Source organism: Agromyces sp. NPDC056389 (assembly GCF_042262385.1).
GTDB lineage: Bacteria > Actinomycetota > Actinomycetes > Actinomycetales > Microbacteriaceae > Agromyces.
On record NZ_JBHJPN010000003.1, the window covers coordinates 511,989 to 567,467 of the forward strand.

The window sequence follows — 55,479 nt, forward strand, 5'->3', positions numbered from 1 at the left end:
GCTCGTGCTCGTCGCCGTGGGCGGCGTGATCTGGGCGATCCGCACCCCCGCGAGGGAAGCGGCGGCCCCGGTCGAGGACTGAACGACGAGCGGGCCGCCCCCTCAGGGGCGACCCGCTCTCGCGCGTGCAGACTCCGCCGCGATCAGGGCAGCAGGGCGCCGATCTCGGGGAAGTTCTCGCGGTACCGGTCGAGCAGCGAGCGCGCGACGCCGACCGAGTCGACGAGCGGATGCGCCGCGAACGCGCGCCAGGCCTGCTCGCGGGACTCCTCGTGCACGGCGCTGATGATCAGTCGCTCGGCGGACTTCACCTGGGTCATCAGGCCGAGCATCTCGCCCGTGACCGGCGCGATCGGCCATGGGTGCACGCCGTCGCCGTCGACGACGCAGCCCACTTCGACCACCGCGTCCTCGGGCAGCTGCGGCACCAGGGCGTTGTTGCGGACGTTGAGGATCATGGTCGACGACCGGCCGGTGGCGAGGGCGGCCATGAGGTCGAGCGCGACCTCGTGGTAACCGCCGCCGTCGACGTCGGACTCGAGGCGTTCCTCGTCGGCGGGGCGGCTCTCGGCCATGTAGCTCGACTCGCGCTCGTGCCGGGCGTTCAGCCACGTCGCGAGCGGGTCGTCGCCGGGCGCCTCGTAGAACGCCGACTGCTGCCGGTCGAGGAACTCGCCGCGCGTCGACGGCGCCGAGCGGATGCGTTCGGTCGCCTCACGCGTGAAGTAGTAGTAGTAGAGGTATTCGTTCGGCAGTGCTCCGAGCGCGCGCACCCAGTCGAAGCCCATGAGCCGGGCCTCCTCGATGCGCTCGAGCGCCTGGTCGGACTCGAGCAGTCGAGGCAGGAGGTCGTCGCCGCCGGTCGTCATCGAGCGGAGCCACCCGAGGTGGTTCAGGCCCACGTAGTCGAAGGCGACGGAATCGGGGGCCCCGCTGACCGCCGTGGCGGCGCGGCGGATGAGCCCGATCGGGGTGTCGCAGATGCCGACGACGCGATCGCCGAGCACGCGCTGCATGGCCTCGGTGACGATGCCGGCCGGATTCGTGAAGTTGATGACCCAGGCGTCGGGCGCGACATCGCGGATCGTCTCGGCGAGTCGTGTCATGAACGGCACCGTGCGGAGTGCGTACGCGAGCCCGCCGGGTCCGACCGTCTCCTGGCCGAGCACGCCGAGGTCGAGCGCCGTCTTCTCGTCGAGGATGCGGCCGCGCGTGCCGCCGATGCGCACCGCGCTGAAGACGAAGTCGGCGCCGCGGAGGGCCTCTTCGAGGTCGGTCGTCAGCGTGATGGTCGGGACGTGGCGCTTCTCGCGGGCGAGGCCGGCGAGGATCGCGCCGATCGTCTGCAACCGGGATTCGGAGACATCGTAGAGGCTCAGCTCGTCGATGCGCACGGGTGCGTGGTCGGCCGAGACGGCTTCGAAGACCTGGGGGACGCGGAAGCCGCCGCCCCCGATGATGGTGAGCTTCACGCGACCATCACCTCGACACCGGCCTCGCGGAGGAGCTCGAGGGTCGCGGCATCCGCGTCGTCATTCGTGACGATCGCCGAGATCTGCTCGGGGCCGCAGACGCTGAGCACGCCGACGCCTGGGAACTTCGACGCGTCGGCGAGCACGACGGTGCGCTGCGAGGACTCGATCATCGCCAGCTTGATCGGAACCTCCATGCCCGTCGTGTCGGAGATGGTGCCGTTCGCCCGGATGCCGCTCGTGCCGAGGAAGCACGTGGTCGCCCGGATCTGCGCGAGCGCCTGCTCGGTCAGCGTGCCGATCATCGAGTTGTAGTTCTTGCGCACGGCACCGCCGAGCACGATGAGCTCGACGACGTCGTCGTCTCGCAACTCGTCGATGACCGCGAGGCTCGCGGTGATGACCGTGATGCGCCGGCCGCGCAGCTGGCGGGCGAGCAGTGCGGTCGTCGTGCCGATGTCGATGATGACGACGTCGCCCTCGGCCACGAGTTCGGCGGCCTTCTCGGCGATGCGCGACTTCTCGGGATGGTGCTGTCGTTCGACGTCGGTGAACGGGATCTGGTCGGGCTCGATGCTGCCGCCGCCGCGCACGCGTCGGAGCAGGCCCTCGGCACTGAGGGTGTTGAGATCACGGCGGATGGTCGAGAGCGAGACGCCGAACTGCTCGGCGAGCTCTTCGACGGTGACTTCGCCGTCAGTGCGCAGGGAATTCAGGATGTGCGCCTGTCGCGTTGCTGTGAGCATGTGAAAGAGCGTAGCAGTCAACTTCGAGCACGAATTGACGCAAGAGCGTTCATTCGAGAGTATGTTCAGTCAAAGGTCATCGACGATCGTTCACGCGATCGCACTCAAGGAGGATCCGTGACGGAACGCGCTGCCGACGACGTCGTCGATGTGCTGCTGACCGGGCCGGTCTTCTTCGATCTGGTCTTCACCGAGCTGAACGCGGCGCCGCGGCCGGGCACCGAGGTGCACGCGGAGGCACTGGCGAGCAGCCCCGGCGGCGTCGCCAACCTCGCCGTCGCGACCGCCCGACTCGGGCTCGGCACCGCGCTCGCCGCGACGCTCGGCGACGACGTCTACGGACGCTGGTGCTGGGAGTTCCTCGCCGACCACGAGGGCATCGACCTGACCTCGTCGCGGCTCGTTCCCGACTGGCCGACGCCCGTCACCGTCTCGATCGCGTCGGGCGGCGATCGCAGCATGATCACGCGCGAAGCGGCGTCGCCGGTTGCGGCCGGAACGCTGGTCGGCGACCGGGTCGCCGCTCGCGCGACCTTCGCCGACCTGGGCGCGATGTCGCGCGGTGCCCGCGCTGACGACGCGTGGTGGCGACCGGCGGCGCGCGCGGGCACGAAGATCTTCGCCGACATCGGCTGGGACTCCTCCGAGCGCTGGGACACTGCCGACCTGCAGCCGCTCGCCGACTGCTTCGCCTTCACGCCGAACGAGTCGGAGGCGATGGCCTACACGCGCACGGAGTCCGCCGTCGCGGCCGCGCGCGCCCTCGCCGACCGGGTGCCGCTCGTCGTGGTGACCCGGGGCGGCGACGGGGCCGTTGCGATCGACTCCGCGAGCGGCGAGGAGGTGACGGTGCCCGCGGTGCCGGCGAACGCGCGCGACGCGACGGGCGCGGGCGACGTGTTCGGCGCGGCGCTCGTGCTCGGCACGCTGCGCGAGTGGCCGCTCGAACAGCGCCTCTCGTTCGCCGCGCTGTGCGCGGCCCTCGCCGTCGAGCGCCCCGGCGGAGCGCTCGCGGCGCCCGGGTGGGGCGACCTCGCCGACTGGTGGGAGCGCACGCGCGGCGGCGGCGATCGCGAACTCGTCGCGCGGTTCTCGTTCCTCGCCGATGTGCTGCCCGAGACCCCCGGCCGCCGCAGATCGGAATCCACGTTCCCCTTCGCCGACTACCGAGCCACAGCAGCCCGGCGATCGTTCCCCGACAAGAGAGGTACATCATGAAGCGAAACATCCGACTGAATGCAGCAGCACTGGGAGGTGCCGCGCTCATCCTCGCCCTCGCGGGCTGTGCGCCGGGAACCGGCAGCACGGGCGGCAACGAGACCACGGGCGAGATCAGCACCGACATCTCCGGCGTCGGCGATGTCACCCTCACCGTCTGGGACCAGGAGGTGCGCGGTGGCCAGAACGAGCAGATGGAGCAGCTCAACGCCGCGTTCATGAAGAAGTACCCGAACGTCACCATCGATCGCAACTCGCAGTCGTTCGACGACCTCGCGACGACGCTTCGCCTCGCCCTGACCGATGCCGACGCACCCGACGTCGTGCAGGCCAACAACGGCCGCAACACCATGGGCCAGTTCGTCGCGGCCGACCAGCTGCGCCCGCTCGACGACTACGCCGAGGCCTACGGCTGGGGCGACCGCTTCTCGTCGTCGGTGCTGCAGTACTCGACCTACAGCGACGACGCCAAGGTCTTCGGCGACGGCAGCCTCTACGGCCTCCCGCAGGTCGGCGAGGTCGTCGGCATCTTCTACTCCAAGAGCAAGCTCGAGGGCCTCGGCCTCGAGGTGCCGACCGACTGGACCGAGTTCGATGCGGCGCTGAAGGCGGCGAAGGCGGCCGGGGAGACCCCGATGCAGCTCGGCAACATCGAGAAGTGGCCCGCACTGCACGTGTTCGGCCCGCTGCAGGGCGACTACGTCGACGCCGAGGTCATCACCGACCTCGGGCTCGGCAACGCCGGCCAGAGCTGGACCACGCCCGAGAACGTCGAGGCCGCAACTGCGCTGCAGGGCTGGGTCGATGCCGGCTACTTCAACGACGGCGTGAACGGCACCGACTACGACGCGGCGTGGCAGGCCCTCGCCGGCGGCGACGGCGTGTTCCTCATCGGCGGCTCGTGGCTCGCGGCCGACCTCGGCGACGCGATGGGCGACGACGTCGGGTTCTTCATCCCGAACACGGGCGACGGCACGCCGGCGACCACAGGCGGCACCGGCCTGCCGTTCACGATCACCTCGGCGGCCGACAACACCGACGTCGCGGCGGCCTACCTCGACTTCATCACGAGCGACGAGGCGATGGACGTGCTGGCCGAGACGGGCAACCTGCCCGTGAACCGCACCGCGGAGCTCGCTCCCGAGTCGGGCGTCCTGGCCGACGTGTTCACCGTGTTCGGCAACGTGACGGGCGACGGCAGCCTCCTGCCGTACCTCGACTACGCGACGCCGACCTTCGGCGACACCATGGGTCAGGCGCTGCAGGACCTGCTGGCGGGCCAGTCGACTCCGGAGCAGTTCACGGAGACCCTGGAAGCCGACTACTCGGAGTTCGTCGCAAGCAATGGCTGACGGCACCACCACGGTCGGGCGGAGCGCCTCTCGGCGTTCCGCCCGATCGGGCTGGGTCGCGTGGGCGTACCTCGCGCCAGCCCTGCTCATCTACGGCGCATTCCTGCTCTTCCCGCTCGGACGGGCCGCCCAGTACTCCCTCTTCGAGTGGGACGGGCTGGGGGAGTCGACCTTCGTCGGCCTCGACAACTACGTCGAGATCCTCTTCGACGAGCGACTTCGCGAGGCATTCTGGCACGCCCTCGTGCTCGTGTTCTTCTACGCGGTGCTGCCCCTCGCCATCGGCCTCGTGCTCGCTGCGCTGCTCACCCGCTCGCAGGTGCGGGGGCTCGGCTTCTTCCGCAGCGTCATCTTCCTGCCGCAGGTGATCGCCATGGTCGTCGTCGCCGTGACCTGGCGCCAGATCTACGCCCCCGACGGCCCGCTCAACGGATTCCTCCGACTCATCGGCCTCGATTCGCTGACCCGGCCGTGGCTCGGCGACTACACGTTCACGCTGCCCGCGGTCGGCCTGATCGGCACGTGGGTGTGCACGGGTCTCGTCACCGTGCTGCTGATGGCCGGCATGAGCCGCGTGCCGCGCGAGCTGTACGAGGCGGCACGGCTCGACGGTTCCGGCCCAGTCCGCGAGTTCTTCGCGATCACCCTCCCGACCGTTCGCGGGGAGATCACGGTCGCGCTCACCCTCACGATCGTCGCCGCGCTGAAGACCTTCGACCTCGTCTACGTGACGACGAGCGGAGGCCCCGGCACGTCGACGACGGTGCCGAGTTACGAGATCTACCGCCGGGCGTTCCAACTCGGGGATGTCGGCGTCGCCACCGCCGTCGGCATCGTGCTGACCATCATCGTCTTCGCCATCAACGGCGTCGTCAACATGATCGGAGACAGGAAATGAAGGTCTCCCCGATCGAACGGGGCGCGAACTACCTCGTGCTCATCGGGTTCGCGCTCGTGGTGCTCGGGCCCATCGGCGTCATCGTCACCATGGCATTCGGTCCGAAGGATGCCTCGGCAGCCCGTGAGGGCGGTGCGTTCCATCCCGAGAACTTCCCCGAGGCGTGGGAGATCGGCCGCTTCGGCCAGTACATGCTCACCTCGGTGGTCGTCGCCACGATCGTGGTCGTCGTCTCGGTGCTCGCCTCGATCCTCGCCGGATACGCGCTCGGGACGATGCGATTCCGCGGGGCGACGCTCGTGTTCTACGTCTTCCTCCTCGGCATCATGGTGCCGACCGAGGCGTTCATCGTGCCGCTCTACTTCGACCTTCGAGTGCTCGGGCTGACCAACACCGTCTGGGGCGTCGCGCTGCCGCAGATCGCGATGTCGATCGCCTTCGGCACGTACTGGATGCGCACGTACTTCCGCACCTCGAGCACGGCGCTCATCGAGGCCGCCCGCCTCGACGGGGCGAACTCGATGCGCATCCTCTGGCAGGTGCTCGTGCCGATCGGGCGGCCCGCGATCCTCACCCTCGTGCTGCTCGTGTTCATGTGGACCTGGAACGAGTTCCTCATCCCGCTCGTGATGTCGCCGAACGGAGCGGTGCGCACCGCTCCGCTCGGGCTCGCGTTCTTCCAGGGCCAGTACACGCAGGGCACGGCGCTGCTCGCAGCGGGCGCGGTCATGGTCGCATTGCCCGTCGTGCTGCTCTACGTGTTCCTGCAGCGCCACTTCATCAAGGGCATGATCGAGGGCGCCGTGCGCGAGTGACCGAAGAGCGCGCAATTACGCGCACTCGGTTTTGCGTGATTCTGAATGAAGATGCTTGCAACGCGAGCGAACCTGCCCTAGCTTGAGGGGGATCGGGGCGGCAGTCCGTCGTCTCGAGCGTCCAACGGAGGACCGCATGAAACGTCATCACGCAATCCTGCTCACTTCGCTGATCGCCGTCGCCGCACTCATGGGCCAGGGCACAGCCGTCGCCGCGACGATGGGCAACGGCAACTCGGGGCCGCCGGATGCGGCGCTGAAGTTCGAGGTCGGAGACCCGTCGATCGCCACGGAGACCGACCGCGAGAAGATCGACATCATGGGCATCTGGGCCCACCCCGACGACGACGCCGGGTTCACCACGCCGTGCGGGGTCTGGAACGACCTCTACGGCGTGCGGTGCGGCATCATCATGGCCACGAGGGGCGAGGGCGGATCGAACTCCGTCGGCCCCGAGGCGGGCCCCGACCTCGGCATCCGCCGCGAGAACGAGGACCGCACCTCGCACATCCGATCCGGCACGGTCGACATCTTCAACCTCGACCGCGTCGACTTCTTCTACAACACCTCCGCCCCGCTGACCGCGAAGGTCTGGGACGCCGAGGAGACCCTGAGCCGCACCGTGCGGATCATCCGCGAGACCCGGCCCGAGATCCTCGTCGGCAGCACGCCGTCGCTCGCGGCGGGCCACGGCAACCACCAGTACGCGCAGGGGCGCATGATCTGGGAGGCCGCGGCAGCCGCCGCCGATCCGGGCCGGTTCCCCGAGCAGCTCACCGGCGTCGGCGCCGTCGACCCGTGGCAGGTGAAGAAGATCCTCGCGGGCGGCCTCACCACGGGCACCGGCGGCACCGCCGCAGCCAACTGCAACGCGGGCTTCGTGCCGGCCGCGTCGAACCCCTTCACGGTCGTCGGCACGTGGACGGGCTACGAATCGCCGTACGTCTGGGCCGACGGCAACCTCGCCGGTCAGGCCGCCGGCTCCGCGAAGACGTGGGCGCAGGTCGGCCGCGAGGGCGGCCGTGCGCACCCCACGCAGGCCCGCACCATGCAGACCGCGCTCGTCGACCCGACCTGCCAGCGCTACGGCGTCTCGGAGTCGATCGTGCCGATGCAGCCGAACTCCTCGCCGGCTTCGGCGAACGACGACGCCGTGCTCTACGGCGCCGTGATCGCCGACCCGGGCGGCATGCCCCTGGGCTCGGAGTTCTCGCTCGACGCCGAGGAGTACTTCGAGGCCGCAGGCGAGCCGTTCACCACGACGGTCACGCTCCGCTCCGGTGACGGCGCGCTCGGCGGCGGCACGGTGAGCCTCGTCGTACCCGCCGGCTGGCAGGTCTCCGAACCCGTCGAGGTCGACGGCGTCGGCGACGCGGATGCCACGCAGGCGACGTTCACCGTCACGCCCGCGGTCGACGCGGCACCGGCCGTCTACAAGCTCGCAGCGGAGTTCGCCGGCGACGGCGTCACCGCCTACAACGACGCGCGCATCGAGCTCGTCGCACCGGTCGAGGGTCGCTTCGAACGCTGGGGCACCGCGGCCGAGTACGAGCAGTGGACGCAGGACAACGACGCCTACGTCGGCGGCCGATCGAAGGCCGTCGCACAGGTCGGCGCCGGCGAGACGGTGACCGTGCCGGTCGAGGTGGCCAACCGCAGCGCCGCCGCCGAATCGGGCACGGTCGACCTCGCGGTGCCGGCGGGCTTCACCGTCGACGCGGCGAGCAAGCCGTTCGCCGACCTCGCACCCGGCGCGACGACCACGATCCCCTTCGTGGTCACCCACGCCGATCCGGCCGACCCCGGCAGCAGGACGGAGACGTTCACGGCGACGACCACCTCGGGTGCGGGCGTCTCGACCGAGAGCGAGACGGTCTACCTCGTGCCGACCGTGGTGATCCCGCAGCTGGGTGCGGCACCAACGATCGACGGAACCGCCGACGAGCTCTACACCGGTCAGCCGATCGACGTGGGCACGCGCTGGGAGGGCGCCGAGTGCGCCGCCGACGGCGTCGACTGCGGCGACGGCGGTCTCGCCCGCCTCGGCTGGTACGACGACGCGCTCTACGCGCAGATCCACGTGACCGACGACGTGGCCAGCGCTGCTTCGACGCCCGACCGCTGCTTCGGCCACTGGCTGGTCGACTCGGTGGAACTGCTGCTCGATCCGCGCGGCGACTCGCTCGACACCTCGTCGACGTTCAAGCTCGGCATGTTCCCGTTCACCGACGACGCCGAGGGCACGAACGGCAACGGGGCGAACGGTCCGTGCTGGTCCCGTGACGCCGACAACCACCAGGGCTTCTCGACCGGCCCGCTCGCCGAGACGGTCGAAGGCGGCCTGAACGCCGAGGGCGTCGAGGTCGCGGTCCAGGTCGTGCGTCAGGCCGACGGCACGTACGCCGGGGGTGGATACGACATCGAGGTGAAGGTGCCGCTCTCCCAGTTGCCGGCGGCCGTCGGCCCGACGAGTGCGGTGCCCCAGGGCGACGCAGCGTTGAACGACGTCGATCCCGAGTACCTGGGGCTGAACGTCACGCCGTACGACTCCGACACGCAGAACTTCATCGGGCAGACCCGAACCGCGTGGTCGGCGTTCGGCAGCCAGCAGTCGGAGCCGTATCGATGGGGTCACGCGTACCTCGACGGGTACGCGCCCCCGGCTGATCGGTCGATCGAATCGGCAGAGCCGATCATCCCCGACACCGCCCTCCAGGGAGTGCAGTCGCCGCAGACGGTCGCGCAGTCGGCGACACGGGGCGGCACGATCTCGGGCGTGCAGCCGAGTGATGCGATGTCCATCTCCGATGTGAAGATCCAGCAGAAGAAGCTCAGCCTCTCGTACCGATCGGGCGAGGCCGGCACGGTCCGCGTGTTCCTGTGGAAGGGCGACACGTCGTTCATCCCGGTGTGGACCTCGAGCTGCGCCGGCGACGTCTACGGCTTCGAGGCCTGTTCACCGTCGGATGGCGCGGCTCCGCCGTGGGCTCCCGACATGAGCGGCCGGCTCCTGGCCTCGTTCGAGCAGGAGGTCGACGCGGGCAAGGGCAAGCTGACGGTGCCGATCGACGCGAGCATCCGCTCGGCGCTCGCGAACGACGCGCAGATCCTCGTCTCGTACGCCGAGCAGCCCTCGGGCGATGCGGCGACCGGCGACGGGGTGAACGCGTGGAGCTTCCCGATCGAGGCGACACGCCCCGGTAAGGGCTGAGCCCCGGCAGGCGACGCGTCGCACCGCGAACGCCCGGCCCTCGTCTGGAGGGTCGGGCGTTCGCCGCGCCCAGGTCTGGGCCAGCCGACGGTTGCCTCGGCTTCCGTGACGAGCAGGACGACGCCATAGGGTGGGCGTACACATCGGGCCGGAGGTCGACATGGCACGCAGCGACGTTCCCACGAGCACCACACCCCGCACGATCGCGCGAATCGCGCTCGCCGCGGGCCTGGTCTTCGCCGGGGTGAGCCATCTCTTCTGGGCGCGCAAGGAATTCCGGTCGCAAGTGCCGTCGTGGGTGCCGATGGATGCCGACGGCGTCGTCGTGGCATCGGGCGCGGTCGAGATCGGGCTGGGCGCGGCGCTCGTCGCGCTGCCCCGCGAGCGGCGGCGCATCGGCTGGATCGTCGCGACGTTCTTCGTCGCCGTGTTCCCGGGCAACATCGCGCAGTTCACCGAGAAGCGAGCCGCATTCGGCCTCGATTCCGATCGGGCGCGCGGCATCCGTCTGCTCTTCCAGCCGTTGCTCGTGGCGCTGGCGATCTGGTCGACCGCCGAGCCGCGGCGCTGACATCGGCGGCCCGTAGGGTGGGGTCATGCCCGTAGCCGCCGACGCACGTGCCGAGCTCATCGCCCTCTGCGAGCGCGGCCTCGAGTGGCACCCCGAGCTGCCGAAGAACCGAGCGGATGTCTCGGCCCTCCGCCCAGCCGCGGTGCTCGTGCTCTTCGGAGTGCTCGACTCCGTGCCCGGCGACACGGGCGGCCCGGTGCCGCGCGACCTCGACGTGCTGCTGCTGCGTCGTGCGGCGACCCTCGGCAGCCACGCCGGGCAGATCGCCTTCCCGGGCGGCCGGCTCGAGGCATCCGACGCCGGGCCGGTGGCCGGCGCGGTGCGCGAGGCCCGCGAGGAGACCGGGGTCGACGTCGACGGCATCGAACCGCTCGGCACGCTGCCGCCGATGCCGGTGCCCGTGAGCAACCACCTCGTGACGCCCGTGCCCGCCTGGTGGACGCGCCCGTCGGAGGTGGCCGCCGTCGATCACGACGAGTCGGTCGAGGTGTTCCGGGTGCCGGTCGGCGAGATGCTCGACCCGGCGAACCGGGCGAACACCGAGCATGTCTTCAGCGGTCGCACGTATCGCTCGCCCGCCTTCACCGTGAACGGCCGCATCGTGTGGGGGTTCACCGCGCTCGTGCTCTCGCGCATGTTCGACGAACTCCGCTGGGCGGAGCCGTGGAACCACGATCGCATCGTCGAACCCGACGACCTGTAGCGCGCGGTGCGCGCCCGCCCGGCGGCATGGGCGAATCGGCTAGCCGTTGGGGTTCGTCGCCGCCCCGTCGAGCCAGAGCGTGTCGGTGGCGTCGCGGTGCGCGCCGTCGGTGCCGACGTGCTTGGTGCTGATCTGCGGACCCTTCGTGATGACGTGCACGAGCGCCATCGCGTGCCCTTGCCCGAGGCCGTAGTCCTCCTTCAGCCACGCCACGATGGGCGTCGCCTTCGTGCCCTCGCCGAAGCCCTTCTCGGTCGCGAGCTCGACGAACTGCCGCGGCGTGAGCCCGGTCTTCTGCTCGATGTTGTCGAGGTAGGCCTGGAATGACATCTGGTTCCCTTCACGGATGCCACCCGGCATCCCCTCGAACAGACTCGGGCGCCGGGGCATCCGCTCGCCAGTGTTTCGATGTGGGCCGAAAGGTCGGGGGGCGCGTCGCTCAGAGGAACGAGTAGAACGCGGTCTGGCCGAACCCGATGAACGCGCTCAGCACCTCGGCACCGCCGAGGGCGGCGCCCGCGGCCGCGAAGCCCTTCGGCGCGCCGCGACGCAGGAGCACGAGCACGCCGAGCACCAGTGCCGCGATTCCGAGCACGAGCGAGAGCACGTTGGCGAGCAGCCCCAATCCGCTGATGAGCTCGTACGCCGCCGGCAGCCCGGTGCTGATCAGCAACGGCGCGGCGAGTCCGAGCAATCGGGTCACGAGCACGACGCCGGCGCCGATGACGAACGAGATCACCCCGAGGAGGCGGAAATTCGTCGTCGAGCCCTGGGTGGTGGTCGGTGCGGAGTCGCTCATGCGCCCATCATGCCCGATGCGCGGAGCGTGGTTCGTGGCGTCCGCGGGTGCCGCCGTCGGCGGGTGCTGCCAGAGTGAGGGCATGCGACGAATCGGTGCGATCTTCCAGCCCGCGTTCCCACCTGAGCGGCTGCGTTCCGCCGTCGAGGCGGCCGAGGCCGGGGGAGTGCCCGAGCTCTGGCTGTGGGAGGACTGCTTCCAGCAGTCGGCGTTCGCGTCGGCCGCTGCCGCGCTCGCGTGGACCGAGCGACTCCGCGTGGGCATCGGCGTCGCGCCGATGCCGCTCCGAAATGTCGCCGTCACCGCCATGGAGATCGCGACGCTCTCGCGCATGTTCCCCGGGCGCCTGCTGCCGGGCGTCGGCCACGGCGTGCAGCGCTGGATGGCGCAGACCGGCAGTCGCGTCGCGTCGCCGCTCACGCTCATGCGCGAGTACGTGCCGGCGCTGCGGCAGTTGCTCGCCGGCGAGGAGGTCTCCGCCGACGGCCGCTACGTGAAGCTCGACCGGGTGAAGCTCGACTGGCCGCCGGCCGAGGTGCCGCTCGTGTACGCGGCCGGCGAGGGGCCGAAGACCCTGCACCTCACCGGCGAGGTCGCCGACGGCACCGTGCTCACCGGCGGCACGACGGCCGAGCGCGCTGCCGAGGCCGTCGCCGCGATCGCGGCCGGGCGCTCAGCCGCAGGCCGCGATGGGCGCAGCGAGGCGGTCGTCTACCTCATGGCGGCGTTCGGCGGCGGCGAGGCAGAGACACGCGTCGCGCACGAACTCACGCAGTGGAACATGCCCGAAGACCAGCGCACCGCAGCGGTGGGCGACGTCTCGGCGGTCGCCGACGTCGCCGAGCGGTTCTTCGCCGCGGGCGTCGACGCGGTCGTGCTGCAGCCGACCTCCGACGAGCCCGACCTCGAGGGGTTCATGCGCGGCGTCGGCGAGGTCGCGGGGCTCATCGCGCGCTGAGCGGTTCCGGCTCCTCGCGAAGGCGAGGGCGGATGCCTCGGGGCCGACGGGCCCCGAGGCATCCGCTGGGCGTCAGGCGGTGCGTCGGCGGCGCACGACCAGCGCAGTGACGCCCGCCGCGACGAGGATCGCCGCGAGGAGCGCCGGCACGATGGCCTGCACACCGGTGCTCGCGAGGCCCGTCTCGTTGCCCGGCGTTCCGGGAGCGGGGTCGATCGGGGTCGGCACGACCGGGGCATCCGTCGCCGTGTTGGTGACCGTCACGAGGGCCGCAGCACCATCGGCGATCGTCACCGTCTCGGGGCTGAACACGGGAGTGCCCCACTCGACGCCGTCGATCTCGGGCAGGTCGATCTCGGTGAACTCGACGACGGTGCCGACCGGCAGGCCCTGCGGACCGTCGACCGCGACGCCGTCGGCGCGCACGGTCAGCGTGCCGGTGACCGACGCGCCGTCGACCTCGTACCGGTACTGCACGGTGTACGCGGTGTCATCGGGAACGAGGGCGGATGCCTCGCCGCCGAGCGCCTTCGCGACCGAGAAGCCGCCGACCGCGCTCGGCGAGTTGGAGTTCGCCGTGTTGGTGACCGTGACGCGCACGACCTCGCCCGAGGCGATGGTCACGACGTCGGGGCTGATCGTCGCGGTGCCCCACTCCACGCCCGGAACGGCCGGCAGGTCGACCTCGCTCAGGTGCACGACCGTTCCGTCGGGGAGGCCCTGCGGTCCGTTCGCGACGGTGCCGTCGGCGCGCAGTGCCAGCGTGCCGGCGACCGGGCCCCCGGCGAGCTCGTACTCGTAGGCGAGGGTGAAGATCGTGTCCGCGGGCACCATGGCCGCACCGCCGCCGATCACGAGCTTCGCGGCGCTGAAGCCGCCGCCGCAGCCGAGTGAACCGCCGCCGGTCCAGGGGTAGTTGTGGTGCTCGTTACCGACCCCCGAGTAGCTCAGGTCGCCGCCGACGTGGAGCCGCCCGTTCGTGCTCGCCGTCACCTCGGTGGCCGCGCTGGGGGCGAGCACCGACCCCATGAACTGGCTCGAGCCGCCGAGCAGCAGCGACGTGGCATCGGTGACGTTCCAGAGGATGCGGGACGCCGCATTGCCGAAGTTCGGGCTCGAGAAGGCGTCAACGCGTTCGCCGTTCAGCAGGAAGTAGTTCGGCGCGAACGAGACGGTGCCGCCCGAGACGTTGACGAGGATCGGAACGCCTGCTGGGATGCCCTCGAAGGCGACCTCGACGGTCGACGCCAGCGCGGCGCCGTCGAGGTCGAAGACCTGCATCGCGTCGCCGGGAGTGCCCGTGAAGGTCGCACGCCCGAACGCGATCGAGGTCGTGCCCGTCGCGGGGAGTGCGCCGAGGGTCGCGGAGGTGTCGTCGACGACCGACTGGAAGTCCGCGTTCGGGGCCATCGCAGCGGCCCGGCCGAGGTCGAGCGTGAGGGCGGCGCCGTTCGTGTCGAAACTGCCGGTGGCCGAGCCGCCGGCGGCGACCGCGCCGCCGCCGTCGAGATTCGCTCCGACGTGCACGCTCGTGGTCGGGCCGACGGTGATGTCACCGCCGACCGCGAGCATGGTCGAGCCGCCCGGGGGCACGATGCCCGAGCCGACGCCGACGGTGCCGACGTTGAACACGCCGCCGTTCGCCTTGTCGAACACGGCGTCGCCGTGCACGAGCAGGAGGCCCTCGGATTCGGCGGAGCTGCCGGTCGCGAGGTAGTCGCCGCCCGCGAAGACCGCGACGTTCGAGTCGGTGTAGGTCGGCACGTTGCCGATGCCCGGCATCTCGCCGGGCGGCGGGCAGAACGGCGCGGGGGCCGCCGCGGCCCGGGTCGGTGCGGCAGGTGCGGCTGAGGCGGGGGCGGCTGAGGCCGGCGCGGCGGCGAGTGCGACGGCGCCGGCGAGGGCCAGGCCGGTCGCGGCGGCAGCGGCGACGACCGAGCGCAGGGGGGAGCGGGCGCGCAGGCGCGTGGGAGTTCGGGTGTTCACGGGTCTCCGGGGGATCGAAGGATTCGAGACGACGGGTTCCGCCTCACTGGAAGAGATGTCGCATCGACGCGATCATGACGCCGGAAGTAAGGACTCTTGGCTTTCTCCCAGATTGGACGATGCGCGCCGCTCGCCGAGATGGGCGGAGTTCTGCGTTCGGGCCTCGCCTTCGAGGCGCCCGTGCCCCTAGGCTGTCGGCCATGCTCGCCGTCTTCCCCGTGATTCTGCTCGCCGCAATGGTGATCGCGTTGATCGACATCATCATGCGCGACGACTGGCAGGTGCGGCACCTGCCGAAGTTCGGGTGGATCCTCCTCGTCATCCTCCTGCCGCTCATCGGCACGCTGCTGTGGTTCCTGCTCGGCCGCGAGTACGGCGGAGCCGCCGCGTCCGAGGGCATCGGCTCGCTCCTCGCGCAGCGGAGCGCCCAGGGGTCGCGCTCGCAGCCGCCGCCGGTGCAGCAGCCCAGCACGACCGAGCAGCAGCTCGCCGACCTCGATCGCGAGATCGAGTATTACCAGCGCCGTGCGGAGCTCGATCGCCTGAAGCGCGAAGCCGACGGCGACGTCGCTCGCTAGCGAGCCTGCGGCCTGTGGAGAACTCCTCCGGGCGACGTCGTGAGCTGCGAGTATCGAACGGATGCCCACCTTCGCAGCGTTCGACGGAACCGAACTCGCCTTCCACGAGCACGGAGACGGGGCGGCGCGGCCGCTCGTCTGCGTTCCCGGGGGCCCCATGCACGACTCCCGTTATCTGGGCGACCTCGGTGGGCTCTCCGCGCACCGGCGCCTGATCCTGTTCGACCCTCGGGGCACGGGAGCCTCCGGCGTTCCATCCGACCTGTCGTCGTATCGATGCGATCGACTCGTCGACGATCTCGAGGCATTGCGCGAGCACCTCGGCTTCGACCGGCTCGACGTGCTCGCCCACTCGGCCGGCACCAACCTCGCCGTCATGTACGCGGCCAGGTACCCGCAGCACATCGATCGGCTCGTGCTCGTCACCCCGAGCGCTGCCGCGCTCGACCTGACGGTGACCGCCGAGATGCGCCTCTCGGTCGCACGGCGGAGGTCCGCGGAGCCGTGGTTCGCCCCGGCGTACGCCGCGTTGCAGGCCATCGTGACCGGCGACGGCGAAGACTGGCAGGCGATCGACCCGTTCATCTACGGGCGATGGGATGCTGCGGCGCAAGCGCATCGAGCCGACGACGAGCGCCGTCGCAACGATGAGGCGGCCGCCGTCTTCGCCGCCGACGGGGCGTTCGATCCGGCGGCGACACGGGCGGCCCTCGCCGACTTCGCGGGTCGCGCGCTGCTCGTCGCGGGCGAGACGGACCTCAATTCGCCGCCCGCGATGGTCGCCGAGATGGCCGCGCTGCTGCCCGGCGCCGAACTCGTGGTGCAGCCCCGCGCCGGCCACTTCCCGTGGCTCGACGACGCCGCGGCGTTCACCGCGGCGGTCGAGGGATTCTTGCGCTCCGAGGCATCCGAGGTGCCCGAATCGGTCGTGTCCACGGGCTGAGCGCCAGGGTCACGCCGGCGGGCGAACTGCGACCGTCACCCGCACCTCGACCGCGTCGCCGACCTCGAGTCGCTCAGCGGCACGCACCCACGCCTTGATCGGCACGATGTACCCGCCGTCCTTCGGCCAGAGCGACGTGGCCCACTCGCTGCCGCCGATGTGCACGGTGACCGGGATCATGCCCCAGCCGTAGGTGACGATCGCCGCGACGGCCTCGATGGCGTCACTCTCGTCGTCGGGCACGGTGAGGAAGTGCCACGGCGCCGGACCGCGCCAGAACCAGATCTCGCCCGCGAAGGTCAGCTCCACCGGTTCAGGATACGGCTCGCCGGCGACACCCCCGCGGGGTGCACTCGGTTCACCTCCCGGTCGCCTCGAGGCCAGCTCCGCGACATCCGTGCCCGATTGCATGACGGAGGGACTCGACGCGCGACCTTCGACCGCCGGACCGGCGAACGAGGGCCGCGCGCGAGCGTGCCCGCACCGACCCTGCAACGAAGGACTCACATGACCACGACGAAGAACGCGACGCGCTGGGGGAGGCGGGGTGCGGTGTCGACCGCGCTGCTCGCCATGCTCGCCGGCGTGCTCGCGGCGCCCGCCCCGGCGCTCGCCGCAAGCGATGTGCCCACCGACCCGGTGATCTCGACCGGCGCGACCACCTGGAAGTACCTCGACGACGGCAGCGACCCCGCGCGCGGCGCGACGCCGCTCCGCGTCTGGACCACGACCGGATTCGACGACAGCGCCTGGAAGTCGGCGCAGGGCAGCTTCGGCGCCAAGGGCGGCAAGCTCGCGCCCGTCGGCCCGCAGACGCCGAAGACGCTGCTGAACCAGTACCTCGACGGCAACGCGGCACCCGACGTGCCGACCTTCTTCTTCCGCACGACCTTCGACCTCGCGGCCGGCGTCTCCGACGAGGTCGGCGGGGTCGTCGGCGACCTCGTCTACGACGACGGCGCGGTGGTCTGGATCAACGGCGAACGCGTCGCCGGCTTCGACGCCGACCGCGTGACCGAGACGACCAACGTGGAGTACGCCGGATCGGGCGCCTCCGACCCCGCGCCCGGCCACTTCGAGGTCGACGGCGACGTGCTCGTCGACGGCACGAACACGGTGGCGATCGCGCTCTACCAGGATCGTGCGACGAGCTCGGACATCTACCTCGACATGACCTCCCTCCGGCTGCTGCCGGCGAGCGAGCCCGGCGTGCCCGTCGCGGTGCCGCCGACGCGCGTCATCATGACGCCGACGGAGACGCCGACGACCTCCCAGTCGTTCTCGTGGCTCGCGGGCGACGTCTCGCACACGAGCGGCCAGGTGCAGATCCGCGCGGCGGCGGGCGGCGACGTCCGCACCGTCGACGCCTACTCGGCCGGCACCGTCAACGGCAACCCGAAGCAGCACTTCTCGGCGACCGTCGACGCGCTCGCTCCGGCGACCGCGTACTCCTACCGCGTCGGGCTCGAGGGTGCCTGGAGCGAGTGGCACGACTTCACGACGGCCGACCCGAACGACAGCGACTTCCAGTTCGTCTACTACGGCGACGCGCAGATCGGCCTCGACACCACGTGGCCGTCGGTCGTGCGCCAGGCCGAGGCGACCGCGCCCGACTCGATCGGGTCGGTGCACGCCGGCGACCTCATCAACACCGGCAGCAACGAGACCGAGTGGCTCAACTGGTTCAAGGGGATGGAGACCTCGGCGGCGACCACGAACGTCATGGCCGCCCCCGGCAACCACGAGTACTCGGGCGACAAGCTGCTGAAGTCGTGGAAGGCGAACTTCGAGTACCCGCACAACAACCCGACCACCGCGACCACGGGCGACCTCGCCGACCTCGCCGTGGGCGACACGGATGTCGCGAAGCAGTACGCCGCCTACTTCGAGCACTGGACGCAGTTCGCGGCCGAGACCGTGTACTTCACCGACTACCAGGACATGCGCTTCATCACGCTGAACGCGACCCGCGACACGACCTTCCTCACGCCCGACGTGCTGCCCGGCTGCGCAGGCGCCGACTGCCCGTCGACGAAGGTCGCCCGGCTCTGGACCGAGTTCCAGGCGGCCTGGCTCGACTACGTGCTCGAGTCGAGCCCGTCGAAGTGGAACGTCGTGACGTTCCACCAGCCCGTCTACTCGGCGTCGGAGGGGCGTGACGAGCCCGTGCTGCGCGAGTACTGGGTGCCGATCTTCGAGAAGCACGACATCGACCTCGTCATGATGGGCCACGACCACACCTACGCTCGCGGCTACAACAACGACGACGTCACCGAGACCCCCGGCATCACCGACGGACCGGTCTACATCGTCTCGAACTCGGGCGCCAAGCACTACGACCTCGAGACCGACGAGAAGAACGTCTGGACGAACAACAACGCCACGCAGGTGCTGCGCGGGGCGGGCGTCACGACCTACCAGGTCATCGACGTCTCGGACGACACCCTCGTCTACCGCTCCTACCTCGCCGAGAAGACCTCGGCCGCGACGACCGACCTGCCGGTCGGCGCCGTGTACGACGAGTTCACGGTGACGAAGCGGGACGACGGGCGCAAGTGGGTCACCGAGGCCGGCATCGAAGCACCCGTCGACCCCGAGCCCGGCACCGCTCCGGAGCCGGTCGACCCCGCCGAGCTGACCGATGACACCCGCGGCGACGTCACCGTTCCGGCGAACGTGACCGTCGGCGTGCCGTTCACCGTCGGCCTCGGCGAGGCGAAGGCGGGCACGGAGGTCTGGGCGTGGCTGTACTCCGAGCCGACGCAGCTGGGCGCAGCCACGGCCGACGCCGCCGGCGAGTTCACGACCGTCGTCCCCGCCACCACGGCACCCGGTGAGCACCGGCTCGTGGTGCAGGCGGCAGACGGACAGCTCATCGGCTGGGCGCCCGTGCAGGTGAGCGCCGCCCCGACCGGCGGCGGCAGCGGCGGCACCGGCGGCGCCGGCGCGGGCACTGCAAGCGGCGACCTCGCGAGCACGGGCGCCGAGGCATCCGCTGCGCTGTGGGCGGCCGGTGTGCTGCTCGCGCTCGGCGCGATCGTCTCGGCGATCGCACTGCGCCGCCGTCGCCTCGCTGCCGACACGACGACGCAGGCATAGTCGACGGGCGAGCGGATGCCGCGGCATCTGCTCGCCCCCAGCGCGAACGCCCGGCCGGCTCCACCGGTCGGGCGTTCGTGTTCATCAGGTCGCATCAGGCGCCGATCAGGCCGCCGCTCACGTGCAGCCGACGCCCGGCGAACCGGGCCCGCATGCGCCGATCGTGCGAGACGAGCACGACCATGCCCGGAAAGCCCTCGAGCGCGAGCTCGAGTTCGTCGACGAGCGCGGGGGCGAGGTGGTTGGTCGGCTCGTCGAGCAGCAGTACGTCGTGACGCGAGGCCACGAGCAGTGCGAGCTCGAGCCGTCGGCGCTGGCCGTAGGAGAGCGCCGACAGCGGCAACCCGAGATCGTCGGGTCGGAAGAGCCCGAGGGAGCCGAGCGTCGCCTCGGCCGTGTCGAGGTCGATTCGGCCTCGCGCGGCGAACGCCTCGATGAGCGACTCGTCGGTCGGGGTGATCGTGCTCGCCTGCTGCAGGTGACCGATGCGTCGCGGCGCCGACACGGTGCCGACGTCGGGTTGCAGTTGCCCGGCGATGAGCTGCAGCAAGGTCGTCTTGCCCGCGCCGTTCGGCCCGGTGACGAGCAGCCGCTCTCCCGGGTCGATGCGCAGGTGGTCGACGGCGAGCCGTTCGCCGACCCGCACGGCGGTGAGCTCGACGGCGAGGCCGGCGGCCTTCGCGGCATCCGCTGCACTCGACGTCGCGAGTTGCGGCGTGAATGCGAGCGGCTCGGGCGGTGCCGCGACCGGGTGCTCGACGAGCCGCGCGACGCGCTCCTTGGCGTTCCGGATGCGACTCATCGAGCCGTGGTCGCGGCTGCGCATGCGGAACTGCCCGACGCCCATGCCCGCCTTCTCCGCCTTGCGCGGGATCGCATCGACGCGGGCGGCGTTCGCCGAGGCGAGCTGCCGATGCCGGGCGAGCTCCTCCTTCCACGCTGCATGCGCCTCGATCGCCTGTCGGCGCTCGCGCGCCTTCGCCGCGACATAGCCCGCGTAGCCGTCGCCGTGGCGAGCCACCGTGCGGGCGTCGACCTCCCAGACGACATCGGTCAGCGCCTCGAGGAACGCGCGGTCGTGGGTCACGGCAACGACCGTGCCGCGGTGAGCGCGGAGTCGCCGCACGAGCCATTCCCAGGCGTCGTCGTCGAGGTCGTTCGTCGGCTCGTCGAGCAGCAGCAGTTCGGGGTCGGCGGCGAGCGTCGCGGCGAGCGAGACCCGCGAGCGCTCGCCGCCCGAGAGGCTCGCCCAGTGGCGAGCACGATCGAGGCCGCCGACGCCGAGCGCGGCGAGGGCGACGCCCAGACGATGGTTCGCCGCGTGCCCGTCGCGAGCGGCGAACCGCTCGACGAGCCCGCCGTACTCGTCGAGTGCCACGGCGAGCTCGGACCCGTCGAGGCTCGAGAGTGCCAGCTCGGCGGCGGCCACCTCCCGTTCGAGGGCGCGCAGTTCGGCCAGTCCGGCGTCGAGCGCCTGCTGCACGGTGGCGGATGCCTCGAGGTCGAGCGTCTGCGCGAGGTGTCCGATGCCGCCGGGCGCGGTCACGTTCACGTCGCCGTCATCGGGTGCGAGGCCGCCGCCGATGAGGGCGAGCAGGGTCGACTTGCCCGAGCCGTTGTCGCCGACGATTCCGACGCGCTCGCCGGGTCGCACGGTGAGGTCGATGCCGTCGAGCACGAGGCGGTCGGCGAACCGCTTCGTGACGGTGCGCAGGGTCAGCTGCAATGGGGATCGGTACATGGGAATCCCTTCAGGGGGACCCGGGGTCGCACGCGGCAGGCCGGCGGAATCGAGGCCGGTGGCGGGCAGCACGGCGAAGCCGAAGAACGACGCCCGGGATGGTCGGTGAGGTGCGCGCGACGCACGCATCGGAAGCCGCGGAGCGAAGCTCGACGCGATCGACCACCTAGGAGTGAATCAGGGTACCCATCGAGACGACCACAACGCAGACGTGCGAGCTGCTATTCCGGATCGCTGTGCCGGGCGTCGGCGGCGTGCACGAAGGCGGCGAGTTCGGTGGCCATCGACTCCGGCTCCCAGCCGTGCTCGCTCCCGGGCATCGCCTTCCACGTCGCGCCGGGGATCGCCGCGGCGACGGACTCGGCGGCGGGCGTCATGATGTCGTAGGTCTGTTCGCCCACCATCGCGAGCACCGGCACCCGGATGCCGCCGAAGAGCTCGGCGTGCGGTGCGGACTCGGCCCAGGCGAGCGATTCGCCGTCGGGTCGCAGGCTCGGCGCCTGGTCGATCATGGCCGGGATGCTGCGCACGATCTCGAGGATCTCGGGCGGCATGTCCCGCATGTACGCGTCGAGCGCACCGCCGTGGTCGCCGGAGTCGATCAGGCGATTCACCTCGTCGGCCCATTCGCGCCCGCCGCTGTCGGGCGGGGCGAGCGGCGCCTCCCAGAGGGCGAGGCCGTCGACGGCGAGCCCGTCGACCGCGGCGCGCAACGAGATCGAGCAGCCCGAGGAATGGCCGCAGAGCACGGCGTGCCCGCCGGCTGCGCCGATCAGGGCCTCGATCGCGGCGAGCTCGCGCTCGAGCGTGATGACGCCCGAGGCGGCGCTCTCGCCGCGGCCGACGCGGTCGTACACGATCGCCGTGACGCCGAGGCCCGCGAGGAGCTCCGCTGTTCCGGTGGTCTCCGGGTCGATCTCCCGCCACGGGCCGGCGCCGGCGACGAAGACGAGCGCGGGCCCGGAGCCGTGGCGGTCGTAGGCGATGCGATCGCCGGCGGTGGAGACGACGAATTCCGACATGGTGCTTCCCTTTCTGGAGATGATGCTCGAACTGGACTGACCAGTTTGATTTGATCAAACTAGACTGTCCAGTACTGAACCTCAAGGGAGGAAGCATGGCCAGAACGGACGAACTGCCGCGTTCGGAGCGGAAGCGCCGCGCGATCCTCGCCGCCGCGGAAGACCTCTTCCTGCGGAACGGATACCTCGGCACGAGCATGGACGAGCTCGCCGAGCTGTCGGAGGTCTCGAAGCAGACCGTGTACGCGCACTTCGGCAACAAGGAGTCGCTGTTCGTCGAGCTCGTCTCGTCGATGACTGCCGGGGCGGGCGACGGTCTGCACGACCTCGACGGGCATCCGGCACCCGACGACGATGTCGCCGGCTCTCTCGCCCGCTACGCCGCCGACGAGCTCGCCGTCGTGATGACGCCGCGCCTCCTGAAGCTCCGGCGGCTCGTCATCGGCGAGGTCGAGCGCTTTCCAGACCTCGCGCGCGCGCTCTACGAGAACGGACCGGCTCGCGCCATCCGCTCGCTCGCGATCACGATGGCCGCGTTCGCCGAACGCGGCCTGCTCTCGGTCGACGACCCGATCGAGGCGGCGACGACCTTCAACTGGCTCGTCATGGGTGCGCCGATGAACGAGGCGATGCTGCTCGGCGACGGGGCGATCCCCGATGCCGCTGCCCTGCAGCGACATGCCGTGCATTCGGCACGGGTGTTCGTCGCCGCCTACGGCGCCTGACGAGAGCCGAGCGCCGGCGAGCCGTCGCGGCGGCATGTCGGACGCCGGTGGGAGACTGGCCCGGTGCTGCTCGATGAACTCGTGCTGACCGCCGACACCGTCGCCTCGACCCGCTCGCGCCTCGCGAAGATCGAGGCGCTGGCCGAGCTGCTGCGCCGACTCGAACCCGACGAGATCGCACCCGCCGTCGGGTTCCTCGTGGGCAAGCCGCGGCAGGGCCGAGTGGGCGTCGGATGGCACGGGGTCGCCGCCGCGACCGGGGAGCCCGCCGCCGAGCCGTCGCTCACCGTGGGCGAGCTCGACGCCGTGCTCGATCGACTGGCCGCGACATCCGGTGCCGGTTCGTCGGGCGAGCGCGCCCGCGAACTCGCGGAGCTCATCGGGCGCGCGACCGATCGCGAACAGGGCTTCATCGGCAGGGTGCTGCTGGGCGAGGTGCGCACCGGTGCGCTCGAGGGCGTCGTCACCGACGCGATCGCCAGGGCGGCCGAGCGCCCGGTCGCCGGCGTGCGCCGCGCGGCGATGCTGTCGGGCGACCTCGGCGAGACGGCCCGACTCGCGCTCACGGGCACCGAGGCCGAGCTCGACGCCGTCGGCCTCGTCGTCGGCCGGCCCGTACTGCCGATGCTCGCCGCCACCGCCTCGAGCGCGGCCGCGGCGCTCGAGACCACCGGCGAGGCGTCGGTCGAGTTCAAGCTCGACGGCGCCCGGATCCAGGTGCACCGCACGGGCGACGAGGTGCGCGTCTTCACCCGCAACCTCGCCGACGTGACCCGGCGACTGCCGGAGGTCGTCGACGTCGTGCGGCGGCTCCCGGTGCACGACGTCATCCTCGACGGCGAGACGCTCTCGCTCGATGAAGACGGGGCACCCCGCCCGTTCCAAGACACGATGTCGAGCTTCGGGGCCGAGTCGGCGAGCGAGACGGTGCTGCATCCGTGGTTCTTCGACGTGCTGCACGTCGACGGGCGCGACCTGCTCGACGAGCCGCTCTCGACGAGGCTCGCCGAACTCGAGCGCATCGCGCCCGGGCATCGCATCCCGGGTGAGATCACGGCCGACCCCGCAGTGGCCGAGCAGGTCTCAGCCGATGCCCTCGCCGCAGGCCAGGAGGGCGTCGTGGTCAAGGCGATCGGCTCGCCCTATGCGGCGGGCCGGCGCGGGTCGAGCTGGATCAAGGTCAAGCCGGTGCTCACCTACGACCTCGTCGTGCTCGCGTGCGAGTGGGGGTCGGGCCGGCGCACTGGGTGGCTGTCGAACCTGCATCTCGGCGCCCTCGACCCGATCGGCGAGTTCGGCGAGCCCGGCGGCTTCGTGATGGTCGGCAAGACCTTCAAGGGGCTCACCGACGAGCTGCTGCGCTGGCAGACCGAGCGCTTTCCGCAGATCGAGACCCGGCGCACCGAGCACACCGTGTGGGTCGAGCCGAGCATCGTCGTCGAGATCGCGATCGACGGCGTGCAGCGCTCGAGTCGGTATCCCGGCGGCATCGCGCTGCGGTTCGCGCGGGTCAAGAAGTACCGCGACGACAAGACGGCGGCCGAGGCCGACACGATCCAGACGCTGCGAGGCCTGCTGCGCGCCTAGTCTGGATGCCGGGCCCGACGATCGACCGTCGGGAAGACGAGGAGCACCGTGAAGACCATCACTCTGGCCGGAACCGAGATCGCGGCACCGAACGTCGTGCTCGGTCTCATGCGCATCTCCGACAAGAGCGACGACGAGGTTCGCGAACTCGTGCGCACGGCACGCGACGCGGGCATCGACTTCCTCGACCACGCCGACATCTACGGCACCGAACTGCACGGCTGCGAGCGCCGCTTCGCCGAGGCGATGCAGCTGACCCCGTCGCAGCGCGCCGAGCTCACGATCCAGACGAAGGCCGGCATCGTGAAGGACGGCCCGTACTTCGACTTCTCGTACGAGCACATCATCGAGTCGGTCGACGGTTCGCTCGCCGCTCTCGACACCGACTACATCGACATCCTGCTGCTGCACCGCCCCGACGCCCTCGTCGAACCCGAAGAGGTCGCACGGGCCTTCGACGAGCTCGAGGCCGCCGGCAAGGTGCGGGCGTTCGGGGTGTCGAATCACACGCCCCGCCAGATCGACCTGCTGAAGCGTTACGTGCGCCAGCCGATCGTCGCCAACCAGCTGCAGCTCTCGATCACGCACTCGCCGATCATCGCCCAGGGCATCGCCGCGAACATGCAGTCCGAGGCGCAGTCGGTCACGCTCGACGGCGGCGGCATCGTCGACTACTGCCGCCTCAACGACATCACGATCCAGGCGTGGTCGCCGTTCCAGGCCGGCTTCTTCACGGGGGTCTTCCTCGACTCGCCCGAGTACCCCGAGCTCAACGCCGTCATCGATCGCCTCGCCGCCGCCTACGAGGTGCCGCCCATCGCGATCGCGACGGCGTGGATCACCCGCCACCCGGCGAACATGCAGGTCGTGCTCGGCACGACGAGCCCCGAGCGCGTGGCCGCAGCCGCGCTCGGGTCGGCGCTGCCGCTCACCCGAGCCGAATGGTACGAGCTCTTCCGCGCCGCCGGGCACCTCGTGCCCTGACGGTCGCCGGCGCCCCGTCTACGGCGTGATCGAGTCGACGAAGGCGTGCGCCTCATCGGCGATCTCGCGCCACCGATCGACCCCGTCATCGAACGGCACCACGGCCCATTCGCGCATCGGGCGGCCGCGCATGACCATGTTGTCGAGCGCGAGCTCGTCGATGCGCGTCTCGGGCAGTTTCACCACGAGACCGCCGCTGTTCGCGACGAAGGCGAAGAGCTTGCCGCGCACCGAGACGCCGTCGGAGCCGAACATCCGAGCGATCGCGACGTCGGGGCGCGCCAGCAGCTCGGGTGCGATCTCGTCGAGTCGGGCGCGGCCCGTCTCCCGTGCGCTCGTCGGCATGGTGTGCTCCTTCCGACCTCCATTGTTCGCCGACCGGTCGATGAGCGGAACCCCCATAGGAACCTCATCGGCGGCGCACAGCACGACCACTGCGCCTCTGTCCAGGCTGGTGCTCCGTTGAGACGAAGGAGCAGCCCATGACGACCGACCCCCGCTGGATCGACGAGCACGGGGACGTGATCGACGAGGATCACCGCGGCCTCGTCTACGACATCCGCACCCTCGTCGACCGCCGACGCATGCTCGGCATCTTCGGCGGCATCGGGCTGACGACGCTGCTCGCCGCCTGCGCGGGCGGCGAGCCGGAGCCGAGCGCGAGCGCGACCGCCAACAACACTGCGAGCCCGACGCCGAGCCCGTCGGCGTCGGCCGAGGCATCCGGCCCCCTCGACGAGGTGCCAGACGAGACCGGCGGGCCCTACCCGGCCGACGGCTCGAACGGCGTCGACGTGCTCGATGATTCGGGCATCGTGCGCAGCGACATCCGCTCGTCGTTCGGATCGTCGACGACGGTCGCGCAGGGCGTGCCGCTCGCGATCGAACTGACGGTGCGGGATGCCGCGACGGGCAGTGCGCTCGTCGGTGCCGGGGTCTACCTCTGGCACTGCGACCGCGACGGCGCGTACTCGCTCTACTCGCGCGGCATCGAGGACGAGAACTACTTGCGCGGCGTGCAGGAGACCGACGCCATGGGCACCGTGCGCTTCACCTCGATCTACCCGGCCTGCTATTCGGGCCGGTGGCCGCACCTCCACTTCGAGGTGTACTCCGACGTGGCGAACGCCGTCGCGTCGGGCCCGATCGTGAAGACTTCGCAGATCGCCCTGCCCGAAGAGATCAACGCCCTCGTCTATGCCACGAGCGGGTACGAGCAGAGCGTGCGGAACGCCTCGCAGGTCAGCCTCTCGAGTGACAACGTGTTCGGCGACGACGGCGGGATCCACCAGATCGCGAGCATGTCGGGCTCGGTCGCGGGCGGATACACCGCGGCGCTCACGATCGGGGTGTGATCGCCTCGAGGAACGGACCGAGGCCGGCGACGGCGCGGTCGACGATCTCGGTGGGCGCACCGTCGACGTCGACCGTGATGCCGGCCTCATCGGCCGAGAGCGGCTCGAGCACCGCGAGCTGGGAATCGAGCAGGCTCGCCGGCATGAAGTGATCGATGCGGGCGGCGGCCCGCGCCGCGAGCAGCGCGTCGGAACCGTGCAGGTGCACGAACACAGTGGAGGGCGCGGCGTCGCGGAGGCGATCGCGATACGTGCGTTTCAGGGCCGAGCAGGCCATCACGATTCCCGTGGTTGCCGCCTCGAGCTCGGCGCCGACCACGTCGAGCCATGGCTCGCGGTCGGCATCGTCGAGCGCGGATCCCGCGGCCATCTTCGCCACGTTCGACGCGGGGTGCAGCTCGTCGGCGTCGCGGAACGGCAGTCCGAGGCGCTCGGCCAGCGCCCGACCCACGGTCGACTTGCCGACGGCGGAGACGCCCATGACGACGATGCGAACACCCATGACGCAGTTCTAGCACCTGGGCATCGCCCGCTGCTCGCGGTGTCACCGTGCAGCCGCGCCCAGGCGCTCCCGGATCGCGGTCTGGTTCGCGCGATCACCCGCGGAATCGGCGAACCCGAGCGCCTGCTCGAGCAGCACCGCCCGGCGGACCGGCTCCGCATGGTCGGCCTGCAGGATCAGGCTGCGGGTCGTGCACCGCACATCGCCGAGGCGCCGGAAGACGTCGACGAGCTCGTCGATGCCGGTCGTGACGCCGGGCACCCCGAGCATCTGCTGCACGAGTTCGGCATGCGCGAGCTCGTGGTCGTTGCCCGCCGCTCGCGCGTAGGCCGCGCATTCCGCCGCCCACGCGATCGCCTGCTCGGTCTCGAGGCCGGACTCGGCCGCGGTCAGGGCCATCATGTACCGGGCATTGCTGACGTGCGTCGCGTCGCCGGCGCGGGCGTATCCGTGCATCGCGGCATCGAACTCGGCGATGGCCGCCGCTGCATCGGCGAGCTCGGGGCCGCGCACGGCGATGCCCCGCATCTGGTGCACGGCGGCGAGCTCCCACTCGTCGTGCAGGGCGAGTGCGAGGCGCTCCGCGATCGCGAGGTGGGCGACGGCGTCGTCGGTGCGACGACGATACGCGGCGGCGAGGCCCGCGAGATGGTGCGCCGCGAGCTGCGATCGATCATCGTCGGCGATCGCGAGGGCGCGCTCGGCGAGTTCGTCGACGAGTTGCACGTCGAAGTACGAGAGCGCGTTGCCGATCGCCAGCAGCTCATCGGCCGAGGCCGTCGACAGCAGCCGCTCGTCTCGCGCCGCCATGGCGAGCGTGCGCACGCTGTCGACATCCGAACCGTACTGCTCGATGCCGATCGCGAGGTCGGCGGCGAGCGGCAGTGCGCACGGATGCCCCGCGGCCAGCGCCCAGCGCAGCGCCGCGTTCACCTCGGGGCAGATGCGGGCCGAGAGGCTCATCGCCTCGTGGCTGTCGTCGGTGCGGGCGCGCACGACGAACGTCGATGCGAGGTCGGCGTAGTACTCGGCGTGCCGCTCGAGCACGTCACGCACGTCGGCCGGATCGCTCCGCGCCAGCACGTACTCGCGCATGACCGCGAGCAGCCGGAATCGCCGCGGATGCCCGCCGGCGGGCACGAGCATGGAGTGGTCGAGCAGGCGGAGCACGACGCCCTCGGCCCCGGGGTGCGTCACCGCGGCCGCCAGGTCGACGTCGAAGGTGCGGGGGAGTGCGCCGAGGCGGCAGAGCACGTTCCGCTCGTCGTCGGTGAGCAGGTCCCACGTCCAGTCGAACGCCGTGTCGAGGGTGCGGTGCCGTCCCATCGGCACCGCGCGGTCGAGGGTCGTGAAGTCGCGCTCGAGACGGGAGGCGAGCTCGGCCAGGGAGAGGTGGCGGGCGCACGCCGCGGCGAGCTCGAGCGCGAGCGGCAGGCCGTCGAGTCGTGCGGCGATCTCGCCGGCGAGGTCGCGTTCCGCAGGGGTGCTGACGAGCCCTCGGGCGCCGAGGCGCTCGAGGAGCATCTCGGTCGCCGCGGCGTCCGTGCCCGAGGCATCCAACGGCGCCAAGCTGTGCACCCGTTCGCCGGCGTCGCCGATCGGCGTGCGCGAGGTGGTCACCACCCCGAGGCCCTGCGTGCTCGCCAGCAGCCGGCCGACGACCTCGCCGACCGTCGGCCCGACGCGATCGACGTTGTCGAGCACGAGCAGGTACGGGCGGGCGCCGAGCGCCACCGCGAGGGCGGCCGTGATGTCGGTGCCCTGACTCGACTCGAGGTCGAGCGCCCGTGCGATGCGGGCGACCACGTCGCCGGCCTCGGCGTGTTCGAGTTCGACGACGATCGGAGCCCGCTCGCCGTGCCGCCGGCTCGCGAACTCGAGCGCGAGCCGCGTCTTGCCGACGCCGCCCGGCCCCACGATGGTCACCCAGCCGCTCTCGTCGACGAGGTCGGCGACGGCGCCGACATCGGCGTCGCGGCCGACGAAGGCGTTGCGCGGCAATCGAACGGATGCCTCGTGCCGCTCACCCGCCGCGGCGACGAGCGCCGCTCGGCTGTCGGCGCCGAGCTTGCGACGGAGGCTCGCGATATGGCTCTCGACCGTGCGCACGGAGATGAACAACTCCGCTGCGATCTCGGGGTTGCTGAGGCGCCGCTCGATGGCGGCGAGCACCGCGCTCTCGCGCGGCGTGAGCGATTCGCCCGCCACTCGCCCAAGTGTAGGCGCGCGGCGGGCGTGCCGCACCGGTCTGGTCGTGCTCTCGGGCGCCCGGGTCACGATGTGACGGGGGTCGGCCCTCCGCCGTGGCCGGTCCGCGAGAACGCGGCCGCCGACAGCGCGAGCCGGCGACGCCACCGCACGAGGAACGGCGGGCGCGAGACATCCGTCACGTGCGGCTCCGCGTTCTCGGCGGCGCGTTCGGCGATGAGCCTGCGCCGCTCGAGCTCGCGGTTCAGGCGATCCTCGCCGCGGTGGTGCAGTTCGAACACGAGGTAGTCCTCGCTGAGGTACATGATTCTCCTTCGGGGGGATTCGCCGACCGTGGTCAGGTTCGGCGTGCGGTGACCAGCAGGTACTCCCACTGCAGGGCATCGCCGGTGGTGCGGAGACCGTGGGAACGAGCGAGCTCGACGAGTGCGTCGTCGAGGGCGCGAACCTGGTCGGGGTCGTCGGCGATGCGGTGGTAGACCGCGATCGTCGGTCCGTAGTTCCGCTTGAAGTAGTCGCGGAACTCCTCGGGCGAGGCGAAGTGATCGACGGTGACGTGCTGCCGTCGCGCCTCGAACTCCTCGACGTCGTCGCCGAGCAGTTCGCGCACGTGCGATTCGTCTCCCCAGAGCGGCGCGGGCTCTGCGCCCTCCGGCAGGGGAGTGGCGAACGGCTTCATGGTCTTGAACATCTGGCCGATGAAGCCCTCGGGCGTCCAGCTCAGCACGCCGATGCGTCCGCCCGGACGCGTCACGCGGAGCAGTTCGCCGGCCGCGCGACGATGGTGGGGCGCGAACATGACGCCGACGCACGAGACGGTCGCGTCGAACGCGTCGTCGTCGAACGGCAACGCCTCGGCATCGGCCTCACGCCACTCGAGCTCGGCCCCGGCCTCCTGTGCGCGGCGTCGGCCGGCGTCGAACAGCTCGGGGGCCAGGTCGCTCGCGACGACGGCGCCGCCGCGGAGTGCGGCGGGGATCGCCGCGTTGCCGGAGCCTGCGGCGACGTCGAGCACCCGATCTCCGGGGCGCACGTCGACTGCGTCGACGAGCACCGGTCCGAGGGTCCAGATGAGATCGGCGGCGAGCGTCGGGTAGTCGCCCGAGGCCCACATCGCACGGTGCTTCGTCTTCAGCACTCGATCGGTCGTCGTCGGGTCGATCGGGCTGGAGCCGGGCTCGGGCGATGTGGTGGCGGTGGCAGCGGCCCGCGAGGCCGGTGATTCGGTCATAGTCGTCTCCTCGACGCACTCGTGAATGGGGATGTGCGGCAATCGTGCGCGCTGACGGGCGCCGCCGCATCCGTGCTGCACACTGAGGTTTTCTCAGTGCCTGCGCTGGCCGTGAACTCGGGGTGGTGCGAGTTCCGGGTCGAAAGGTAAGGTAAGGGTTACCTAACTCAGGAGGCTTCGTTGGCGATCAGCAACATCGAGATCACACACGCGACGACCGGTGTCGTCGAGGTGGAGGTCGCACGTGCGGCGCGCATCTCACCGCACTTCGTGCGGCTGACCGTCGCGGGCGACGATCTCGCCGACTGGCGCCATCTCGGGTTCGACCAGTGGTTCCGACTCGCGGTGCCCGTCGCCGGTGACACGAGGTTCGACAACCTCTCGGGCACCTACGACATGGCGGGCTACCTCCGCTACCTGACACTGCCGCGGGCCACGAGGCCGATCATCCGCAACTACACGGTGCGCGAGTTCCGGTCGGAGTCGCTCGAGCTCGACATCGACTTCGTGGTCCACGGCGACGACGGCATCGCCGGGCCGTGGGCCGCCAGACTGCCGATCGGGGCATCCGTCGCGCTCATCGACCAGGGCTGCGGCTACCGGCCGGTGGAGGCCGACCGAACCCTGCTCATCGGCGACGAGAGCGCGATGCCTGCCCTCCTCGGCATCCTGCGCGACCTGCCGCGCGATGCGCGAGGCGACGCGCTCATCGAGCTCGCCGACATCGACGACCGGCAGCACGTCGAGGCGCCCGACGGCGTCGACGTGCACTGGATCGTGCGGCGACCCGAGCAAGCGCCGGGCGCGGCGGGCCTCGAGCACCTGAAGCAGCTGCCGGCGCTCGAGGGCTCCGTGTACGCGTTCGCGGCCGGGGAGTCGAAGCTCGCGACGGGCGCCCGCCGCCACCTCGTCGGCGAACGCGGCGTGCCGAAGGGCAACGTCACCTTCTGCGGATACTGGCGCGCGAACTGACGTGCGGCGCTACTCGGCGAACTCCTGCACGATGACGTCGGATGCGTGGATGCAGACCATCCGCAGGCGGCCGGTGCCGGTCGCGACGAAGCGGTGCCACATGTTCGCCGGCGCGGTCGCCGTGTCGCCCGCGGTCGCGATGAACTCCTGCTCGCCGATCGTGATCCGCACCTCGCCCTCGAGCACGATCCACGTCTCGGGGTACGGGTGGCGATGGAGGTCGGGCCCCTGCCCGGGGTCGTTGTCGACGAGGAAGTACGAGACCGCGGCCCCGTGATCGCGTCCCTCGAAGCGGAGCGTTCGGCCGGAGCCGAGCCGGATGGCGTCGGCCGGCACGATCGGCGGGATCGATGTCGTGGTGGTCATGAGGCGTCCTCTCGTGCTTGCGTTCGGTGTTCCGATGGGAACAGGCTGCGCCCGCGGCATCCGCCTCGGTAGCATTTCGATGTGGATCGAACGTTCGCGGACTTCCAGCTCGCACCCGATGACATCTCGGCGATCCGGTTCGGCATCTCGCCGGGCCACGAGCTGAGCCATGCGATGCGGGTGCTGCAACGTCCCGACGAGCAGCCGATGCAGTGGGGCTGGCTGCGGAGCGTGCGGGGCCGGGTGCCGCACGACGCGTTCGAGCTCCTGGCGGTGATCATCGGCGAGGCCGGGTACTTCCCCGACTTCCTCACCGCAACGCCGAGCTGGGACCTGACCCCTGCCGACGAGGCCGAACGGCTCGCGGCGGTGCCTCCCGAGCTGCTGCGCGCCGACCTCACGAAGATGCTCGCCCGATCGACCGGCGCTCGGAACGAGGCCATCGGCCGCATGATCGAGCAGCCGCTGCAGGCGCGAGCCATGATCGCCGAGGCGTGGGGCGAGGTCTGGCAAGCCGTGCTCGCACCCGTCTGGCCGCAGCTCGAGCGGCTGCTGCGCGCCGACATCGCCGTGCGCGCCCGACGGATGACGACCGAGGGCATCGCCGCGATGGTCGGCGGCCTGCACGAGTCGGTCGCCTGGCACGGGGATGCCGTGCGAGTGCGGCTGCGCAGGCACAGCGAGCTCGTGGACTGCCGGGGGAGCGGCCTCGTGCTCGTGCCGTCGGTGATGGGCGGCCTCGGGTGCGCGGTGCTCACCGAGCCGCCGGCCCAGCCCACGCTCTTTTACCCGGCGCAGGGGGTCACCGCGACCTGGGCGAAGGACCCCGCGGCCGCCTCGCGATCGCTCGGAGCGCTCATCAGCCCGGCGCGCGCCGAGATCCTCCTCGCCGCGCACGACCCGCGCACCACGACCCAGGTCGCGACCGACAGCCGTCTGGCCCTCTCGACCGCGTCGCACCACCTCCGCGTGCTCCGCGAGAGCGGCCTCATCGCGAGCGAGCGCCACGGCGCACGGGTGCTGCATGTGCGCACCCCGCTCGGCGAGGCGCTCGTCGGCGCCACGATCTGAGACGAGCGGATGCCGCGGCTCGCGCCGCGGCATCCGCCCGTGTCGTCAGGGTGTCAGTTCGAGAAGACCCCGAGCTCCTTGATCGAGTACCCGTAGTTCGTCGTGCGCACCGTGCAGTTCACGCGCACGTAACGGGCGCTCGTCGGCGCGAACGACGCGGTATCGAGCCCGCCGTTGCCGTTCGCCACGGACGAGACGGTGGTCCAGGTCGCACCGTCTTGCGACACCTGCACCTCGTAGGCCTTCGCCGCAGCGGACTCCCACTCGACGACGACCCGGCTGACGGGCTCCGCGGCGCCGAGGTCGACCTGCAGCCACTGCGGGTTCACGCCCCAGTTGCCGCTCGCCCAGCGCGTGTTCGCCTTGCCGTCGACCGCACGCCCCGGGGCGTAGCTCGTGAACGGGTTCCACTCGCTCGAGCTCGCCGATGCCGGCTTGCCCGTCGCGAGGTTCGCCGCGCTCGAGTAGCCGGTCGTCGCCTCCCACGTCTGCAGGTACGACTCGGCGCCGCGCATCATGTCCGACACGAGTGCATCGCCGCCGCCCGACTGACGCAGCAGTTCGAGGTAGTCGGGCGCCAGGCCCGAGTGCACGAAGCCGTCGACGTTGATGTCGAAGGTGCGCTGGCCGCTGACCTGGCGGTCGATGGTCGTGCCGCCGTCGGCGCTCGTGAACGGATAGGCGATGTCGACCGGTGCGCTGTCGGCGGCGGGGTGTGAGCCGACGCCGTTGAAGTCGAGCCCGAACCCGTAGCCCTTGTCGTACTGGGCGCGGAGCGCGCTGCCCTCCTGCCACTCGCCGATGAATCCTGCGGCGTCGTGCGGGTAGCCGGTCTTGAAGCCGCCGAGACGGTAGAGGCGCTCGGTCCAGCCGGAGTCCATCCAGCTGTGGCTCGAGAGCACGCCCGGGTAGCCCTGGGCCTCGAGCAGGTCGAGGGCGCGTTCGGCCGCCTTCACGCTCATGTGGTCGAGCTCGACCATCATGTTGCGGGCCATCATCGCCTTGAGCGCGTACGCGCCGAGCGAGGTGAGGCCGCGCGTGTTGCAGTTCTTGCCGGCCGAGTACTCGGGCACCTCGACGCCCGGCGGCAGCTGCCCCTCGAACTCGGGCACGGTGGCGTTGCCGATCGGGTTGTCGTGACGGGCGGTGGGGCACGTCTCGGTCTGCCAGAAGGTCCCGGTCGAGTAGAACTGGCCGACGTTGATGATCGTGCCCTGCGTGCCCGAGTCGAAGCGCACGCCGCAGAGGGCGTTGTCGAACTTGTGGCAGAGGAACATGCTCGAGATGCCGAGCTGCTCGAACTCGTCGAGCCCGCGGTCGATGTCGGCCGTCGAGCACTGCGCGACGTCGAGGATCATCTTGCAGCCGAACGGCTCCGACATCTCGACGCCGAGCACGACGGCGAGCTTGCCCTGCTCGATCACCGCTCGCGCGTCGGCCGGCGTCGTGACGATGCGGAAGAAGCCCTTGCCGGGGCCGCCGTAGATGCCGTCGATGTACGCCTCCATCTCGCGGGCCTTCTGGGCCTCGAGTCGGATCGCGGTCATCTCGTCGCACGAGCGGTCCTTCGGCATGATCGGCAGCGAGCAGATCACGCCGTTGGTGACCAGGTCGTTGACGAGGATGCGCTGGCCGCCGCGCCAGGAACGCTCGACCCAGGCGTAGTACGAGGCCTGGTGGCTCATCGAGGTGGTCTTCGGCCAGTCGGTGAAGGTCGGCCAGCCCACGGGGTCGTGCTTGCCGTCGGCGTCGCCGCTGACGAGGTTCTCGAAGAGGGCGGCGCTGCCGTCGGGGTAGTGGTCGGGGCAGTCCTTGAGGGCGTCGGCGACGCCCGCGGGGGAGAAGGGCGAGCCGCAGATCATGCGTCCGCCGAAGCCCTCGTTGGAGTTCAGGTGGGTGTGCGAGTCGATGAAGCCGCGCACTTCGCCGTTCTCGGTCGTGCCCGTGAACGGTGCACCGGTGACGTTCAGCTCGACCTCTTCGGCGGGGCGGTTCGGCGCCTCCCACCAATCTCCGGGTGCGGCTTCGGCCGGAGTGGTGTCGAGTGCGGCGGGAAGCGCCGCGAGTACGGATGTCGCGAGTGCAGCTGCCAGTGCGAGACCCAGGGCTCTGGATCGCCGCCTGCGCTTTCCCTGCTCGGTGGTGCGTTCGGAACGGACACGGTCTGGGCGTGCATGATCGATCGCCATCTGAGCCTCCTTGCTCGGTTGGAGGCAGCGTATTGTGGGTCGTTCGTCCCAGTCAAGCGTCCAACTCAACCGATCCGGATGTCGGAGGTCGAGAGCAGGCCGGGAGTCGCCCGAACGCCGACCGGGAACCGGCTGAATGCCGCCTCGATGCGCGCCCCGGGTTCTTCGGATTGCCCGACCGCTCACGACCGGGGATACTTCACGAGTGACCCTCGATTCCACACCGAACGCGACGCTCGATCCCCGTGGCCCGGCACCGGCCGGGCACGATGCCGTTCCAGTGCGCCGCTCGCGCGCGACCGTCGCGTGGACGGTGCTCGGCGTGGCGCTCTTCCTGCTCCTCTCAGCGGCCGTGCTCGCTGCGAGCGCGATCGCGAACCTCCGTTTCGACGCGGCGGTGGTCGCGCACCGCGCCGCCGTCGCCGAGGCCGCGGCGGCCGGTGAATCGGCGGCGGTCGTCGAGGCGGATGTCGCGGCGACCGGGGAGATCGCCGCGTCGATGCTCGCCGCGCCCGACCCGCTCGTCGACCCCGCGGCGAAGGCGGCCCTGGCGGCGGCGGCGACCGAACTCGACACCCTGGTGGCCGAGGCTCCCGAGACGGAGTTCGAGGAACCGACCCGGCCGATGTCGCGTCCGGTCTGGTTCGCCGACCTCGATCGCGCCTCCGAGATCCTGACCGCCGAGACCGAACGACTCACCACGCAGGCCGCCGACGCCGATGCGTACGCCGACGATCTCGCAGCGGCCGACACCGCCATCTCCGACTCCGGTGCCGCGTACGTCGAGGCGATCGCTCCGGTCGCCGCCGCGGTCGAGGCTGCGAACGGATCGGCGCGGAACGTCGAGCGCATCGAGTTCCGCAACAGCGTCGAGCAGCTCGCGAGCAGCACGTGGGGATACGACGCCGCTGCCCGGATCGATGCGTACGTCGCGGCAGCCGCCGCACTGCAGGCGACGCACGCCGCTGAGGAAGCGGAGAAGGCGGGCCCGCTCTATGATCGCCGCGTCGCGGTCGAGGCGTACGCCCGATCGATCGCGGGCGGCGTGCTGCTCGAGTTCGACTGGGCCCCCATCGTCATCGGCTACGGCGACAACGGCTCGGCCGGCGGCACCGCGACGTGGGACACGTGGGAGGGCGGGCTGTCGACGATCACGCTCTCGAACAGCATCGCCGAGCAGTGGGGCGACCCCGTGATGGCAGCGCTCGTCACCCATGAGGTCGGCCACGCGATCACCTCGAAGTGCTACGAGCTCGTCGGCGAGTACGCGAACGACAACGAGCCGTGGGCGACGGCGTGGGCGATCGGCATGGGGCACACCGACCCGAACGGCAACGGCGAGTGGCTCTACGGGCACCCGTCCGACGAGCTCATCGAGCGTTCGAAGGGATGCCGCTGAGCCGCGCCGCGCCGACGAGGATGCCCGCGCCGACCATGGGGGTCGGCGCGGGCATCGTGTTTCATCGAGGTGCGCTGATCAGCCCCGCACCGGGCCCTTGTCGCGCATCGGCTGGCCGCTCTTGGGGTTCGCCGGCTTCACCTTGTGGTCGACGCCGTCGACCCGCACGATGATGTTGCCCTGGTTGGGAGCGCGATCGGCGACCACGTCGAACGAGACCACGCGGCCGTCGCGCCACTCGCAGCTCACCTCGTAGCCGCCGCGGGCGCGCAGGCCCGAGAACGAACCCTCGGCCTGCCACGCCTCGGGCAGGGCGGGCAGCAGGTGGATGACGTCCTGATGGCTCTGCAGCAGCATCTCGGTGACGGCGCCCGAGATGCCGAAGTTGCCGTCCATCTGGAACGGCGGGTGGTCGCAGAACAGGTTCTGCAGCGTGTTGAACGAGAGCAGGCCGCGCAGCATGATGCGCGCCCGCTCGGCGTCGCCGAGGCGGGCGAAGAGCGCGGTGCGCCACGGCCAGGTCCACGAGCGGCGGCTGTCGCCGGAGACCGTCGCCTCGGTGAAGGGCACGCCCTCCTTCTCCCCGCAGCGGGCCTTCAGCGAGACGAGCGCCGCGGCCGCGAGCTCGGGCGTCGCATCCGTGATCTGGCGTCCCGGGTACACCGCGAACAGGTGCGAGGTGTGCCGGTGGATGTCGTTCGGGTCGTCGAGATCGCGCTGCCACTCCTGGAGCTGGCCCCAGCGTCCGATCTTGTTGGGTGCCAGGCGCTCCTGCATCTCGGCGACGCGCTTGCGATACGCCGTGTCGACACCGAGCGCCTCCGCGCAGTCGAGGTAGTTCTGGAACAGATCCCAGATGATCTGCTGGTCGTACATGACGCCGTCTTCGCGCGGGCCGTGCTCTGGCGACCAACCGTCGGGTGCGACGAGCCGGCCGTCGGCGTCCTCCTCGAGCCGGTCCTCCCAGAACTCGCAGATCTCCTTGATCATCGGATGGGCGGTCTCGCGCAGGTAGCGCTTGTCCTGCGTGAAGGCCCAGTGCTCGTAGATGTGCTGCGCGTACCAGGCGCTCGCGACCGTGTTCCACTCCCACGAGTTGCCGCCGAAGATCGACTGCGAGGTGCGGGCCGTCCACCCGCGGGTCTCCTGCCCGAAGGCGTTCCGCGTGGCCACGCGGCTCGGCACCGCGACCTGTTCGACGAAGTCGATGAGGGCGGTGTGGCTCTCGGCGAGGTTCGTGGTCTCGGCGCCCCAGTAGTTCATCTGGACGTTGATGTTGGTGTGGTAATCCGAGGCCCACGGCGGCTGGTTGCTGTTGTTCCAGAGCCCCTGCAGATTGGCGGGCAGCCCACCGGGCCGCGACGAGCTCAGCAGCAGGTACCGCCCGTAGTCGAACATCGCCTGCTCGAGCGTGGGGTCGGACGCACCCGTCTTGTACCGGGCGAGGCGCTGGCTCGTCGAGAGCGCGAGCACGGGGGCATCCGTCTCGCCCCACTTCACCGTCGCCCGCGACATGAGGTCCGAGACCTCGGCGGTGTGCTCGTCGCGCAGTTCGCCGAACGAGCGGGCCGCGGCGGCCCCGAGCGCGGCGGCGATGCCGGATTCGGGGGCGTCGCCGCGCCATCCGTCGGCCGCGCTCATCTTGTAGTCGGTGCGGGCGTCGAGCACGAGGGTCAGTGTGTGGCAACCGGTGACGCGCAGCGTCGCGCCCTCGACCGACACGTCGCCGTCGGACTCGACCACCCGGATCGTGCAGGCGTGCTGGAGGGCATTGGCCATGACCCCGCGGAACCCGATCTCGGCGCCGACCCCTGCGCCGCTCGCGCCGGTCGGCGCCTGTTCCTGGGCCGAGGCGAGCGAGATGACGCCCGAGATGCCCGACTCGGCGTCGGTCGTGTAGCGGAGCACCATGACGTCGGCCGTGCGGCTCGCGAAGGCCTCGCGGATCACCCGGCCTGCGATCGTGCCGAACTGCGTCACGTGCACGCCCACCGCGGTGTCGAGGCCGCGCCGGTAGTCGGTGACCGCGCGAAGGGTGCGGGAGTCGAACGACGGCCCGACGAGGGCGACCTCGCCGATCGCGAACGGGCTCGTCGCCGAGGCCGTGGCGAACGTGAACCGGTACGAGACGTAGGCCGTCGAGTTCGCGAAGGTGTAGCTCTTCGCCTCCTGGCGGGCGGCGAAGGGGGCGCCGGGCTCGCGCGCGTCGAGCGCGACCCAGTCGACGCCGTCGTTCGACGCCTCGAGCCGCCAGCTGCGCGGGTCGTGTTCGGGCGCATCGGATGCCGCGGTCAGCACGTACGACGTCGCGACCGCCTTGGCCGGCAGGTCGAGCTGCCATTGCACCCCGTCGCTGGGTTCGGCGACCCGCCACGCGGTCGCCGGGTCGCCGTCGACGCTCCGGGCGAGGTCGGCCGAGGCATCCGTGCCGGCGGACGCGCCGCTCGGCGACGAGACGTAGACGAGCGCGCCCGACGCGAGGCTGACGCCGCCGAGCGAGATCTCGGAGACCTGGAAGTGGCTGACGCCGGCCTTCGGCACGAACGTGAAGCGGTAGTGGCGATACGCGGTGGTGTTGTCGAAGGTGTACTGCTTGGCCTGGAAGCGGCTCTCGAAGGGTGCGCCCGTGCGGGTGTCGAGCACGGTCCAGTCGACGCCGTCCTCCGAACCCGAGAACGTCCACTCCTGCGGGTCGCGGGCCGGCACGTCGTTGGCGCTCGTGAGGCTGTAGTCCGTCACCGTGACCGGATCGGGCAGCTCGGCCTGCCACAGCACAGTCGCCGGCGGGCCGTCGATGCACCACTTCGTGCGCGAGTTGCCGTCGTAGGTGCGGTCGACGCCTTCGGAGCCCGAGACGCGGTACGGGCCGCCCGGCGCGGTGACCTTCGGGCCCGCGGCGAAGGTGAATCGCATGGTGCCGAAGTCGCGGTACGAGCCGAAGCCCGTCACGCTCGTGTCGTACGCGCCGTCGGGCTGGCCCATGAGGGCGTTGTCGTAGTCGTTGACGCCGCCCCAGAGGCTCTGCTCGTTGAACTGCACGACCTCTTCGTCGGGATTCGCAAAGATCATGCCGCCGAGCCGGCCGTTGCCGATGGGCAGCGCCTGCGACTGCCAGTCGGTCGCCGGGGTGCCGTACCAGAGCGACTTCTGCGAGAGCGACGGGGCGCTGAGCGCTGTGCGTCGAGACGACGCGGCGACACCCCCCGAGGCGAACGGCGCAGCGGCAGCCGCTGCGGGTCGGGAGGTCAGCAGGTCACCGAACAGGGGCGCCATCGCGACGACGCCGCCGATCTGGAGCACTCGGCGGCGGTGAGGGTCGAACGTGAAGTTCATCGAAAGTCTCCTGCGCATCATTGATCAGGTGTTTCACACGGAAATGCGGCGCGCATCGAGCAGAAGCGACCGCGGATCCCATACTGCCGAACCAAAGATCAGATGTATAGCCCTGAATTCATGCAGGCCCGCGGGCGGCCCGCGCGTACCGTTCGCTGTAGGTCAGGAGCAGCGAGCGCAGTTCGTCGGGGGACTCGACGGTGAAGTCCATGCCGAGCATGCCGATGTAGGCGGCGATCGTGTCGAGCGAGTCGGCGCCGGTGACGAGCACCGATTCGGAGTCGGAGACGGCCTCGACGACGCCCACCGCGTGGTGGATACGGGCGAGCACCGCGTCGGCCGGCGCCGCGATCCGCAGTCGGGCGTGCACCTTCCAGCCGCTCTCGGCGATCGAGCGCATCGCGAAGGCCGTGTAGTCGCCGCCCGGTAAAGCGGCAGGCTCGAACCGGCGTCGCGTCGGCATGCGCGGTTCGATCCAGTCGGCGCGGAACGTGCCCCACTCCTCGCTCGACGGATCGCGGCCGACCAGGTACCAGCGGCGAGCCCAGCTCAGCAGCCGGTAGGGCTCCACGAGCCGGGCCTCGCCCTGGTAGTCGAACCGGATCCATTCGACGCCGCGGATGGCGCTCGCGATCGCCGTCAGCACGGCGTGATCGACCTCGGGGTCGGGAGCATCCGTGTCGTTGTTCTCGGGCGCGTGCTCGATCACGGTCGCGAGCGCCTCGACCGTGGGGCGGAGCCGCGACGGCAGCACCTGCTCGAGCTTGGTGAGCGCTCGAGTGCTCGACTCCTCGACGCCCGCGATGCCGGTCGCGGCTCGAAGGCCGATCGCCACGGCGACGGCCTCCTCGTCGTCGAGCAGCAGCGGCGGCAGCTTCGCCCCCGCGCCGAGGCGGTAGCCGCCGGCCGCGCCGCGGGTGGCATCGACGGGGTAGTCGAGTTCGCGCAGTCGATCGATGTCGTTGCGGATGGTGCGGGGCGTGACGCCGAGCCGGGCGCCGAGTTCGGTGCTCGTCCAGTCGGGTCGGGTCTGCAGGAGCGCGAGCAGGGAGAGCAGTCGTGCGGCGGTATCGGACATTCTGTGAACTCGAATCGATCATTAGGAAGTGAACGTTCCTATATGCACCGTACCGTCGAAGACATGACGAACACCACCTCTCACACCGAAATCCGCCCGTTCACGATCGACGTCGCCCAGGCCGAGCTCGACGACCTCATGGAGCGCCTCGCGCGCACCCGCCTGCCCCAGCCGGCACCCGCCGATGACTGGGACACGGGTACGCCGAACTCCTACCTCCGCGAGGCCGTCGAGGCCTGGCGCGCGTTCGACTGGCGTGCCACCGAGGCGCGCATCAACGCCGTGCCGCACTTCACGACCGAGATCGACGGCCAGCCCATCCACTTCATCCACGTTCGTTCGGCCCACCCCGGCGCGACGCCGCTGCTGCTGGCGCACACCTACCCCGGGTCATCCGTCGACTACCTCGACCTCATCGACCTGCTCGTCGACCCGGTCGCGCACGGTGGCAGCCCCGAGGACGCCTTCGACGTCGTCGTTCCGGATGCCCCGGGGTACGGCTTCTCGAACCCCGTCACTGAGCCCGGCTGGACCACTGCGCGCGTCGCCCGCGCGTACGACGAGCTCATGCACCGACTCGGATATGCCGAGTACGGCATCCACGGTTCCGACAACGGCGCCCTCGTCGCCCGCGAGCTCGGTCTCGCGAACCCCGAGGGCTTCCTCGGCCTGCACGTGCTGCAGCTCTTCTCGTTCCCGAGCGGCGACCCTGCCGAGTTCGAGCACCTCGAGCCGCAGGACTACGCGGGACTCGAGCACATGCAGTGGTTCCAGTCGGTCGGCGGCTACAACACCATGAACGCGAGCCGCCCGCAGACCGTGGCCGTCGGCCTCAGCGACTCGCCGATCGCCCTGCTCGCCTACAGCGAGCTCTTCAACTCCTTCGGCAATGGCACCTCGCTCGTCACCCTCGAGCAGATCATCACCGAGGTGAGCGTCACGTGGTTCGCGAATGCCGCTGCCGGCATGAGCCGCAGCTACCTCGACAACGCGCGAGCGGAGGCCGAGCCGCAGATCAATGCGGCGCCGACCGGGGTCGCCGTCTTCACGGACGACTTCCAGACGATCAAGGTCTTCGCCGAGCGCGACAACTCCAACGTCGTGCACTGGAGCCGCTTCGAGCAGGGCGGCCACTACGCCGCGCTCGAGGTGCCCGAGCTCCTCGCCGGCGACATCCGCGCGTTCTTCGCCGGCCTGCGCGCCGCCTGACGCGCTGCAGTCGACGAGCGGATGCCGCACGGGCCTGCGGCATCCGCTCGGCTGCTCAGTCCGGCGGCGGCGTCGGTTCCGCGTGCGCCGGAGGAGCCGATGCATCGAGCGCCGCACGTGCGAGCATCGTCGAGCCGGCCACCGCGGCGGGCATCGCGATCACCGCGCCGAGCGGCACCATGAAGCACAACTGGGTCGCGACCCCGAACCCGAGCAGCTGGGCCCGGTGGCCGTGAAGCGCAGCCGCGCGCTCGGCCGCGGCCATGCCTCGAGCCTCGAAGGCGCGCCCGGTGAGCTCTCGTGCAAGCAGCCATCCCGACAGCGTCACACCCAGCGCCGGGGCGGCGACCGATCCGACCACGGGCACGAGGCCGATCAGGCCGACGACGAGTGCCGCGGCGACCCCGAGCGCGATGAGCGCTGCGGCGTCGGCCGCGGCTCGCCAGAAACCGGCGCCGCGATCGGGCACGTCGCCGCCGAGCTCGATTTCGACCGCTCGCCAGATGCGCTCGTAGAACGGATCGCCGACCGCGAGCGTGATCGCGGTGAAGGTGACGGCCGCGAGCAGCACTGCGCCGGCGAAGGTCACTGCTGCGATGGCGATGCGCAGCGATGCAGTCCAGAACGCGTCCCACCGCTCGGCGAAGGGCGTCGCCCATTCGACGATCGCCGGCAGCTGGATGCCGAGTGCCACGAGCGCGGCGAGCACGATCGCGAAGACGATCGCGGCCGGGATCAGGCCGAGGGCCATCACGCCCGGCCGGCGTCCCCAGAATCCGAAGCCGCGCAGCAGCAGGCCGGCACCCGAGAGGAATCGCCTGAGCATCCCATCAGACTACGGCGGCGCCGGACGACTTCCGGACGATCAAGGTCTTCGCCGAGCGCGACAACTCCAACGTCGTGCACTGGAGCCGGTTGTCTCAGTGCGCGCGGCGGGCGCTCGGCAGCAGGCGGGCCCGGGACGCCGTGAGGTGATCGCGCATCGCGCGCTCCGCGGCGTCGGGGTCATGCTCGGCGATCGCCTCGACGATGCGTTCGTGCTCGTCGACGGTCGTGTCGCCGGCGCTCTTCTCGTAGGAGAGGCGGAACGCGTGCAGGTGGAAGTGCGTGCGTTCGAGGGCGCGCTCGACGGCCTGGTTGCCCGAAGCGCGAGCGATCAACGAATGCAGGCGTCCGTCGTGCTGGCTGAACCGTGCATAACTCCAGGCGTCGTCGTCGTCGGGGGCCTCGTGGTACATGCGGAGCTCATCGCGCAGGGCGGCGATGGTGGCGGCGTCGGCGTGCTCGGCCGCCAGGCGAGCCGAGGCGGGTTCGAGCAGGAGCCGGAGCTCGTAGAGGTCGACGAGCTCCTTCTCGGTGAGCACCGACGTCGTCCGGTAGCCCTTGAGGTGCGTCTTGCTCACGAGCCCGGCGTCTTCGAGGCGGGTCAGCGCCTCGCGGACGGGCGTCGGGGAGACGTCGAGCTGCTTGGCGATGCGATTGATGTTGATGCGGGAGTCGGCGGGCAGCTCGTTGCTCAGCACGAACGCCACGAGTCGCTTGTAGACGTCTTCGCCGAGCGTCGCGTCGGGGGCGATCGGCTCGGCGTCATCGCGGCTTCCCATCCTCGAATCCTACTGAGCGAGCGTCGTCGGCCGGGCCCGACGTCGCCCTCGGGCGGAGGCGGAAGCGGGGGATTGCTGTGCAAGAATCAAATACAATACGATTTCCGCCGTACGCAACGTTGCCGTACACGACGAATGGAAGCAGTGCCGCCATGACCGTGATCACCAGAGCCGTCGCGCGCCTCATCGACATCGAGGTCGAGAAGGTCCGCACCGACGCGATGCAGTCGTTCCTGAAGCAGGAGACGCTCGTCGTCGACATCGAGACGGACGACGGCGTCACCGGTCGCGGGTACTCGTACACGATCGGCACGGGCGGCCGCGCTGCACTCTCGATGCTCAACGAGCACCTGCTCCGCCTCCTGCCGGGGGAGGACCCGATGAACACCGAGCACCTCTGGCGCAAGCTCTACGACTCGACGCGCGCGACGAGCGTCGGCGTCCTCACCGCGCTCGCCCTCGCTGCGGTCGACACCGCGCTCTGGGACATCCGGTCGAAGAGTTCCGGCCGGCCGCTGTGGCAGGAGGCCGGAGGCTTCCGCCAGGCCGTGCCGCTGTACGACACCGAAGGCGGCTGGCTCCACATCCCCGAGCAGGAACTCGTCGAAGAGGCGCTCGCCTCCGCCGCGAAGGGATGGAAGGGCGTCAAGGTCAAGGTCGGCAAGCCGTCGCTCGCCGAGGACGTCTCGCGCATCGCGGCGGTTCGTGCTGCCGTCGGCGACGACGTCGAGATCATGGTCGACGCGAACCAGAGCATGACGGCCGCCGAGGCGATCCGACGTGCCGCGGCCTTCGAGCCGTACCGCCTCAGCTGGTTCGAGGAACCGCTCCCGGCGGAGGACGTCGCAGGGCATGAACGACTCGCACGCTCCACGAGCATCCCGATCGCCGTCGGCGAGTCGATCTACTCGATCGGCTCCTTCCGCGAGTACCTGCAGCGCGGGGCGGCGAGCATCGTCCAGGTCGACGTCGCACGCATCGGCGGCATCACGCCCTGGCTGAAGGTCGCTCATCTCGCCGAGGCGTTCAACGTCGCGGTGAGCCCGCACTTCCTGATGGAGCTGCACGTCAGCCTCGTCGCGGCGATCCCGAACGGCCGCTTCGTCGAGCACATCCCGCAGCTGCGTGCCGTCACCCGCGAGGAGATCGCGATCCGCGACGGGCATGCGTTCGCACCGAATCACCCCGGCCTCGGAATCGTCTGGGACGACGACGAGCTCGACAACCGCGTGGTCGCCTGAGCCGCGACCGCCAGGACCGAACGAAAGGACAATGATGTCAGCACAACCGACCACCGTCGTAGAGAAGGACCAGTCGTCCGCCGTGAGCCACAAGGAGACCCGCCGCGTCGCCGCAGCGACGCTCATCGGCTCGGCCCTCGAGTGGTACGACTTCTACCTCTACGGCACCGCAGCGGCCCTCGTCTTCAACCGCATCATCTTCGTCAACGAGGATCCGCTCGTCGGCACCATGGCGGCATTCGCCGCCTTCGCGCTCGGGTACGTCATCCGCCCGCTCGGCGGACTCATCTTCGGCCGGCTCGGAGACCGCCTCGGGCGCAAGTACGTGCTGGTCCTGACCCTGCTGATCATGGGCATCTCGACCGTGCTCATGGCCTTCCTGCCGACCTACGAGCAGATCGGGCTCTGGGCACCGGTCATCCTGCTCGTGCTCCGCCTCGTGCAGGGCATCGGAGCGGGGGCCGAGTTCGGCGGCGCCGCGATCTTCTCGGTCGAGCACGCCTCGCCCCGGAAGCGCGGCCTGCAGGGTGCGTGGCCGGCGGTCGGCGTCTATCTCGGCCTCCTCCTCGCCTCGGGAGCGTTCGCGATCATCACCCAGCTGCCCGAGGAGGACTTCCTCGCGTGGGGATGGCGCATCCCGTTCGCCGCGAGCATCATCGTGGTCGTCGTCGCGCTCGTGATCCGCCTGAAGATCAGCGAGACACCGGCGTTCGTCGAGGCCGCCACCGAGGACAAGGCGCCCGTCACCCCGCTGAAGGACGTCTTCTCGAAGGAATGGCGCGGAATCCTCGTGCTCATCGGCACGCAGACCCCGCAGAACGTCATCGCCTACGTGAACCTCACGTTCATCGCGGCGTACATCACCGGCACGCTCTCGCTCGCGAACAGCATCGGCCCCATCGCGGTGACGGTCGCGACCGCGACCACCATGATCACGCTGCCGCTCTTCGGCGCCCTGTCCGATCGCATCGGCCGAAAGCCCGTGGTGCTCACGGGCATCGCCTTCTCCGCGCTGTTCGCATTCCCGTACTTCGCCATCATCGACAACTCCGAGACCGCGCTCGGTGTCACGATCGCCGTCACGGCGAGCCTCGGCGTGGGAGTCGGCGCGATGTTCGGACCGCAGGGCGCCTACTTCTCGGAACTCTTCACGAGTCGGTCGAGGTTCACGGGGCTCGCGTTCAGTCGCGAGGTCGCCGGTGCGGTCTCCGGCGGATTCACCCCGCTGATCGCGATCGCGCTCGTCGCGGCGGCGGGCGGCAGCTCGTGGATGGTGGCGGTCTTCATCATCGCGGCGTGCGTGATCGGCTTCATCGCCACCGCGGTCGGGCCCGAGACGCTCGGACGCAGTCTGCGCGTCTCGACCGTGCCCGAACTGCGGGCATCGTCGAAGCGATTCGTGGACTGACCGACTCGTGCGGCGTCGCTCGACTCGAGCGGCGCCGCGCGCCGGTCCGTCCGGTCGAGCTCCGAACGCCGATGTCGAGCTTGACGGGCGACCCTCGACGTGCTCGCATGGCGGCATGGAGCAAGCGACGCCCGTGACATCCGGCCTCATCGACGACGACCGCCTCGACGACCTCGAGCGGGAGTTCGTCGGCCGGGTGCGCGGGCGCGTGCTCGAGATCGGGGCCGGCGAGGGCGAGAACTTCGGAGCCCTGCACCCCGACGTCGAGTGGATCGGACTCGAGCCCGACGCCGAGCGCCGGACCGAACTCTCGCAGCGGGCCCGCGAATGGGGTCACGGCGACGAGCCGCTCGATGCCGTCGCCGAGGCCATCCCGCTGCCCGATCGCTCGGTCGACGCCGTCATCGCGACGTACGTGCTCTGCTCGGTCGCCGATCAGGCGGTCGCGCTCGCCGAGGTGCGCCGGGTACTCGTGCCCGGCGGCAGGGTCGTCTTCATCGACCATGTCGCGGCGCCGCCGCGCACCGCGAAGCGAGTGGTGCAGCGCATCGCGACCCCGTTCACGGCGAGGTTCTGCCACGGCTGCCATTGGGACCGCGATACCGGCCTGGCTCTCGTCGAGGCGGGATTCATCGGCGACGACGTGCGGCCGCTCCGCGTGCGGTCGATGCCGTTCGGCCCCGTGCCGACCCTGCTCTTCGATGGTCATGCTCCCTGACGAGGCATGCTGCGAGTCGGCGGCGGCGAGGCATCCGCGCCGTTCGACTAGCCTCGGAACATGAGCCGCACCGTCTGGACCGTCATCGGCGTGATCGTCGCCGTCGTGATCGCGTGGTTCCTCGTCGACGTGCTCTTCAGCCTGCTCTGGTTCGTCGGCAAGCTCGTGATCGTCGCGGTGGTCGCGGTCATCGTCTACTTCGTGCTCCGGAGCGTCTTCGGCGGCCGGGCCGGCGACGGGCGCGACTCGATCGATCGCTGACCGCGTCGGGGGCTGCCGTCAGGCCGCGGCTGCGGCCGTCTCGGCGTGCTCGGTCGCCCAGTCGAGGGCGTACTCGGCGACCTCTTCCCAGCCGTCCTGGCTGACGATGCGGTGGGTGCGGCCGGCGAACTCGCGGTACTCGACCACGGCCGGGCTGCTCGTCGCGTTGTACTTCTTCACGATGGCCCGGCCGATGGCCGGCGGCACGACGTGGTCGATCTCGCCCGTGATGACGAGCAGCGGCGCGCGGTCGGTGCGGCCGAAGTCGACGTGACTGACGCCGCCCTTCTCATTGAAGGCGCCGGCGACGCCCTCGAAGAACACCCGGTTGTAGGAGTTCACCGCGAACTCCTCCCAGAGGCGATCGGATGCCGCGCGGTCGAGGTCGTTGCCGAAGGTGAAGTGGAAGTGGCCCTTCGAGAGCGGCTTGGCACCGTTCTTGGCGAAGGGGTTCGAGAGGATCGGCGTGCCGGTCCAGAGGGTCGACGCGGGAAGGGTCGTGATGCCGGCGGGCTGGCCGGGAGTGACGCCGACGTAGGCGACGCCGAGGCCGCGGTCGGCGAGCATCTGCGTGAGCAGGCCGCCGAAGGAGTGGCCCATGATGATGGGCTTCTCGGGCAGTGCCCGGATGATCCGCTCGTAGTGGTCGGCGATCTGCGCGAGGCCGATGCCCTTCAGCGCCTCGGGGTTCGAACGGATGTCGGCGACCTCGCGGTCGTCGATGCCGGGCCAGCCCGGAACGATGACTTCGTGGCCGCGGGCCCGGAAGTACTCGGCCCAGGTGTTCCAGCTCTTGGGGGTCATCCAGAGTCCGTGGATGAGGACGATGGGGGTCTTGGTGGCGGTCATTGCTCTCTCCTTCTCGTGTCGTTCGACCTGGTGGTAGAACGATCGTTCTGTCTATGTCTGGGAAGTTACTCCGGGTCGAACGCCATGTCAAGCAAAAAGAGAAAGATCGTTCTATCATTTTCGGTATGGCAACTCGAAGCACCTCTGCGGGAACCTCCGAAGCGAGGCAGCGCCTGCTGCGCACGGCCTCCGAACTCTTCTATCGAGAGGGCATCCACTCGGTGGGCGTCGACCGCATCATCGGCGAGGCCGGGGTCACCCGTGCGACGTTCTACCGGCACTTCCCGAGCAAGGAGGATCTCGTCGAGGCCTACCTCGGCGTCGAGGATGCGAACATCCGCGGCGCATTCGCGGCCGCAGAGGCATCCGGTGCCGAGCCGAAGCAGCTCGTCGGCCTCGTGATCGAGGGGCTCGCCGACGACGTCGCCCGTCACCACACCCGCGGCTGCCCGTTCATCAACGCCGCCGCCGAATACCCCGACGCCGACAGCGGCGTGCGCAGGGCCGTCGCCGAGCACCGCGAGTGGTTCCGCTCAGAGCTCGAATCGGTGCTGACGGCGGCGGAGGTGCCGGACGCCGACGGCGCGGCCGCCCAGCTCGTGCTGCTGCGTGACGCCGCCATGGTCGGCGGCTACCTCGACGGCTGGGAGCGGGTGCGGCCCGCGTTCACCGAGGCCGCCACTCGCGCCGCCGGCGTGCAGGGCTGACGGAGGCTGCGATGACGGTCACCGAACTCGACGTGCCCCTCGGCGACGGCGGCAGCCTGCACACCTACGACACAGGGGCGGATGCCTCGTCGCCGCTCACGCTCGTGTGGCATCACGGCTCCCCGCAGACGGGCGCCCCGATCGAGCCCCTGCTCGAGGCCGCCTCCACCCGCGGCATCCGGCTCGTCTCCTACGGACGCCCGTCGTACGGCAGCTCGACGCCGCGGCCCGGGCGCGACGTCGCCGCGGCGGCAGCGGATGTCGCGGCGATCGCCGATGCGCTCGGCGTCGAGCGGTTCGCCGTGATGGGCGCGTCGGGCGGCGGCCCGCACGCGCTCGCCTGCGCGGCGCTGCTGCCCGAGCGGGTCACCGGTGCGGTCTCACTCGCCGGCATCGCGCCCCGCACCGACGCCTACGACTGGTTCGCGGGCATGGCCGCACCCGGCGGCCTGCGCGCCGCCGTCGAGGGGCGCGCCGCTCGCGCCGCCTTCGCCTCGACCGAGGAGTTCGATCCGACCCAGTTCCTCCCCGTCGACTGGGCCGCGCTCGACGCGAGGTGGGCGCCGCTCGGCGCCGACGCTATGCGTGCGGGGCAGGCCGGCCCCGACGGCCTCATCGACGACGACGTCGCCTTCGCGGCCCCATGGGGATTCGATCTCGGCGGCATCGTCGCCCCGGTGCTCCTCGTGCAGGGCGAGGGCGATCGGGTGGTGCCCGCGAGGCACGCCTCGTGGCTCCTCGCGCACAATCCCCCGCGCCTCGCTCTGGATGCGCCTCGACGACGGCCATGTCTCGGTGCTCGACGTCGTGCCCGACGCGATGGACTGGCTGCTCGACCGCGCCTGAGGCGAGCGGCCCGAGCCCGCCGCGCACCACTCGACGAGTCCGGCTACTCCCGCTGCTCGAGCGCCTCCAGCGCCTCGCGCGCCTCCTCGGCGTCGACGTCTGCGGCGTCGACGGCGCGAGCCGCCCGGTCCCGCTCGCGGGCCAGCGAACGCGTCGCCCGATCGGCCTCCGCGATCTCCGCCTCGACTCCGCGCAGTTCCGCCTCGAGTTCGTCGCGGCGAGTCTCGAGCTCGCCGTGCTCGCGTTCGGCGTCGGCGAGCCGGGCATCGAGGGCTTCGAGCGCAGCGGATGCCGCGGCGGCCCGTTCCTCGGCATCCGCGACGGCACGCTCGGCGCCGGCTCGCTCCGCCCGACGTCGTTTCGACGCCGCCGCGCTCGGCCGGGCGGGCGCGTCGCCGGCACGCGCCATCTCGCCGGGTTCGGTGCGCGGTGGCAACCCGCCTGCGACGGCATCGCTCAGGTCGACCTCGACGCCGACGGCCTCGAGCGCTCGCACGAGGCGGCCCGTGCGCACGGCGTCGGCCGCAGCGGCATCCGACATCGCGGCCTGCAGCGTCTGGGCGACCTCGTCGAGCACCGGAGTGCGCACTGGGGCGCCGAGTTCGTCGGCGAGGTCGCCGGCCTCGTGCGCGAGGGCGGAGACGAGGCGCCGTCGCTGCCGGCCGAGCTCGGCGAGCTCGGCCGCATCGAAGCGTCCCTGCGCCTCACGGGCATCGGCGCCGAGCTCGAGGATCGCCGCCACCTCGTCGGTGCGGTGCCGCACGAGCTGGTTCACGAGCCAGGCTGCAGGGGAGGGGCGCCGGAACTCGCGGATGCGGGCGGCGAGCTCGCGATCGTCGGCTGCGACGGCCTGCGCCTGGGCATTGCGCGCGGCGGTGAACTCGTCGGGACGCAGCCCGTAGAGCTCCGTCGCGACCTCGTCGGGTGCGTCAACCGTCATGGGTCCGGCCGCTCACGAGCTCGATCCACCGATCCGTCGAGCGCGGACAGGAGCGCGTCGAGGGCGGGGCGCTGGCCCGCAGTGAGCAGCTCGCGGGCCTCGAACGCAGGCGTCCATCGGGCCTCGTCGACCTCGGGGAACGACTGTCGCCGCCCCGAACGCGGCGGCCACTCGATCTCGAAGGTGTTCGATCGCACCTCGTCGATCTCGAAGTCGGGGGCATGAGCGGCGAACACCCGCACGGTCTTTCCCGACGAGTACCGGAAGGCGCCGAGGTCGATCACGTCCGCATCGGGCGGTGGCACGCCGATCTCCTCCGCGAACTCGCGGCGGGCGGCGGCGAGCGGCTCCTCGTCGGTGAACTCGCCCTTCGGGATCGACCATGCCGCAGCCTGCTTGCGCGCCCAGAACGGCCCGCCCATGTGCGCGATGAACACCTCGAGCCCGCGCAGGTCGCGGAGCTCCCGGTACAGCAGCAGGCCCGCGCTCGTCACGGGCACGGTGTGCGGCCCTGCCTGAGCGCATCCGCGCCACCCGGGAGTAGCGTGGGGCGAGTCGGTCGGAGGAGGAGCACATGGCACGCATCGTGATCATCGGGGGCCACGGCAAGATCGCCCTGCAGCTCGAACGGCTGCTCGCCGATCGCGGCGACGAGGTCGACGCGATCATCCGAAATCCCGACCACGCCGGCGACGTCACGGCCGCGGGGGCTCGCCCCGTGGTCGCCGACATCGAGCGGCTCGACGTGCACGATCTCGCCGAGATCCTGCACGGCCACGACGCGGTGGTCTGGTCGGCGGGAGCCGGCGGCGGCGACCCCGCGCGCACGTATGCCGTCGACCGCGACGCGGCGATCAGGTCGATGGATGCCGCCGAGGGCGCCGGCGTCACCCGGTACGTGATGGTCTCGTACTTCGGCTCGCCCGATCACGCCGTGCCCGAGGGCAACTCCTTCCGCGCGTACGCCGAGGCGAAGGCTGCGGCCGACGAGCATCTCGCGGGCACCGCGCTCGACTGGACCATCCTCGGCCCGAGCACCCTGACCGACGGCGAGGGCACGGGGCGCATCGACGTCGACCCGGCGGGCAGCGGCACCGTCGACCGAGCGGATGTCGCGGCCGTCGTCGCCGAGACGGTGCACCGCGATTCGACGGTGCGCCGAACCATCCGCTTCAACGGCGGTGGCACGCCGATCGCCGAAGCACTCGGCTGACCGAGGCGGCGTGTGCGTCGGCACGTTCGTCGGAACGGTCAGTGCTCGCGCGGTCGTCGGATCAGCGACCAGAGCGCCGCGAGCCCCAAGAGGCCTCCGACCGCAATGAACGTTCCGAGAATCGACCAGATCACGCTTTCCGTCGACATCGCCCACCTCCGTGTCAGTGGCTTCATTCTGCACGCGGGCGCACGCGACCGCCAGCGATCGGTGCGGAATGCGGCCCGTCAAGCCGTTGACGGACCGGTGCCGGCCGCGCACGCTGGAGCCATCCCGACCCTCGGAGGAACGATGACCGACGCACGAGACCCAGCAGGCAGCGGTGCCGACAAGCGCGCAGCAGGCGAGCGCAGGCGGAGCGCCGACGACGACCTCGAGCAGGAGGAGTCGACGGACGGCGACGACCCGAACGACCTCGAAGCCGACATCGCGGTCGAGGCGGATTCGGTCGAGACCCTCGACCCCGAGAACCCTCCGGCGTAGTCGACGGCCCGCGTTCTGCTCTGAGCGGATCGACCTGTCGCCGAGTGGATGCCGCGGCTAGCCTCTCGGCATGGGCAAGGTCGTCGAGTTCACACGGGTCCCTGGTTCGCCGCCGTCGAAGCCGGGCGCGGAACGGGGTGCTGCGAAGCCGCTCTGGCGGCATGCGCTCGGCGAGGTGCTGCGCGGTGAACGGCTCGGGCAGGAGCGGATCCTGACCGAGGTCGCCGCGACGGCGGGTGTCTCGCCCCAGTACCTCTCCGAGATCGAGCGCGGTCGCAAGGAGCCCTCGTCGGAGGTGCTGGGCTCTGTCGCCGAGGCGCTCGGGCTCGACCTCGTCGATGTCGTGCAGCGGGTCGGCGGGCTGCTCGGCGAACGGCGGGATGCCGAGCGACGCGAGACCGAGCTGCGCGAGCTGCTGAGGATCGAGACGTCGTTCGCCTTCCGTGCCGACGTGGGCACTCCCATCGACCTCGGTTCGGCGCATCCGCTCGACGCCGCGCCCGGCGCCCCGTTCGCACCTGCCGTCTCGAACGCCTACCTGCTCGCCGCCTGATGGCCGACGACCGGTTCCTGCCGATCCACGATCCGGAGCTGCTGGCCAAGGGCGAACGCGTGTTCGGCGACGAGTTCGCCGCGATGAGCGAGCGCGTGCTGACCGTCACCGCATTGACCTCTCGACTGAACGCACTGCCGTTCGACGACGAGGCGGGCAGGGCCGAGATGCTCGAGCAGGTCCTGGGCCGGCCGCTGCCGTCGAGGCTGACGATCTATCCGCCCTTCTACACCGATCACGGCCTGCGGCTGGAACTCGGGGAGCGGGTCTTCATCAACCAGGGCTGCACCTTCCTCGACTACGCGGGCATCCGCTTGGGCGACGGCGTGATGGTCGGCCCGAAGGCCACATTCATCACGATGGGTCACCCGGTCGATCCCGAGGAGCGGCGCCGATTCCTCAGCGGCGCCCCCATCGACGTGGCCGAGAACGTGTGGATCGGCGCCGGGGCGATGATCCTGCCCGGCGTCAGCATCGGTCGCGACGCCGTGATCGCCGCCGGCGCCGTCGTGGCCGACGACGTGCCGGCGGCGAGCCTCGTCGCCGGGCCGAAGGGCACCGTGCGGCGGAGCTGGTAACGCCCGCCGAGCGGCCCTAGCCGCGCCCGGCGCCGGCCCCGACCAGGGCCTGCGCCGTCAGCACGTGATCGGCGAGGCCGTACTCGACGGCGGCCGCCGCCGGCAGGATGAGATCGCGATCGGTGTCGTGCCGCAGGGCCATCGCGTCGCGACCGGTGTCGGCGGCGAGGGCGGCCTCGAGTTCGGCGCGCACACGGACGACCTCGTCGGCGTGCAGGATCAGGTCGGGGATCGTGCCGCGGCCCTGTGTCGACGGCTGGTGCAGCACGACGCGGCCGTGCGGCAGGATCGCCCGCATGCCCTTCGCGCCGCCGGCGAGGAGCACCGCGGCCGGCCCGCCCGCCTGGCCGACGCACGTCGTCGCGACATCCGGCCTGATGTGCTGCATCGTGTCGTAGACCGCGAGCGCCGCGCCGGGCGAGCCGCCGGGGGAGTTCAGGTAGAGGCTGATCGGCGTCTCGCTCGATTCAGAGGCGAGGTGCAGGAACTGCGCGATGAGCACGTTGGCCACGCCGTCGTCGATCTCGGTGCCGAGGTAGACGATCCGCTCCGAGAGCAGCCGGCTGTAGACGTCGAGCGAACGCTCGCTGTTGCCGCGCTTCTCGACGACGTACGGGATCGTGTAGTTGCTCATGACGGGGCTCCTGTTCCGGTGCGGGCCTGCAGTCCCACGAGCGGGCGCTCGCCGCCGGGGAACATCTCGCCGAAGCCGTCGGCGATGGCGTCGACGAAGCCGTAGTCGACGGCTTCGGTCGCGGTGTACCAGCGGTCGCGCAGCGAGTCCTCGGCGATGCGCTCGATGGGCTGGCCGGTGTTCTCGGCCGTGATGCCGAGCACCGTGTCGCGGGTGTACCGCAGGTCGTCGGCCTGCAGCTCGATGTCGACGGCGGTGCCGCCGATGCCGGCGGACCCCTGGTGCATGAGGATCCGGGAGTGCGGCAGCGCGAACCGCTTGCCGCGCGTGCCGGCCGAGAGCAGGAACTGGCCCGCGCTCGCCGCGATGCCGACGGCGATCGTCGACACGTCGTTCGGGATCGACCGCATGACGTCGGCGATCGCGAGCATCGCCGACACCGAGCCGCCGGGCGAATTGATCCAGAAGCGGATGTCGCGGCGCGGGTCGTCGGCCGCGAGGGTGACGAGCTGTGCGCAGAGCCGGTTGCCGCTCTGCTGGTCGAGTTCGTCGCCGAGCACGATGATGCGCTCGTGGAAGAGGCGCCTCGTGAGCTCGGCGTCGATCGGATGGATCGGTGGGGAGTCGTGTTCGCTCATGTCCCCAGCGTGGGGGCGGCCGGCGCCGTGCGGGGCGGATGCCGCTGACGGCAGTGCTGCTGGGAGCGGAACGGGCGAGCGGGCCGGGAGCCGAGGCATCCGTGACTCTTCGGGTCGTCGGCTCGGCGCATGCTCGGGAGGTCATGCCAAAATACTTCGGTGACCCGCCTCACCGACCCGACCGCGCATCACGCGACTCGTCGACGCACCAGGTGGCTGCCGGTCGCGCTGGCCGTGTTCGCCGGGGTCGCGCTGCTCGCCGGGGTCGTGCTGCTCGCGATCTGGCTGCGCGCCCAACCCGCGGTGCAGGACTTCATCGCCCGATACCCCGGCACGACGCCGTTGCCCGAGGGGGCGCCCGTCGGCTTTCCGGCGTGGCTCGGCTGGCAGCACTTCCTGAACGCGTTCTTCCTCGTGCTGCTCGTGCGCTCGGGGCTGCTGCTCCGCAAGGGCGGCCGACCGCCGGCCCGTTGGGTGCGGAACAA

The 55,479-nt window shown here is 70.9% G+C and carries 54 protein-coding genes and 1 pseudogene (2 of these 55 running past the window's edge); 31 read left to right on the plus strand and 24 right to left on the minus strand.

Annotated features, from left to right (window positions below; translation table 11 throughout):
- Positions 1-82: the 3' portion of an APC family permease gene (locus tag ACFCVM_RS18480; protein WP_375838198.1), read on the plus strand. The gene continues 1,343 nt to the left of window position 1, outside the view; 82 of the gene's 1,425 nt are visible here — the last part of the coding sequence; its start codon lies beyond the left edge, outside the window; it ends in the stop codon at positions 80-82.
- A 61-nt stretch (positions 83-143) separates the two neighbouring features.
- On the opposite strand, the gene ACFCVM_RS18485 is transcribed toward ACFCVM_RS18480, so the two are convergent.
- Entirely contained in the window at positions 144-1,472 is a 1,329-nt protein-coding gene (locus tag ACFCVM_RS18485) for a 6-phospho-beta-glucosidase (protein WP_375838199.1), read from the minus strand.
- Positions 1,469-2,218: a DeoR/GlpR family DNA-binding transcription regulator gene (locus ACFCVM_RS18490; protein WP_375838200.1), complete on the minus strand. Its 750-nt coding sequence runs from the start codon at positions 2,216-2,218 to the stop codon at positions 1,469-1,471. The genes ACFCVM_RS18485 and ACFCVM_RS18490 overlap by 4 nt, the downstream gene beginning before the upstream one ends.
- 117 nt (positions 2,219-2,335) lie before the next feature.
- Between ACFCVM_RS18490 and ACFCVM_RS18495 the strand changes: the two genes are divergently transcribed.
- The 7 genes from ACFCVM_RS18495 to ACFCVM_RS18525 all read left to right on the plus strand — a co-directional run bounded on the left by ACFCVM_RS18495 (position 2,336) and on the right by ACFCVM_RS18525 (position 10,986).
- On the plus strand, positions 2,336-3,436 hold the full coding sequence (locus ACFCVM_RS18495) for a carbohydrate kinase family protein (protein WP_375838201.1): 1,101 nt from the start codon (positions 2,336-2,338) through the stop codon (positions 3,434-3,436).
- Positions 3,433-4,788 carry an ABC transporter substrate-binding protein gene (locus ACFCVM_RS18500; RefSeq protein WP_375838202.1) on the plus strand — a complete coding sequence of 452 codons (1,356 nt, stop codon included), beginning with the start codon at positions 3,433-3,435 and terminating at the stop codon, positions 4,786-4,788. Before ACFCVM_RS18495 ends, ACFCVM_RS18500 begins: the two co-directional genes overlap by 4 nt.
- Positions 4,781-5,686 carry a carbohydrate ABC transporter permease gene (locus ACFCVM_RS18505; protein WP_375838203.1) on the plus strand — a complete coding sequence of 302 codons (906 nt, stop codon included), beginning with the start codon at positions 4,781-4,783 and terminating at the stop codon, positions 5,684-5,686. The genes ACFCVM_RS18500 and ACFCVM_RS18505 overlap by 8 nt, the downstream gene beginning before the upstream one ends.
- Positions 5,683-6,501, plus strand: a complete 819-nt coding sequence (locus ACFCVM_RS18510; protein WP_375838204.1) for a carbohydrate ABC transporter permease — start codon at positions 5,683-5,685, stop codon at positions 6,499-6,501. The genes ACFCVM_RS18505 and ACFCVM_RS18510 overlap by 4 nt, the downstream gene beginning before the upstream one ends.
- Positions 6,502-6,637: 136 nt before the next feature.
- The gene (locus ACFCVM_RS18515; protein ID WP_375838205.1) at positions 6,638-9,712 is read left to right on the plus strand and encodes a sugar-binding protein; all 3,075 of its coding nucleotides are present in this window, start codon (positions 6,638-6,640) and stop codon (positions 9,710-9,712) included.
- 160 nt (positions 9,713-9,872) lie between these two features.
- Positions 9,873-10,283 (plus strand): hypothetical protein, encoded by a 411-nt coding sequence (locus tag ACFCVM_RS18520; protein ID WP_375838206.1) that lies wholly within the window; start codon positions 9,873-9,875, stop codon positions 10,281-10,283.
- Positions 10,284-10,308: 25 nt separating this feature from the next.
- The gene (locus ACFCVM_RS18525) at positions 10,309-10,986 is read left to right on the plus strand and encodes an NUDIX hydrolase (protein ID WP_375838207.1); all 678 of its coding nucleotides are present in this window, start codon (positions 10,309-10,311) and stop codon (positions 10,984-10,986) included.
- 39 nt (positions 10,987-11,025) lie between these two features.
- On the opposite strand, the gene ACFCVM_RS18530 is transcribed toward ACFCVM_RS18525, so the two are convergent.
- On the minus strand, positions 11,026-11,316 hold the full coding sequence (locus ACFCVM_RS18530; RefSeq protein WP_375838208.1) for a DUF4287 domain-containing protein: 291 nt from the start codon (positions 11,314-11,316) through the stop codon (positions 11,026-11,028).
- Between the two features lie 109 nt (positions 11,317-11,425).
- Entirely contained in the window at positions 11,426-11,785 is a 360-nt protein-coding gene (locus ACFCVM_RS18535; RefSeq protein ID WP_375838209.1) for a hypothetical protein, read from the minus strand.
- An 82-nt stretch (positions 11,786-11,867) separates the two neighbouring features.
- Between ACFCVM_RS18535 and ACFCVM_RS18540 the strand changes: the two genes are divergently transcribed.
- A complete protein-coding gene (locus tag ACFCVM_RS18540; RefSeq protein WP_375838210.1) occupies positions 11,868-12,743 on the plus strand; it encodes an LLM class flavin-dependent oxidoreductase in 876 nt (291 codons plus the stop codon).
- 72 nt (positions 12,744-12,815) lie between these two features.
- Here the strand turns inward: ACFCVM_RS18540 and ACFCVM_RS18545 are convergent, their stop codons facing one another.
- On the minus strand, positions 12,816-14,729 hold the full coding sequence (locus ACFCVM_RS18545) for a choice-of-anchor A family protein (protein WP_375838211.1): 1,914 nt from the start codon (positions 14,727-14,729) through the stop codon (positions 12,816-12,818).
- A 200-nt stretch (positions 14,730-14,929) separates the two neighbouring features.
- Here ACFCVM_RS18545 and ACFCVM_RS18550 point away from each other — a divergent pair, with 200 nt between their 5' ends.
- Both ACFCVM_RS18550 and ACFCVM_RS18555 read left to right on the plus strand, forming a co-directional pair.
- Positions 14,930-15,307, plus strand: coding sequence for a PLDc N-terminal domain-containing protein (locus ACFCVM_RS18550; RefSeq protein ID WP_375838212.1), 378 nt, complete (start codon positions 14,930-14,932; stop codon positions 15,305-15,307).
- A 61-nt stretch (positions 15,308-15,368) separates the two neighbouring features.
- Entirely contained in the window at positions 15,369-16,250 is an 882-nt protein-coding gene (locus ACFCVM_RS18555) for an alpha/beta fold hydrolase (protein ID WP_375838213.1), read from the plus strand.
- A gap of 9 nt (positions 16,251-16,259) precedes the next feature.
- Here the strand turns inward: ACFCVM_RS18555 and ACFCVM_RS18560 are convergent, their stop codons facing one another.
- The gene (locus tag ACFCVM_RS18560) at positions 16,260-16,559 is read right to left on the minus strand and encodes a DUF1905 domain-containing protein (protein ID WP_375838214.1); all 300 of its coding nucleotides are present in this window, start codon (positions 16,557-16,559) and stop codon (positions 16,260-16,262) included.
- A gap of 198 nt (positions 16,560-16,757) precedes the next feature.
- On the opposite strand from ACFCVM_RS18560, the gene ACFCVM_RS18565 reads away from it, so the two are divergent.
- The gene (locus tag ACFCVM_RS18565; RefSeq protein WP_375838215.1) at positions 16,758-19,349 is read left to right on the plus strand and encodes a fibronectin type III domain-containing protein; all 2,592 of its coding nucleotides are present in this window, start codon (positions 16,758-16,760) and stop codon (positions 19,347-19,349) included.
- Between the two features lie 94 nt (positions 19,350-19,443).
- On the opposite strand, the gene abc-f is transcribed toward ACFCVM_RS18565, so the two are convergent.
- The gene (abc-f, locus tag ACFCVM_RS18570; RefSeq protein ID WP_375838216.1) at positions 19,444-21,090 is read right to left on the minus strand and encodes a ribosomal protection-like ABC-F family protein; all 1,647 of its coding nucleotides are present in this window, start codon (positions 21,088-21,090) and stop codon (positions 19,444-19,446) included.
- Positions 21,091-21,311: 221 nt separating this feature from the next.
- Positions 21,312-22,112: an alpha/beta fold hydrolase gene (locus ACFCVM_RS18575; protein ID WP_375838217.1), complete on the minus strand. Its 801-nt coding sequence runs from the start codon at positions 22,110-22,112 to the stop codon at positions 21,312-21,314.
- A 95-nt stretch (positions 22,113-22,207) separates the two neighbouring features.
- On the opposite strand from ACFCVM_RS18575, the gene ACFCVM_RS18580 reads away from it, so the two are divergent.
- From ACFCVM_RS18580 to ACFCVM_RS18590, 3 genes are all read left to right on the plus strand, one after another.
- Positions 22,208-22,837: a TetR/AcrR family transcriptional regulator gene (locus tag ACFCVM_RS18580; protein WP_375838218.1), complete on the plus strand. Its 630-nt coding sequence runs from the start codon at positions 22,208-22,210 to the stop codon at positions 22,835-22,837.
- A gap of 63 nt (positions 22,838-22,900) precedes the next feature.
- Positions 22,901-24,424 (plus strand): ATP-dependent DNA ligase, encoded by a 1,524-nt coding sequence (locus ACFCVM_RS18585; protein ID WP_375838219.1) that lies wholly within the window; start codon positions 22,901-22,903, stop codon positions 24,422-24,424.
- A 48-nt stretch (positions 24,425-24,472) separates the two neighbouring features.
- The gene (locus tag ACFCVM_RS18590; RefSeq protein ID WP_375838220.1) at positions 24,473-25,408 is read left to right on the plus strand and encodes an aldo/keto reductase family oxidoreductase; all 936 of its coding nucleotides are present in this window, start codon (positions 24,473-24,475) and stop codon (positions 25,406-25,408) included.
- 18 nt (positions 25,409-25,426) lie between these two features.
- On the opposite strand, the gene ACFCVM_RS18595 is transcribed toward ACFCVM_RS18590, so the two are convergent.
- The gene (locus ACFCVM_RS18595) at positions 25,427-25,753 is read right to left on the minus strand and encodes a hypothetical protein (protein ID WP_375838221.1); all 327 of its coding nucleotides are present in this window, start codon (positions 25,751-25,753) and stop codon (positions 25,427-25,429) included.
- 137 nt (positions 25,754-25,890) lie between these two features.
- Between ACFCVM_RS18595 and ACFCVM_RS18600 the strand changes: the two genes are divergently transcribed.
- A complete protein-coding gene (locus tag ACFCVM_RS18600; protein WP_375838222.1) occupies positions 25,891-26,763 on the plus strand; it encodes an intradiol ring-cleavage dioxygenase in 873 nt (290 codons plus the stop codon).
- Here the strand turns inward: ACFCVM_RS18600 and ACFCVM_RS18605 are convergent.
- The 4 genes from ACFCVM_RS18605 to ACFCVM_RS18620 all read right to left on the minus strand — a co-directional run bounded on the left by ACFCVM_RS18605 (position 26,747) and on the right by ACFCVM_RS18620 (position 30,704).
- Positions 26,747-27,265, minus strand: a complete 519-nt coding sequence (locus ACFCVM_RS18605; protein ID WP_375838223.1) for a gluconokinase — start codon at positions 27,263-27,265, stop codon at positions 26,747-26,749. The two genes, ACFCVM_RS18600 and ACFCVM_RS18605, sit on opposite strands and share 17 nt — an antisense overlap.
- 42 nt (positions 27,266-27,307) lie before the next feature.
- Positions 27,308-29,473 (minus strand): LuxR C-terminal-related transcriptional regulator, encoded by a 2,166-nt coding sequence (locus ACFCVM_RS18610; protein ID WP_375838224.1) that lies wholly within the window; start codon positions 29,471-29,473, stop codon positions 27,308-27,310.
- A gap of 65 nt (positions 29,474-29,538) precedes the next feature.
- Complete coding sequence (locus tag ACFCVM_RS18615; RefSeq protein WP_375838225.1) at positions 29,539-29,778, minus strand: hypothetical protein; 240 nt, start codon at positions 29,776-29,778, stop codon at positions 29,539-29,541.
- 32 nt (positions 29,779-29,810) lie between these two features.
- The gene (locus tag ACFCVM_RS18620) at positions 29,811-30,704 is read right to left on the minus strand and encodes a class I SAM-dependent methyltransferase (protein WP_375838226.1); all 894 of its coding nucleotides are present in this window, start codon (positions 30,702-30,704) and stop codon (positions 29,811-29,813) included.
- 180 nt (positions 30,705-30,884) lie between these two features.
- Here ACFCVM_RS18620 and ACFCVM_RS18625 point away from each other — a divergent pair, with 180 nt between their 5' ends.
- Positions 30,885-31,676 carry a siderophore-interacting protein gene (locus tag ACFCVM_RS18625; protein ID WP_375838227.1) on the plus strand — a complete coding sequence of 264 codons (792 nt, stop codon included), beginning with the start codon at positions 30,885-30,887 and terminating at the stop codon, positions 31,674-31,676.
- Positions 31,677-31,685: 9 nt separating this feature from the next.
- On the opposite strand, the gene ACFCVM_RS18630 is transcribed toward ACFCVM_RS18625, so the two are convergent.
- Entirely contained in the window at positions 31,686-32,042 is a 357-nt protein-coding gene (locus ACFCVM_RS18630) for a cupin domain-containing protein (protein ID WP_375838228.1), read from the minus strand.
- A gap of 81 nt (positions 32,043-32,123) precedes the next feature.
- Between ACFCVM_RS18630 and ACFCVM_RS18635 the strand changes: the two genes are divergently transcribed.
- A complete protein-coding gene (locus ACFCVM_RS18635; RefSeq protein WP_375838229.1) occupies positions 32,124-33,113 on the plus strand; it encodes a DUF5937 family protein in 990 nt (329 codons plus the stop codon).
- A 53-nt stretch (positions 33,114-33,166) separates the two neighbouring features.
- Here ACFCVM_RS18635 and ACFCVM_RS18640 read toward each other — a convergent pair whose 3' ends face one another.
- The gene (locus tag ACFCVM_RS18640; protein ID WP_375838230.1) at positions 33,167-35,302 is read right to left on the minus strand and encodes a discoidin domain-containing protein; all 2,136 of its coding nucleotides are present in this window, start codon (positions 35,300-35,302) and stop codon (positions 33,167-33,169) included.
- Between the two features lie 205 nt (positions 35,303-35,507).
- Between ACFCVM_RS18640 and ACFCVM_RS18645 the strand changes: the two genes are divergently transcribed.
- A complete protein-coding gene (locus ACFCVM_RS18645; RefSeq protein ID WP_375838231.1) occupies positions 35,508-36,701 on the plus strand; it encodes a hypothetical protein in 1,194 nt (397 codons plus the stop codon).
- 78 nt (positions 36,702-36,779) lie between these two features.
- On the opposite strand, the gene ACFCVM_RS18650 is transcribed toward ACFCVM_RS18645, so the two are convergent.
- Both ACFCVM_RS18650 and ACFCVM_RS18655 read right to left on the minus strand, forming a co-directional pair.
- Positions 36,780-40,034, minus strand: coding sequence for a glycoside hydrolase N-terminal domain-containing protein (locus ACFCVM_RS18650; protein ID WP_375838232.1), 3,255 nt, complete (start codon positions 40,032-40,034; stop codon positions 36,780-36,782).
- A 118-nt stretch (positions 40,035-40,152) separates the two neighbouring features.
- On the minus strand, positions 40,153-41,112 hold the full coding sequence (locus ACFCVM_RS18655; protein ID WP_375838233.1) for a helix-turn-helix transcriptional regulator: 960 nt from the start codon (positions 41,110-41,112) through the stop codon (positions 40,153-40,155).
- 63 nt (positions 41,113-41,175) lie between these two features.
- Between ACFCVM_RS18655 and ACFCVM_RS18660 the strand changes: the two genes are divergently transcribed.
- Positions 41,176-42,321 carry an epoxide hydrolase family protein gene (locus ACFCVM_RS18660; protein WP_375838234.1) on the plus strand — a complete coding sequence of 382 codons (1,146 nt, stop codon included), beginning with the start codon at positions 41,176-41,178 and terminating at the stop codon, positions 42,319-42,321.
- Positions 42,322-42,376: 55 nt separating this feature from the next.
- Here ACFCVM_RS18660 and ACFCVM_RS18665 read toward each other — a convergent pair whose 3' ends face one another.
- On the minus strand, positions 42,377-43,147 hold the full coding sequence (locus tag ACFCVM_RS18665) for an EI24 domain-containing protein (protein ID WP_375838235.1): 771 nt from the start codon (positions 43,145-43,147) through the stop codon (positions 42,377-42,379).
- Between the two features lie 94 nt (positions 43,148-43,241).
- Positions 43,242-43,925 (minus strand): GntR family transcriptional regulator, encoded by a 684-nt coding sequence (locus ACFCVM_RS18670; RefSeq protein WP_375838236.1) that lies wholly within the window; start codon positions 43,923-43,925, stop codon positions 43,242-43,244.
- Between the two features lie 152 nt (positions 43,926-44,077).
- Between ACFCVM_RS18670 and ACFCVM_RS18675 the strand changes: the two genes are divergently transcribed.
- From ACFCVM_RS18675 to ACFCVM_RS18690, 4 genes are all read left to right on the plus strand, one after another.
- Positions 44,078-45,166 carry a mandelate racemase/muconate lactonizing enzyme family protein gene (locus ACFCVM_RS18675; protein ID WP_375838237.1) on the plus strand — a complete coding sequence of 363 codons (1,089 nt, stop codon included), beginning with the start codon at positions 44,078-44,080 and terminating at the stop codon, positions 45,164-45,166.
- A gap of 31 nt (positions 45,167-45,197) precedes the next feature.
- Positions 45,198-46,574, plus strand: a complete 1,377-nt coding sequence (locus tag ACFCVM_RS18680; protein ID WP_375838238.1) for an MFS transporter — start codon at positions 45,198-45,200, stop codon at positions 46,572-46,574.
- A gap of 115 nt (positions 46,575-46,689) precedes the next feature.
- Positions 46,690-47,292, plus strand: coding sequence for a class I SAM-dependent methyltransferase (locus ACFCVM_RS18685; protein WP_375838239.1), 603 nt, complete (start codon positions 46,690-46,692; stop codon positions 47,290-47,292).
- Positions 47,293-47,352: 60 nt separating this feature from the next.
- Positions 47,353-47,553 (plus strand): hypothetical protein, encoded by a 201-nt coding sequence (locus ACFCVM_RS18690; RefSeq protein WP_375838240.1) that lies wholly within the window; start codon positions 47,353-47,355, stop codon positions 47,551-47,553.
- 18 nt (positions 47,554-47,571) lie between these two features.
- Here the strand turns inward: ACFCVM_RS18690 and ACFCVM_RS18695 are convergent, their stop codons facing one another.
- A complete protein-coding gene (locus ACFCVM_RS18695) occupies positions 47,572-48,402 on the minus strand; it encodes an alpha/beta hydrolase (protein ID WP_375838241.1) in 831 nt (276 codons plus the stop codon).
- A gap of 125 nt (positions 48,403-48,527) precedes the next feature.
- Between ACFCVM_RS18695 and ACFCVM_RS18700 the strand changes: the two genes are divergently transcribed.
- Both ACFCVM_RS18700 and ACFCVM_RS18705 read left to right on the plus strand, forming a co-directional pair.
- Positions 48,528-49,109, plus strand: coding sequence for a TetR/AcrR family transcriptional regulator (locus tag ACFCVM_RS18700; protein ID WP_375838242.1), 582 nt, complete (start codon positions 48,528-48,530; stop codon positions 49,107-49,109).
- 11 nt (positions 49,110-49,120) lie between these two features.
- A pseudogene (locus tag ACFCVM_RS18705) lies at positions 49,121-49,807 on the plus strand (alpha/beta fold hydrolase); the annotation flags it as partial.
- 191 nt (positions 49,808-49,998) lie between these two features.
- On the opposite strand, the gene ACFCVM_RS18710 reads toward ACFCVM_RS18705, so the two are convergent.
- Complete coding sequence (locus ACFCVM_RS18710) at positions 49,999-50,895, minus strand: transposase (RefSeq protein WP_375838326.1); 897 nt, start codon at positions 50,893-50,895, stop codon at positions 49,999-50,001.
- The gene (locus tag ACFCVM_RS18715) at positions 50,892-51,395 is read right to left on the minus strand and encodes an NUDIX domain-containing protein (RefSeq protein WP_375838243.1); all 504 of its coding nucleotides are present in this window, start codon (positions 51,393-51,395) and stop codon (positions 50,892-50,894) included. The genes ACFCVM_RS18710 and ACFCVM_RS18715 overlap by 4 nt, the downstream gene beginning before the upstream one ends.
- A 74-nt stretch (positions 51,396-51,469) precedes the next feature.
- Here ACFCVM_RS18715 and ACFCVM_RS18720 point away from each other — a divergent pair, with 74 nt between their 5' ends.
- From ACFCVM_RS18720 to ACFCVM_RS18735, 4 genes are all read left to right on the plus strand, one after another.
- Positions 51,470-52,108 (plus strand): SDR family oxidoreductase, encoded by a 639-nt coding sequence (locus ACFCVM_RS18720; protein ID WP_375838244.1) that lies wholly within the window; start codon positions 51,470-51,472, stop codon positions 52,106-52,108.
- A 291-nt stretch (positions 52,109-52,399) separates the two neighbouring features.
- Positions 52,400-52,591 (plus strand): hypothetical protein, encoded by a 192-nt coding sequence (locus tag ACFCVM_RS18725; RefSeq protein WP_375838245.1) that lies wholly within the window; start codon positions 52,400-52,402, stop codon positions 52,589-52,591.
- A gap of 70 nt (positions 52,592-52,661) precedes the next feature.
- Positions 52,662-53,144: a helix-turn-helix domain-containing protein gene (locus ACFCVM_RS18730; protein ID WP_375838246.1), complete on the plus strand. Its 483-nt coding sequence runs from the start codon at positions 52,662-52,664 to the stop codon at positions 53,142-53,144.
- Complete coding sequence (locus ACFCVM_RS18735; protein WP_375838247.1) at positions 53,144-53,722, plus strand: DapH/DapD/GlmU-related protein; 579 nt, start codon at positions 53,144-53,146, stop codon at positions 53,720-53,722. The genes ACFCVM_RS18730 and ACFCVM_RS18735 overlap by 1 nt, the downstream gene beginning before the upstream one ends.
- A gap of 16 nt (positions 53,723-53,738) precedes the next feature.
- Here ACFCVM_RS18735 and ACFCVM_RS18740 read toward each other — a convergent pair whose 3' ends face one another.
- The gene (locus ACFCVM_RS18740; protein ID WP_375838248.1) at positions 53,739-54,356 is read right to left on the minus strand and encodes a ClpP family protease; all 618 of its coding nucleotides are present in this window, start codon (positions 54,354-54,356) and stop codon (positions 53,739-53,741) included.
- Positions 54,353-54,994, minus strand: coding sequence for a ClpP family protease (locus ACFCVM_RS18745; RefSeq protein ID WP_375838249.1), 642 nt, complete (start codon positions 54,992-54,994; stop codon positions 54,353-54,355). Before ACFCVM_RS18745 ends, ACFCVM_RS18740 begins: the two co-directional genes overlap by 4 nt.
- Before the next feature lie 159 nt (positions 54,995-55,153).
- On the opposite strand from ACFCVM_RS18745, the gene ACFCVM_RS18750 reads away from it, so the two are divergent.
- Positions 55,154-55,479, plus strand: the 5' portion of a protein-coding gene (locus tag ACFCVM_RS18750; RefSeq protein WP_375838250.1) for a cytochrome b/b6 domain-containing protein. 619 nt of this gene lie beyond the right edge of the window; only the first 326 of its 945 coding nucleotides appear in the window; the start codon lies at positions 55,154-55,156; its stop codon lies beyond the right edge, outside the window.

Coding starts and splice junctions, on each gene's coding strand:
- ACFCVM_RS18515 (WP_375838205.1), top strand. CDS start 6,638: ATGAAACGTCATCACGCAATCCTGCTCACTTCGCTGATCGCCGTCGCC.
- ACFCVM_RS18615 (WP_375838225.1), bottom strand. CDS start 29,778: ATGTACCTCAGCGAGGACTACCTCGTGTTCGAACTGCACCACCGCGGC.
- ACFCVM_RS18740 (WP_375838248.1), bottom strand. CDS start 54,356: ATGAGCAACTACACGATCCCGTACGTCGTCGAGAAGCGCGGCAACAGC.
- ACFCVM_RS18685 (WP_375838239.1), top strand. CDS start 46,690: ATGGAGCAAGCGACGCCCGTGACATCCGGCCTCATCGACGACGACCGC.
- ACFCVM_RS18655 (WP_375838233.1), bottom strand. CDS start 41,112: ATGTCCGATACCGCCGCACGACTGCTCTCCCTGCTCGCGCTCCTGCAG.
- ACFCVM_RS18600 (WP_375838222.1), top strand. CDS start 25,891: ATGACGACCGACCCCCGCTGGATCGACGAGCACGGGGACGTGATCGAC.
- ACFCVM_RS18565 (WP_375838215.1), top strand. CDS start 16,758: ATGACCACGACGAAGAACGCGACGCGCTGGGGGAGGCGGGGTGCGGTG.
- ACFCVM_RS18550 (WP_375838212.1), top strand. CDS start 14,930: ATGCTCGCCGTCTTCCCCGTGATTCTGCTCGCCGCAATGGTGATCGCG.
- ACFCVM_RS18670 (WP_375838236.1), bottom strand. CDS start 43,925: ATGGGAAGCCGCGATGACGCCGAGCCGATCGCCCCCGACGCGACGCTC.
- ACFCVM_RS18640 (WP_375838230.1), bottom strand. CDS start 35,302: ATGGCGATCGATCATGCACGCCCAGACCGTGTCCGTTCCGAACGCACC.
- ACFCVM_RS18660 (WP_375838234.1), top strand. CDS start 41,176: ATGACGAACACCACCTCTCACACCGAAATCCGCCCGTTCACGATCGAC.
- abc-f (WP_375838216.1), bottom strand. CDS start 21,090: ATGTACCGATCCCCATTGCAGCTGACCCTGCGCACCGTCACGAAGCGG.
- ACFCVM_RS18595 (WP_375838221.1), bottom strand. CDS start 25,753: ATGCCGACGAGCGCACGGGAGACGGGCCGCGCCCGACTCGACGAGATC.
- ACFCVM_RS18665 (WP_375838235.1), bottom strand. CDS start 43,147: ATGCTCAGGCGATTCCTCTCGGGTGCCGGCCTGCTGCTGCGCGGCTTC.
- ACFCVM_RS18710 (WP_375838326.1), bottom strand. CDS start 50,895: ATGACGGTTGACGCACCCGACGAGGTCGCGACGGAGCTCTACGGGCTG.
- ACFCVM_RS18745 (WP_375838249.1), bottom strand. CDS start 54,994: ATGAGCGAACACGACTCCCCACCGATCCATCCGATCGACGCCGAGCTC.
- ACFCVM_RS18680 (WP_375838238.1), top strand. CDS start 45,198: ATGATGTCAGCACAACCGACCACCGTCGTAGAGAAGGACCAGTCGTCC.
- ACFCVM_RS18580 (WP_375838218.1), top strand. CDS start 22,208: ATGGCCAGAACGGACGAACTGCCGCGTTCGGAGCGGAAGCGCCGCGCG.
- ACFCVM_RS18735 (WP_375838247.1), top strand. CDS start 53,144: ATGGCCGACGACCGGTTCCTGCCGATCCACGATCCGGAGCTGCTGGCC.
- ACFCVM_RS18535 (WP_375838209.1), bottom strand. CDS start 11,785: ATGAGCGACTCCGCACCGACCACCACCCAGGGCTCGACGACGAATTTC.
- ACFCVM_RS18650 (WP_375838232.1), bottom strand. CDS start 40,034: ATGAACTTCACGTTCGACCCTCACCGCCGCCGAGTGCTCCAGATCGGC.
- ACFCVM_RS18500 (WP_375838202.1), top strand. CDS start 3,433: ATGAAGCGAAACATCCGACTGAATGCAGCAGCACTGGGAGGTGCCGCG.
- ACFCVM_RS18725 (WP_375838245.1), top strand. CDS start 52,400: ATGACCGACGCACGAGACCCAGCAGGCAGCGGTGCCGACAAGCGCGCA.
- ACFCVM_RS18490 (WP_375838200.1), bottom strand. CDS start 2,218: ATGCTCACAGCAACGCGACAGGCGCACATCCTGAATTCCCTGCGCACT.
- ACFCVM_RS18525 (WP_375838207.1), top strand. CDS start 10,309: ATGCCCGTAGCCGCCGACGCACGTGCCGAGCTCATCGCCCTCTGCGAG.
- ACFCVM_RS18690 (WP_375838240.1), top strand. CDS start 47,353: ATGAGCCGCACCGTCTGGACCGTCATCGGCGTGATCGTCGCCGTCGTG.
- ACFCVM_RS18510 (WP_375838204.1), top strand. CDS start 5,683: ATGAAGGTCTCCCCGATCGAACGGGGCGCGAACTACCTCGTGCTCATC.
- ACFCVM_RS18695 (WP_375838241.1), bottom strand. CDS start 48,402: ATGACCGCCACCAAGACCCCCATCGTCCTCATCCACGGACTCTGGATG.
- ACFCVM_RS18540 (WP_375838210.1), top strand. CDS start 11,868: ATGCGACGAATCGGTGCGATCTTCCAGCCCGCGTTCCCACCTGAGCGG.
- ACFCVM_RS18620 (WP_375838226.1), bottom strand. CDS start 30,704: ATGACCGAATCACCGGCCTCGCGGGCCGCTGCCACCGCCACCACATCG.
- ACFCVM_RS18730 (WP_375838246.1), top strand. CDS start 52,662: ATGGGCAAGGTCGTCGAGTTCACACGGGTCCCTGGTTCGCCGCCGTCG.
- ACFCVM_RS18520 (WP_375838206.1), top strand. CDS start 9,873: ATGGCACGCAGCGACGTTCCCACGAGCACCACACCCCGCACGATCGCG.
- ACFCVM_RS18575 (WP_375838217.1), bottom strand. CDS start 22,112: ATGTCGGAATTCGTCGTCTCCACCGCCGGCGATCGCATCGCCTACGAC.
- ACFCVM_RS18530 (WP_375838208.1), bottom strand. CDS start 11,316: ATGTCATTCCAGGCCTACCTCGACAACATCGAGCAGAAGACCGGGCTC.
- ACFCVM_RS18555 (WP_375838213.1), top strand. CDS start 15,369: ATGCCCACCTTCGCAGCGTTCGACGGAACCGAACTCGCCTTCCACGAG.
- ACFCVM_RS18700 (WP_375838242.1), top strand. CDS start 48,528: ATGGCAACTCGAAGCACCTCTGCGGGAACCTCCGAAGCGAGGCAGCGC.
- ACFCVM_RS18505 (WP_375838203.1), top strand. CDS start 4,781: ATGGCTGACGGCACCACCACGGTCGGGCGGAGCGCCTCTCGGCGTTCC.
- ACFCVM_RS18675 (WP_375838237.1), top strand. CDS start 44,078: ATGACCGTGATCACCAGAGCCGTCGCGCGCCTCATCGACATCGAGGTC.
- ACFCVM_RS18630 (WP_375838228.1), bottom strand. CDS start 32,042: ATGACCACCACGACATCGATCCCGCCGATCGTGCCGGCCGACGCCATC.
- ACFCVM_RS18720 (WP_375838244.1), top strand. CDS start 51,470: ATGGCACGCATCGTGATCATCGGGGGCCACGGCAAGATCGCCCTGCAG.
- ACFCVM_RS18605 (WP_375838223.1), bottom strand. CDS start 27,265: ATGGGTGTTCGCATCGTCGTCATGGGCGTCTCCGCCGTCGGCAAGTCG.